The following is a 45,754-nucleotide window of genomic DNA, read 5'->3' as shown; positions in this document are numbered from 1 at the left end:
TCGATGGACCCTTCGCACGGGGACCCGTGCCTCCTCACATCTGGTCGAGGAGGCGTTGCTTCTTCGCGGCGAACTCGTCGTCGGTCAGCACGCCCTGTTCGTGCAGGCGAGCGAGGGCCTCGAGCTGGGCGACCGGGTCACGGGGTCCGCCGGAACTGTTCCCGAGCCCGATGGTGCGTTCCTCGCGGGCGGTGTAGAGCTGGGACTGGAACGACTCGGGTTGGGGGATGTCGTGCATCACGCTCTGTCCGAGTTCTCCCGCTGACTCGATCACCACGTCGCCGTACCGGAGCGCCCGCTCGAACATCGACTGACTGAAGCGGACGTCGTTGATGTTCTCCAGCGGGATCTCCATCCCGCTCCGTGAGATGACGCCGCGGCGGACGATGAGCCGCTCGTTGGTGAGCACGTACTGGGTGAAGCGCCAGTCGATCACCGGGCCTCCCGTCAGCACCACGATCCCGACGATCAGCAGACCGGTGATGATCCAGTCGACCGTGCGGTCCTCTGGCGCGACCTGCCACGTCACGACGATGCCGGCGATGCCGAGCACGAGCCACAGACCGGCTGGGATGAGCACCCTCCAGTGCGGGTGGAACTCCCGGATGACCGACTCGTCCTCGGTGAGCAGACGACGGGGGTAGCCCATGGGACGCTCCTGGCGGGGACGTCGCGTTCGAGGACGCGCACCCTACGCTCCGCAAGTGTCCCCGGACGACCGTTCCCCCACCCTCCGCTACGACAGTCCTCGAGGTAGGGGGACGGTCGCAGCCGTCGTCCTCGGTTCGGGGATGGCGTTCCTCGATTCCACCGTCGTCAACGTCGCGCTGCCCGTGCTCGGCGAGGACCTCGACGTCGGCTTCTCCGCGCTGCAGTGGGTGCTCAACGGGTACCTGCTGACCCTCGGATCGCTGTTGCTGCTCGGGGGTGTGCTCGGCGACCGCTACGGCCGTCGGTTGCTGTACCTACTGGGGTTGCTGCTGTTCACGATCGCGTCGGTCGCCGCCGGCCTCGCCCCGAACGGCCCCGCGCTCATCGGGGCGCGGATCGTGCAGGGCGTCGGGGCGGCGATGCTCGTGCCCGGCTCCCTCGCCATCATCGGCGGACTGTTCCCGCGAGGCGACCGCGAGAAGGCGATCGGCGTCTGGGCCGCGATGTCGGGGCTGACGACCGCCATCGGCCCGTTCGTCGGCGGCTGGCTGGTGGACGCCGTGTCGTGGCGACTCGTGTTCTTCATCAACGTGCCGATGGCGTTGGCGACGTTGTGGTTGACCCTCCGCTACATCCCCGAGAACCGCGATGCGACGCAGACCGGCAGCCCCGACGTGCTGGGAGCTGCCACCGCGACCGCGGGGATCGGGGCGCTCGTGGTGGGGTTCATCGAGAGCCCGGCCCGCGGGTGGAGCAGCCCCTTCATCGTGGCAGCCCTGAGCGTCGGTTCGCTGCTACTAGCCGCGTTCCCGATCATCGAGCGTCGCATCCGCCACCCGATGCTGCCGCTCGAGCTGTTCCGGATCCCCCGCTTCAGCGGCGCCAACGCCGCGACGTTCGTGGTGTACGGCGCTCTGAACGTGTCGCTGTTCCTCATCGTCCTGCAACTGCAACGGACCCTGGGCTACTCGGCCCTCGATGCGGGTCTGGCGCTCATGCCGATCAACCTGTTGCTGCTGGCGGGCTCGCCTCTGGCGGGCCGCATCGCCGCACGCTGCGGACACCGGCTCCCGCTCGTCGTCGGCCCGACGATCGCCGCCGTGGGGATGGCGCTGGCGGTCCGCATCGTCGGCGGAACGAGCTACGTCGCCGGTCCCTTCCCGTCGTTGCTCGTGTTCGCGATCGGCCTGACCCTGACGGTCGCTCCGATCACCGCGGCCGCGCTCGATGCCGTCGACGAGCGCAGATCCGGCGTGGCCTCGGGCGTGAACAACGCCGTGGCTCGGCTCGGTGGTCTCTTCGCGGTCGCCATCGTCCCCCTCGCGGCCGGCATCGCCGGTGCCTCGCAGCTCGGACCCGACGAGCTGACCCGGGGGTTCCAGCGGTCGATGTGGATCGGTGCGGCCCTGCTGGTCAGCGGAGCCGTCATCTCGGCCCTGACCATCGGCCCGAGGGGGGCGTCGACGTCGGAGTAGCGTCTCGACCGGTACGCACGCGGACCCAGGAGGATCGGTGCTCGGACATCTCGCTGATTTGACCGCACTCGTCACCGGCCGGGGCGTGCACCTGGGCGCGTTGGCAGCCGTCCTCGCCGAGCGCTACGGCGACCGGCGGGCGCTCGAGGACCCGTCGCCGACCCCCGGACTGCACCCGGGCGGCGCTCGCACCTTCGCCGAGGTCGAGGCGCACGTCGCACGTCTCGCGTCCGCCCACCGGGAGCTCGGGCGCCGCTCCGGTGAGCACGTGCTGCTGCTGATCGGCAACCGCATCGACATCATCCTGCACAGCTTCGCCCTGGCGCGGGTCGGAGCGGTGCCGGTGCCCGTCAACGCACGGCTCAAGCCACACGAGGTCGCCGCCGTCGTGATGGCTGCCGGGGCGTCGGTGGCCGTCACCGACGCGGACGTGATGGGTCGCCTCCGTGAGGTGGACGAGTTGTCCGACCTGACGTGGGTGGCCACGGGGGATGACGGATCCGACGACTCGCTGGCAGGCTGGCTGCACCACCACCCGGACGCGTCGCTGTCACCACCCGACGATGCCGATCCAGGCGCCACCGCACTCTTGCTCGCGACGTCGGGTACGACCGGGCAGCCCAAGGCTGCCGCGCTCACCAGCCGTGGCCTGCTCACCGCCCTCGGGCGGCTCGCCGCAGCTCCCGTGGGCTGGCGGATCGGCCCCCGGAGCGGTCGTGACCTCATGCTCGCGGCGCTGCCGCTGACGCACATCATGGGCATCGGCACGACCCTCGGGGCGCTGTGTGCCGGGATCCCGATGCTCCACCGGCCGCGGTTCGACGCTGAGGAGGTCCTCACCCTGATCGAGGATCGCGACCCCAACGTCTTCACCGGGGTCCCGACGATGTACGCGGATCTGGAGGCGGCTGGTGCCGCCGACCGCGAGCTGGGGGCCATCCAGCTCTGGGTCAGCGCGGCGGACGTCATGCCGCCCGACCGTGCGCGTCGGTTCCAGAGCTACGGGGCGGCGGGGATGGTGCGCGGGAAGCCACGCGGGACGGCGGCCTTCGCGGACATCTACGGGATGGTGGAACTCTCCGGAGGAGGAGCGGTCCGCCTCTACCCCCCGTCACCGCTGCGCCGGGTCCAGGTACCCGCGGTGGCCATCACGCTGCCGGGCATGGAGGTCCGGGCCGTGGACGAGGACGGCGAGCCGGTCGGCTACGGCAAGGTGGGCGAGCTCGAGTTCCGCGGCTCGGGCGTGCTGCAGCGGTACGAGGGACGCGACGATGCCGGTCCGCGCCCCGACGGGTGGTTCCCCTCGGGTGACTACGGTCGCGTCTGGCCCAGTGGGTTCTTCGCCTTCTCGGGTCGTCGCCACGACCGCCTCAAGGTGGGTGGGTTCTCGGTGTTCCCGGCCGAGGTCGAGGAGGCGCTGCGTTCACATCCCGCGATCCGTGACGTCGCGGTCGTCGGCGTTCCCGACGAGCGCCTCGGGGACCGCCCCGTCGCGCTGGTCGTGCCCGCCACCGACGACGCCGATCCCGACGCCATCCTCGCCTGGGCCCGCCGCGAGGTAGCGGGCTACCGCCGCCCCACCGAGGTCCTGCTCGTCGAGGATCTGCCGCGCGGCAACCACGGCAAGCTCGACCGCCGGACGGCGACGCAGCGGGCGACCGATCTGACCGGCGCGCGGACCGAGGTCGAGGCGTGATGGTCGAGCGGCTTCGCCTCGCGGTCGAGGATGCACCGGTCGCCGACGTCACCGCTGTGATCCACCGCCCTGGCCGGGCACGGGGCGTGGCCGTGCTGCTCGCACCCGGAGCCGGTGGCGACCTCGACGGCGACGGTCTCGTGGCGCTGGCCAACGTGATCGCTGACGGCGGCCACCTGACGGTCCGGATCAACCTCCCCTACCGCGAGAGCGGGAAGGGAGGGCCGCCGAAGGCGGAACGCAGCGCCCCGCACCTCGCCGCGATCCTCGCCGCTGCCCGTGGACGCGTCGCGCCACGGCGCGGCTGGGTCGTGGGCGGCAAGAGCTACGGCGGCCGGGTCGCGTCACTCGCCGTCGCGGACGGACTCGACGCAGACGGTCTGCTGTTCTACGGCTACCCCCTCCACCCTCCTGGCAAGCCGGAGCGGCTGCGCGTCGAGCATTGGCCTCGTATCGGTGTCCCGGCGCTGTTCCTGCAAGGCACCAACGACCCCTTCTGCGACCTCACGCTCCTCGAGGAGCATCGCCCCGAACTCGGCGGGCCCAGCACGTTGTTGACCATCGACGGCGGTGACCACTCGCTGCAGATCGCGGGGACGCGCGCCCCCGACGGGGTCCGGCGCTCCGCCAGCGAGGTGTTCCGCCAGCGTTCGGACGAGATCACGCGCTGGCTCTCTAGGCTCTGACCGGCCGCCATCGCGACGGTCCATCGAGCAGGGGGTAGGCCGTGATGCAGGAGTTCAAGGACTTCGTCAACAAGGGCAACTTCGTCGACATCGCGGTGGCGTTCGTGGTCGGTGTCGCCTTCGCCACCGTGGTCGCAGCGTTCACCGAGCGGATCGTGAGCCCGCTCATCGCGTTGGTCGGGGACGTCGAGGATCTCTCCGGGTTCGGAACCTTCGGCAAGGAGGACGCGGGATCGGTCGGGGCGTTCGTCGAGGCCTTCATCAACTTCCTCATCGTCGCGTTCGTGATGTTCCTCGTGGTGAAGGCCTACAACGCCTTCAAGGAACGCACGACCGATCCGGCTGTGCCGGAGGAGGCGGCGGACCCCGAGGACCTCGTGCTGCTGCGTGAGATCCGCGACGCGCTCACCGCGGGATCAGCCGCGACGAAGACGACGAGGAAGAAAGCCACGAAGAAGGGCTAACCCACCGGAGCGTCCGGGGACGACTCCTTCGCCGCCCAGCCGTAGACGCCCTTGGCCATCGTCGACGTGGCCTCGTCGCGGCGGCGGGCGTACACGTCGGCTCTGGTGGCTCGCACGAGATGATCGTGGGGTGCGGCCTGCACCGCCCACTCGACGAGGTGGCACGCGAGCCGCAGGTCACCATTGTCCGCGATCTCGGTCGCACGTTCGGCGAGCGTCCGCGCCCCGCCCGACAGACGCGCGACCTCCTCCGCGACCTGCGCGTCCGGAGCCGGCTTGAGATGCGCCGGGTTGCCGTCGTACCAGCCGCCGTAGAGGCGCCAGATGTTGCGGACGATGAACTCGGGCTCGTCGTAGACCGGTCGCAGGTAGGGGCGCTCGACCAGCGCAGGTGGCGCCGTCACGGTGTGGATCACCTCGTCGAGGGTCGCGCCCTCATTCATCAACGCCACGGTCTGGTCGTGCAGCGACTCGAGCAGGGTGGCGGTGTCGTGCAGCGCCTGCCTCACCCGGTCGGCACCGACGACGGGGAACCCGTGACCGGGCAGCAGCACCTCGGCGTCGAGCGTCGCCATCGTCCGCAGCGCCTCGGCCCACTCCCACGCGTAGCGCTGCACCTTCTGGGGGTTGCCGGCGTTGGGGGTGGCCCAGATGAACAGATCGCCGGTACAGAGCACGCGACGTGACGGGATCCACGTCCAGGTGTGGTCGTCGGTCTCGCCCCGTGCATGGTGCAGCTCGAAGATCTCGCCCCCGAGATCCACCTCGATCCGCTCACGGTAGGTGACGTCCGGGTGGCGGTACTCGGTTGGCCACACGAGGCCCTCGATCTGGAACTGGCGCGCGTTGATCGCGGCGTTCCAGCCCGCCGTCATCACGTAGCGGTCGAAGCGAGCCACCATGGCCTCGTGCCCGTACACCGTCGGGGGTCGCCGCCCCTCGGAGGTCGCTTCCTCATCGAAGGGCGCGACGCCGAAGACGTGGTCGATGTGGCCGTGACTGAACACGGCCGTGTGCAGCGGGGCGTCGGTCCACCGGCGCAGCGAGGCGTGGACGTGCTCCGCGGTGTACGGCGTTCCGGTGTCCACCAGCGCCAGTCCCGCGTCGGTCCGGAACGCGCACACGTTGGACATCACCTGCATGAAACCGACGCCTTCGAGCACGTCGGTGACGCCGGTGAACTGCGTGAGGGGATGGTGGTCCTCAACGCGGCTCTCGCCGCGCCACAGCCGATCCGCGACCTCGAGGACATCGGTCACCGCTGCTCCATCCGCTGCTGCACCCAACGTAGGCCCTCCCCTCGATGCTGGTACATCGCACCCTCCGAGGGTGCGATGTGCCAGCGCGGAGGGGGGCGGTCACGTCGGGGCTAGCTGTGGCATGCTCCCGGCCTGACGTGCACGTCATCCACCGTTGGGAGCCGGCTGTGCGCGGATCGCCGCTCAAGCTCTACGGACCGCTGCTCGCGTTCGTCCTCGTGCAGGCGATGTTCGTCGCCTTCGCACCGTCCCGACCACCGCAGCAGGTCGAGATCGGCACGGCTCCGACCCTGGACGAGGAGCAGCCGTCGCTGCCAACGGCGACGGCCGCCCCGACTCCCGCTTCGAGTCCGTTCGTCACGGCGCCCGGCGAGGCCGTCACGCCTCCTGGCGGGGGCACGACCGGCACGGGGACCAGCGGGACGACCGGTGGCACAGGCGGGACGACGGGTGACGCCACCACCGGTGGGACGACGGGAGGAACCAGTGGCGGCGCGACCGGCGGCGCGACCACCGGGGCGACCACCGGCGAGCCGACCCAACCCGCGGGGGACACCAGCCACTGCTCGGCCGAAGGTCGGCAGACCGAGCTGCTGTACTACGCGCCGCCGTGCGTTCCGAAGTGGGAGGGCGACAACGGCGGCAGCACGTACCAGGGTGTGGCGGCTGACACCGTCAAGGTCGTGGTGTTCCAGGAGCAGCGCAACGAGGCCGTGAGTCGGATCCTGTCCGCCGAGGGACTCCGCGAGACCCGTGAGAACGAGAACGTCTTCACCCAGGTGGCCGAGGACTTCCTCAACGAGCACTACGAGTTCTACGGGCGCAAGCTCGACCTGATCCCCCATCCCGCGCCGAACTGTCCCGAGACACCGCCCAACGTGGACGGCTGCCTCAACGAGATGCGCACGATGCTCGACACGGTGCGGCCCTTCGCCGTCATCTGGCAGGTGCCGACCTACGGCGAGGTCTTCGACTTCCTGGCGTCGGAGGGAGTCATCTCGCTCGGCGGCTGGCACCACGACGACTCGTTCTTCAGCGGTCGCCGGCCGTTCCGCTACGACGTGTTCATGGACGGCACCCGGACCGCCGAGTTCATCGGCGAGTACTACTGCAAGAAGATGGCCAACCAGAACGCCACCCACACCGGCGCGATCATCCACCGCACCATCGGGGCGCGCGGGCAGGTGCCCAGGAGGCTCGGGATCCTGACGCCCGACACCGAGGCGACGATGCGGTCGGCGCAGCGGCTGGTCGACATCGTCTCCGACTGCGACGCGCAGGAGCCGGTGCTGGTCGGCTACGACCAGGACATCAGCCGCAGCACGCAACAGGCGTCGGCGAACACCCAGTCCTTCATCGCCGAGAAGGTGACCACGGTCGTCTGCATGTGCGACCCGATCACGCCCGTGTTCCGCACGAACAACCAGACCCGCAACGAGTACTTCCCCGAGAACCTGCTCGCCGGCTCGGGCCTGATCGACTTCGACAAGCTCGGGCGGCTGTACGACAAGTCGCAGTGGCAGCACGCCTTCGGCCCGAGCCACCTGCAGATCCAGCCGCCGCACAGCGAGTCGGATGCCACGATCGTGTGGCAGGACCAGGGCAGGTCGGGCAACGCGTGCGTGTCGTGCAACCTGCCGTGGTCGTACTACCAGCTGATGGGCGCGATGCTCCAGGTCGCGGGCCCTGACCTCAACCCCCTGTCGGTCGAACGTGGGATGCTCAACCTCCCGGACCGGGGTGGCTGGGCGGAGTCCGGTGGCGACCCGACCAAGGTGCTCAACCGGATGGGGACCGGTGACTACACGGTCCTGTCGGACGTCAAGATCGTCTACTGGGACGAGCAGGCGTCGAGCACGGTCGATGGTCGTCCCGGTGCGTACGTCGCGCTCGATGGCGGCCGCCGCTACACGCACGGCGAGCTCGACACCGAGCTGCGCGTCCCCGTCGGCACGACGTGAACCCTCCGGCCACGCTGCCCAGAGGCGGAGCGCGTGGGATCGCCCGCTCGCTCTGGCGCGGCAGGGTCACGGGCTTGGTGCTGCGCGGTCTCATCGCCTACGTCCTTGGCATCGAGATCGCGGCCCAGGTCGCGTTCGGGACGATCGACGTGCCGTTCGTCGATGTCGCGGCCCTCGAGAAGGGCTTGGGTCCCCGGCCCATCCCACGCGGCATCATCCTTGAAGGTGCGGTCGTCGGGTCGCTCTACGCCTTCGTCGCCATCGGTCTGATCCTCGTCTACCGCGCCAACCGTGTCATCAACTTCGCCCAGGCGCAGCTCGGCGCCGTGCCCGCGGTGATCGCGCTGCTGCTGATCGCCCGCCAGGGCGTGTCCTACCTCTGGGTGGTCCCGATCGTCGTCGTCGGCGGTGCTCTGCTCGGTGCCGGCACGGAGGTCGTGCTCGTCCGTCGCTTCCGGGACGCGTCGCGGCTCGTCCTCACGGTCGCGACCATCGGCATCGGGTTCCTGTTGCTGGTGCTCGAGTTCTACGTGAAGGTGTGGCTGCCGGGGCAGCTCCAGGTCCTCACCCCCGACGAGTTCCCCACTCCGTTCCGGGACCTGACCTTCAACGTGGGGCTGACACGCTTCTTCGGTGACCACGTCGCCGCCATCGTCATCGCGATCATCACCGTGGTCGGCCTCGGCGTGTTCTTTCGTCGCAGCGACATCGGCATCGCGGTCCGCGCCTCGGCCGAGAACCGGGATCGTGCGGGACTCCTCGGCATCCCTGTGGCGCGTGTCACGACGATCGTCTGGGCGCTAGCCGGCTTCGTCTCTGCCCTCGCGGTGTTCCTCCGCGCCCCCCTCGTCGGCCTGAGCCTCGAAGGGTTCGTCGGCCCGATCTTCCTGCTGTTCGGTCTCGCCGCTGCGGTCATCGCGCGGATGGAGCACCTGCCGACCGCGCTGATCGCCGGCATCCTGATCGGGATGGTCGACAACACCGTCATCTTCGCCACCCGACGCAACTCGCTGGCCCTCGCGACCATGCTGCTGGTGATCCTCGGGGCGCTCCTGCTGCAACGACGCCGGGGCGAGCGTGCCCGCGACGTCGCGGCGTCGACCTGGGAGGCGGTCCGCTCGCTGCGCCCCGTGCCCCCAGAGCTGCGTTCCCTACGAGAGGTCCGGTGGTCGCGCACGGCGCTCGTCGGTCTGGCGGTCGCCTTCGCGCTCGCGATCCCATGGCTCATCGGTACCGCGCGGACCGGCTTCGCGATCACCGCCGTCGTGTACGCCATGGTGGGAGTGTCGCTCGTGATCCTCACCGGCTGGGCTGGACAGATCAGCCTCGGACAGTACGCGGTCAGCGGCATCGGGGCCGCCGTCGCCGGCGGGCTCGCGGCCAACCACGGGGTCGACTTCTTCGTCACGTTGGTGGTCGCGGGCCTCGCCGGTGCAGCCGTCGCCATCGTGATCGGCCTGCCGGCGCTCCGCATCCAGGGGTTGTTCCTCGCCGTGACGACGCTCGCGTTCGCGTTCGCCGTCGAGCACTTCGTGCTGCGACGGGAGTACTTCGCCTGGCTGCTGCCCGGGGACTTCTCGTTCGTGCGCCCACCGGTGTTGTGGGGACGCATCGACCTGGGCGCGGAGTCGGAGGTGGCCGGCGTCACCGTGCCCGGGCAGGTGAAGTACTACTGGGTCTGTCTGGTCTTCCTGCTGCTCGCGCTCATGGTGGCGCGGTCGCTGCGGCGGTACCGGTCGGGGCGGGTCCTGATCGGGCTCCGTGACAACGAGCCGACCCTCCAGGCCTACGGCGTCAGCCCCGCGGTCACCCGCCTCACCGCGTTCGCGATCTCCGGGTTCATCGCCGCCGTAGCCGGGGCCCTCATCGTCTACCAGCTCGGCACCGTGGCAGCGGGGGCGTTCCCTCCCGAGCAGTCGATCCAGCTCTTCGTCATGACCGTGATCGGCGGCATCGGCTCCCTGCTCGGACCGATCTTCGGGGCGCTCTTCCTCGAGGGGCTGCCGCAGATCCCCGGCTTGCGCGACGTCGACCTCATCCGGGTGCTCACGACGGGTATCGGCGTCCTGCTGGTGCTCATGCTCCTCCCGGGCGGTTTCGCCGAGGCGGCGTTGCGGCTCCGCGACCGGTTCCTGCGCTGGGTCGCGCGACGTCGCGGGCTCGTCGTGCCCAGCCTCGTCGCGGATGTGCGCGCCGTCGACCAGGACGAGACCCACGAGCTCCTGGTGGCAGCCGGGCGCGGAGAGGATGACGCGTGAGCGCGCGTAACCGACTCCAGCGACTGACCGGTGGTGCCGCCGCTGGCCCGCTCCTCGTGCTGTTCGGGCTCAACCTCGTCGACGAGTTCGACCGCTTCGCCTTCGCCGCGCTGTCGCCCGAGATCCGTGATGCGTTCGACCTCACCGATACCGGGATCGGGGCGATCTCGGTCGTGGCCGGGGCGTTCATCCTGGTCGCCGCGCTGCCCATCGGGGTCGTCGCGGATCGCGCCAACCGCGTCCGCATCGCGACCGGAGCCGCGATCCTGTGGGGCTCGATGTCGGTCCTCACGGGTCTGGTCCCCACCGTCGCGCTGCTGTTCCTCGTCCGGCTGCTCGGTGGTATCGGTCGCATCGTCAACGAGGTCGTGCACCCCAGCCTGCTCAACGATTACTACGACCAGCGCGTGCTGCCGCGGGTCTTCTTCCTTCACCGCCTCGCCAACCCGCTCAGCGGACTCGCCGGTGTCGTGGCCGGGGTCATCGCCGCCTCGCTCGGCTGGGAGTGGGCGTTCTTCCTGCTCGCCATCCCGACCTTCGTCCTCATCGGTGCCGTCGTCCGGCTACGGGAGCCCGCGCGGGGAGAGACGATCGATCCGGCGCTGGCGGAGGAGGCAGCGGCCGAGGGCGCCATCGCGTTCGGCGAGGCGCGCCGCCAGCTCTGGGGCGTGCCGACCCTGAGGCGGCTCTGGACGGCGTCGCTGCTGCTCGGCTTGGCCATCATCTCCATCCCGCCGCTGCTCGCGCTCTTCTACGAGCAGGAGTACGGCTACGCCTCGGTCGGTCGCGGTGCGGTCGTGTTCCTGTGGTCCACGGGGGTCGTCGTCGGACTGATCCTCGGGCTCCGGTACGCCGATCGCGCTGAGGCAGAGGGACACACGTCTGCTCTGGCCACGATCACCGGGTTGTCGGGGGTGTGGTTGGCGGCCGGCCTGGTCGTCATGGCGGTCGCCCCGTGGTCGGCGGTCTCGCTGCTCGCCATGGCGATCGGGGCGTTCGGGGCGGGCTCGTTCCAGCCGGCCTACTTCCCCCTCGTCGGTCGCGTCGCCCCCCCACGCGTCCGCTCCCAGGCCTACGCGTGGGCCATCCTGTTCCTCGCCGCCGGGGCGCTCGCGTCCGTGGCTCTGTTCGCCATCGGCGACGCACAGGGGTACCGCACCGCCTTCACCGTGCTCGCCGTCGACGTCGCTCTCGCGGGGCTGATCGCCCGGTCCGCCCGGTCGCTCGTCGCGGCGGACGTGGGCCAGGCCGAGGGGGCTCTCGTGGTCGCGGCGGAGCTGCGCCGGACGCTCGAGGCGACGGGTACGCCGGCACTGCTCAGCTGCCGCAACGTGGGCGTGGCGTACGACCAGATCCAGGTCCTGTTCGGAGTCGACCTCGAGGTCCAGCATGGCGAGATCGTCGCCTTGCTGGGGACCAACGGGGCGGGCAAGTCGACGCTGCTCCGCGCGATCAGCGGCCTGACCGATCCCAACCACGGGGCGATCTTCTTCGACGGTCGCGACGTCACGCACGCCGACGCCAACCGCACCACCGAGCTCGGGATCGTGCAGGTGCCGGGTGGGCGTGCCGTGTTCCCGACGCTCACGGTGGCCGAGCACCTCCGTCTCGCCGCGTGGCAACACCGAGACGAACCGGCGTACGTGGAGGACGCCACCGCCGAGGTCCTCGAGCTGTTCCCCATCCTCCGCGAGCGCAGCGGCCAGATCGCCGGGAACCTCAGCGGCGGCGAGCAGCAGATGCTCGGACTGGCGATGGCGTTCATCCAGCGCCCGAAGCTGCTGCTCATCGACGAGCTGTCGCTCGGACTCGCACCCGCCATCGTCGAGGAGCTCCTCGGTGTCGTGCGGCGCATCCGGGACGAGGGGACCGCCATCGTGATCGTCGAGCAGTCGGTGAACGTGGCGCTGACGATCTCGGACCGCGCCTACTTCATGGAGAAGGGCGAGATCCGGTTCGAGGGCCCGGCGGCGGAGCTGATCGAACGCGACGACATCGTCCGCTCGGTCTTCCTGGCCGGGGCGCGGGTCACGACCGCGGGCAACGGCGACGGCGACCAGGCCAGGGTCCGCCTCGATCCCGACGCGACCACGGAGATCGTCGGCACCAGCGACGGGGCGGCGCTCGGCGTGTTCGACCTGACCCGAACCTTCGGCGGGATCCGCGCGGTCGACGGCGCCACCCTGACGGTGGGGCGCGGCGAGATCCTGGGCATCATCGGCCCGAACGGTGCGGGGAAGACGACGCTGTTCGACGTGATCAGCGGCTTCCTCCGACCCGATGAGGGTCGCGTCGTGTTCGGTGAGCGCGACATCACCGACCTGTCCCCCCACAAGCGGGCACGGCTCGGGTTGGGCCGATCGTTCCAGGATGCGCGCCTCGCGCCGTCGCTCACGGTCGCCGAGAACCTCGCGCTCGGACTCGAGCGCCACCTCGTGCACCGCGACCACGTCGCTGCTGCGTTCGGCCTCCCCGGAGCGGCCGACCAGGAGATCGACGTGGCCTGGTCGGTGCACGACCTGGTCGAGCTGCTCGGTCTCGGGGCGTACCGCAACAAGTTCGTCCGCGAGCTGTCGACCGGGACGCGACGCATCGTGGACCTCGGCATGGTGATGGCCCACGACCCCGAGGTGCTCCTGCTAGACGAGCCCTCGTCCGGCATCGCGCAGCGGGAGGCGGAGGCGCTCGTGCCCCTGCTGAAGCGTCTACGCGACGAGGTGGGATGCGCCCTCCTCGTCATCGAGCACGACATGTCGCTGATCACGTCCCTCAGCGACCGCATGATCGCCATGGAGCTCGGAAGGCTCATCGCGGAGGGATCGCCGGCTGAGGTCACGACCGACGAACGGGTCGTCGCGTCCTACCTCGGTGGGAACCTCGCCGCCATCCGGCGCTCCGGGAAGGAGGCGTGATGGCTCGTCGACTCGTCCCGCCGCTACTCGCCGCCGCGCTCGTCCTGCTCCCCGGCGCCGCGACCGCTGCAGCCGCGGTCGATGCCGTTGGCTGGTGGTGGCGAGCCCAGACCGGCATCGTCGGGCTGCCCCCACCCCCGAACGTCCCCGAGGGTGGACTCGCCGTCGGCACCGCGCCGGACGGCGCTACCGCGATCGGTGGTGTCCGTTTCGTCCTCACCGACGAGACGCCGCTCACGCTGACCCTGACGGTCGCCGACCAGCAGGGCATCGCGTCGCTGGTGGCGTGCCCGTCGAGTGTGCGGTGGTCGTCGGCCCACGCCGGCGCGTGGCCTTCGCGCCCTGCTCCCGCGTGCGACCTCGGCGAGGCGCCCGGCGAGCTGAGCGAGGATGGTGCCACCTGGATGTTCGACGTCTCGGGCTTCCCGGCGGAGGGTGTGCTCGACGCGATCATCGTGCCGGCCGGGGACCCCGGGGCGTTCCAGGTGTCGTTCGAGCCGCCCGATGCGAGCGCACTCGCGACCCGGTCGACCGCGCCGCCTCCGCCCCCTCCTCCGGCAGCGCGGGGAGAGCCGGAACCGCAGCCCCAACCCCAGCGTCAGCCGACGCAGGCGCCCGCCCCGCCGCCTCCGCCTGCGCCCGCGCCCCGCGGCGGAACGGCGGTGCCACCTCCGGCGGTCCCGGCGGAGCCTCAACCCCAACCTCAGCCGCAGGCGCCCGTGGTAGCGGATCCTGACCAGCCCATCGCTCCGGCCGCCCCGCCGGGTGACGCTCGACCCGTGGCGGTGTCGCAGGAGGAGCTGGACGAGCGCGACCGTCGGGGCGCGCTGACCGCGGCGGCAGCGCTGCTGGTGATGACCGCGATGGTGCTGTGGTCGAGCCGCCGGATGGGCGAGCCGGAGGTGGCGCGCGAGGCCGGCCTGGGCCGCTTCACCGCGCCCCGCACTGGCTCCCCACCCCCCCTGATCTAGATCGAGCGTGTGCATCGGGACCCGCTAGGCGGGTCCATCTGCACCCGCTGCGGAGTGCGCGCCTCGAGCGTGTGCATCGGGACCCGCCAGGCGGGTCCATCTGCACCCGCTCGTCAGGTGGCGGCCTCGACGGCGCGGCGGGCGGCCTCGTGGGCGTGGATCTTGGCCTCCTCCTCGAGCGAGCCCTGCGAGCCGGGGCGGACGTGGCCCTGGGCGCGGGCGGTCTCGGCGACGGCGAGCGCGACCGCCTCGGCTACGGAGCGATCGAACGGTGAGGGGATGATGTAGTCCTCGGTCGCCTCCTCACCCACGATCTCGGCGATAGCCCGCGCGGCGGCGAGCTTCATCTCGTCGGTGATCTTGGTCGCCGCCGCGTCGAGCAATCCCCGGAACAGGCCCGGGAAGCACAGCACGTTGTTGATCTGGTTGGGGTAGTCCGACCGCCCTGTGGCCACCACCCGTGCGTGCGGACGGGCTTCCTCGGGCATGATCTCGGGGACCGGGTTCGCGAGCGCGAAGACGATCGCAGCGTCAGCCATCGTCGGCAGCAGCTCCGCGGGCAGTGAGCGCGGGCCCGAGACACCGATGAACACGTCCGCTCCCGCGAGCGCCTCCGCCAGCCCCCCCGTGAGCTCGCGGGGGTTGGTCTGCTTCGCCAGCCGGAACCGGATCGGGTCGTTGCCCTTGCGCTTGGGCTCGACGATGCCGTCTCGGTCGACGGGGACGATGTCGGTCACGCCAGCGGCGAGCAGCAGGTTCGTGACCGCGACACCAGCCGCCCCGACCCCCTGTACGACGACCCTGAGCTGGGCCAGTTCCTTGCCGACGAGATGGACGGCGTTGAGGAGGGCCGCCAGCACGACGACCGCGGTTCCGTGCTGGTCGTCGTGGAACACCGGGATGTCGAGACGCTGCCGGAGCTTGCCCTCGATCTCGAAGCAACGGGGCGCGGCGATGTCCTCGAGGTTGATGCCGCCGAACCCCTGCGCGATGCGGGCCACGGTGTCGACGAACACGTCGGGATCGCGCTCGTCCACGAGGATGGGGTAGGCGTCGACGTCGGCGAAACTCTTGAAGAGCATCGCCTTGCCCTCCATGACCGGGAGGGCTGCGAGCGGGCCGATGTCGCCCAGCCCCAGCACCGCCGACCCGTCGGTGACGACGGCAACCGCGTTCGACTTGATGGTCAGCCGGTACGCCTCGACCGGGTTCTGGGCGATGATGTTGCAGATCTTGGCCACCCCCGGCGTGTACACGAGCGCGAGGTCCTCGCGATCACGGATCTGGCGCCGGTTCTCGATCGCGATCTTCCCGCCGAGGTGGGCCTCGATGACGTCATCGGTCATCGCCAGGAGCGTGCACCCCTCGACCGCATCGAGAGCGGCGGCCACACGGGCGATGTCGTCCTCGTCCTCGCCCTCCACCGTGATGTCGCGGATCATCACGTGGCGCTGGGCGTTGACGAGATCGACCGAACGAACGACGCCGCCGACCGCGTCGATCGACTCGGTGACGCGCGACAGCATCCCCGGCGCGTTCTCGAGCGCCACGCGGAACGTCACCGCGTTCGCGTTCGGCATCGGGGCGATCTCCGGTCCTGGCTCGGACGCCGAGCATAGGCCTCGCCCCACGTGGGGACGGGTGCGCGGTCGTTGCCGTCCGCGCGGCCGCGTGCGGGTGTGGACCTACCGCATCGCGTCCTCGAGGGACCCCGTGACGGGTCCGGCCGGGTCGTAGACGGCACAGACGACCTCGCGGTCACCCGTTCCCCAGGTGTCGGCGCTCGGGTACACGACCGATATGTCGAGCACGGACTCTTCGTAGGCCAGCCCGACGAAATCCTCGAACGTCTCGAGGCACAGCAGCCCCGAGGACTCGAAGGCGGCGTCGTCCCCGGGGAAGGGAGCGTCCGCCCCGTCCGGCAGCTCCCTGATCGCGTACACCTGGTTGCGGTGCGGCTCTCCGCACGGGATGGCATCCACGCCCTGGACCTCGACGGTCTCGCCCACGGTCTCGTCGATGGTGCTGTCGAAGCAGTCTCCCACCTGCAGATCCGTGACCTGCAAGGTCCCGGAGCTGACGAGCTCGCCCTCGTCGTCACGCTCCGCCCCGCCGGCGAAGAACACCGTAACCACGACGCCGAGGATGGCGATGGCCGCGACGACCAGGAACAACCGGGTGCGCGTCGAGGTCGTCGAGTCGCCGGCCTCGGGCTGCCAGGCCACCGGATCGTCGCCTGCACCCGTGCCGCCACCCGCGCCGAACGTCGTCGAGACGTCGTACGAGGTGCGCGCCGACGGGTCCGACAGCACGCGCCACGCCTCCTCGACGCGATCGAGCTCGATCTCGGTGGCGGTCAGCCGGGCCGGATCGTTCTCCGCTAGCTGGCGAGCACGGAGCTCGGCGACTCGACGGCCGTACGCCTCCGACACCTCGTCGGCGCTCGCGCGACGGTCCACCCCAAGAGCGGCGTAGTGATCCACCCCAGCTGATGCTCCTCGGTCATCGCCGTCCGACAGGCCGTCTCCGAACTCGTCCACCGTGCTCCCCTTCGATCCCGTCGGACCGGTGGGTTGGGACCGGCCTGACCGCTCGTCTGCCCAGCTTGCCAGCTGGCTCAGAGGTTGTCGTCGGCGCGGCTACGGTCGGCTTGAGGACACCCGACCCGGAGCCGAGCGTGTCGCAGGCCGATACCACCCAGCTCGCCATCAACACCATCCGGACGCTCGCCATGGACGCCGTCCAGGCCGCCGACTCGGGGCACCCCGGCATGCCGATGGGCACCGCCCCGCTGGCCTACGTGCTGTTCCACGAGGCCATGCGCTTCGATCCGGCCGAGCCGGGCTGGCCCGGGCGCGACCGGTTCGTCCTGTCGGCTGGCCACGGCTCGATGCTGCTGTACTCGATGCTCCACCTCACCGGGTACGAGCGGCCAACGCTCGACGACATCCGCAACTTCCGTCAGTGGGACGCGCCCACGGCGGGCCACCCCGAGAACTTCCTCCTGCCGGGCGTCGAGACCACCACGGGTCCGCTGGGTCAGGGCTTCGCCAACGGTGTGGGCATGGCGCTCGCCGCGCGCCGCCTGGCGGCGGAGTTCGACCGGGGCGATCACCACCTGTTCGATCACCGCATCTACGCCATCGTCTCGGACGGCGACCTCATGGAGGGGGTCGCGTCGGAAGCGGCATCGCTCGCCGGCCACCTGCGCCTGGGCAACCTCGTCTACCTCTACGACGACAACCACATCACCATCGACGGCGCCACCGACCTCGCGTTCAGCGAGGACGTCCTCGCGCGCTTCGACGCTTACGGCTGGCACACCGACCGGGTCGAGGACGGCAACGACCTCGACGCGATCCGCGCCGCGGTCAAGCGGGCCGAGAACGACGATCGTCCGAGCCTGGTCGCTGTGCGCACCGTCATCGGCTTCGGCTCACCGAACAAGGCCGGCACCGCGGCGACGCACGGCGCCCCGCTGGGCGCCGACGAGGTCGCGGTCACCAAGGCCAACCTCGGCTGGGAGTACGACGAGCCGTTCACCGTCCCCGACGAGGTGCGCGAGCACCTCGACGCGCGGACGCGCGGCGGCGAGGCCAGGCGTGTGTGGGAGCAGCGGCTCGCGGCGTACCGCGACGAGCACGCGCAGCTCGCGGACGAGCTCGAGCGGAGACTGAGCGGACGGCTGCGCGAAGGCTGGCGTGACGCGCTGCCGACGATCGAGGGTGCGGCCGCGACCCGCAAGCATTCGGGCAAGGTCATCAACGCCATCGCCGACGCCGTCCCGGAGCTGTTCGGCGGCAGCGCCGACCTCGCCGGTTCGAACAACACCGACGTCGAGGGTGCCGGCGACTTCAGCGCGGGCGACCCGTCGGGGCGCAACCTGCGCTTCGGCGTCCGCGAGCACGCGATGGCTGCGATCAGCAACGGCATGGCCCTGCACGGCGGGATCATCCCGTACGCCGCCACCTTCCTGATCTTCACCGACTACGCCCGGCCCGCTATCCGCCTCTCGGCTCTGAGTCGGCTGCGGGTGGTGTGGGTGATGACCCACGACTCGGTCTTCCTCGGCGAGGACGGCCCGACCCACCAACCCGTCGAGCACCTCGCCGCCCTGCGCGCCATCCCCAACCTGCAGGTGTTCCGCCCCGCCGACGGCCATGAGGTCGTCGGGGCGTGGGCAGCCGCACTCGAGTCGGGCAGCAGCCCGTCGGTCATCGCCCTGACGCGCCAGGGGGTCCCTGACCTCGGTCCGATCGACCCCGAAGCGGTGTCCCGCGGCGGGTACGTCCGCCGGGACTGCGACGGCACGCCCGACATCATCCTGATCGGCACCGGCTCCGAGCTGCAGCTCTGCATCGGTGCCGCCGAGCGCCTGGAGGCGGACGGTGTCGGGGCGCGGGTCGTGTCGCTGCCGTGCTGGGAGCGCTTCGCGGCCCAGCCGGTCGCGTACCGCGAGGAGGTGCTGCCTCCACAGGTCACCAAGCGAGTCGCGGTCGAGGCGGCCTCCCCCTTCGGGTGGGAGCGATGGGTCGGTGACCACGGGGCGATCGTGGGACTGGACCGCTTCGGGGCGTCTGCGCCGTGGGAGCGGATCGCCGAGGAGCTGGGCTTCACCGTCGACCACGTCACCGAGGTCGCGCGACGACTGGTGTAGTACCGGCGAACACCCGGCCGCGCCCTCGCTCCGGCCGTACCGAAGTTCACTGGCGCTTGCGTCGGCGCTTGACCTTCTTGCGGCTCGTGTTGGGATCGGGACGGAACTCGTCGTGCTTCTCGATCGGAGGCGGGCGTCCTCCTCCGGGGAGGTGATCACCGGTGGCCACCGGGCGTCCGGGGGACTCCTTGGTGCCCCCCTTCGCCTTCCCCCTCGTCCCCTGCAACAGCTCGAGGTTCACCGCCTCGGCGCGCTTGGCCCGCGTGTAGAACCACCACGACATGCCGCCGAGGACGAGCGTCGCCACGAGCAGGTTCGTGACGAACACCGCGACGCCCCGCCCGACCTGGGCCAGCGCGACGCCGGGACCGATCAGCCAGATCCAGCGCCAGAACTTCTGCTGCGTCCGCGCCGCCCCGATCGCGAACCGTGCGTCCCGTCGATCGTGGACGGCCCTGCCGCGGTTGACCGCCTTGAGGATCTGCCGACGCTCCCTGAACGACAGCGCCGCCCACGCGGTGCGGTACGTCTCACGATCGAAGGGTTCGTCGGTTCTGGCCACCCGTCGAGGCTACTAGCCTGGCCAGCCCCGACCGGAGCCCACCGTGTGAGCGTCGTCCGTATCAACGTGCTCGAGGTCCCCGACGAGATGACGTCGATGCTCGAGGAGCGCTTCCGCAACCGTGCCGGCGAGATCGAGAAGGTCGACGGGTTCGAGGGCTTCGAGCTGCTCCGCCCGACTGACGACTCCAACCGGTGGTTCGTCTACACGCGCTGGGCGTCCGAGGACGCGTTCCAGGCCTGGGTCGCGTCGGATGCGTTCACCAAGGGCCACGCACAGTCGGCCCAGCACGGCCCGGCCGCATCCGGCTCGGAGCTGCTCGCGTTCGATGTCGTCATCACCGCCGGCTGACCTCACGTCAGTCGGGTGGCGCACTCGCGACCGCGTTTGCGCTCCCACGCGTCGATCTGCGCGAAGAGCGTCGACCGCAGCTCGTCCTCGCAGAAAGCCCCGCGCGCGGCGCGGCGCTGGAGCTCGGCGAGGTCGGCGTCGTCGAGAGCCGCGAGCCTGGCGGCGTGGGCCAGCTCATCCGTCAGGGTGGTCGCGAAGAAGGGGGGATCGTCGCTGTTGATGGTGACGTTCGCCCCGCGTCTCCACAGCTGTGGGAACGGGTGATCGTCGAGGTCGGGGACCACCTGCAGGACGACGTTGGACGACGGACAGACCTCGAGCACGACCTGCTCGGCCACCAAGCGATGGAGCAGTTGGGGGTCGTTCACGGCGGCGACACCGTGGCCGATGCGGTCGGCGCCGATGTCGTCGAGTGCCTCGCGGATGTTGGAGGCCGGACCGGTCTCGCCCGCGTGCACCGTGAGGCCGAGTCCGAGCCGGTCGGCCGCCTCCCGCAGCATCGTGAAGTCCCTGACCGGCGCGGAGTTCTCGTCCCCAGCTAGCCCGAGACCGACGATCGGGGCGCCGATCTCGAGCCCCTCCTCGACGAGGGCGACCGTGCGGTGTCCCGACCGCGGTCCCACGTTGCGCACGGCGTCGACGATGAGGCGCACGTCGGTCTCCTGCCCCGCGAGCCCGTCGCGCAGTGCCTCCCACATCGCGGCGGTGTCCAGACCGAAGTCGTCGAGGGTCGCAGCGGTGAACGTCGCCTCGGTGTAACGCACGTTCTGCGCCGCCTGCTGCCGCGCGAACTCCGCCGCGACGGTCGCGAGGTCGTCAGGCGTACGGACCTGACGGGTCACCGCGAGGTACAGCTCGACGAACTCCTGGAAGGTCGTGAACCGCTCGGGGTAGCGGCCCTCCACCAACGGGAGGACCGAGTCTGGGTCCTCGCCGTGGCGCCGGGACAGCTCGGTGGCCGTGGCTGCCGAGATCGAACCCTCGAGGTGGACGTGGAGCTCGACCTTGGGCAGCGATGACAGCTGCTCGGTCACGTGCCGATCGCCGCTCGCAGCGTCTCGGCCGGCTCGGATGAGCCTTCCGCTCGGAACGGTCCGACCGCTGGCAGGGTCGCGCCCGCTGCGCGGTACTCCTCGACCTTGCCGCGGACCACGTCCACGGTGCCGATGCCAGCGAGGTTGTCCAGCATCGCCGTCGTCATCGCCGCCTTGGCCCCGTCGACATCGCCCGCTCCGAAGCGCTCGTCGAACGCGGCGAGCTCCTCCGTGTACCCGGACGCCTCGAGCATCGCGCGGTAGAACGGCAGGTTGAGGTAGGGCAGCAACGCCTGCCGTTGGGCGTCGTAGGCGGCCTGGGGCTCGTCGGTCAGGCACGATGCCACCGCGGGGATGATCTCGATGTCGCCAGGGTCCCGCCCCGCTCGCTCCGCGCCCTGGCGCACGTTGGGGACGACCACCTCCCGCACGTAGCGCGGGTCGCACAGCCACAGGATCACGCCGTCCGCGAGCTCACCGGCGAGCTGCAGCATCTTCGGACCCAGCGCAGCGAGGTGGATCGGCAGGTCCGCACGCGGTTCGAAGCCCATGAACCCGAAGCCGCCGATGTCGACGTACTCCCCTTCGTAGCTCAGCGATCCGGTCGTGAAGAGCTGGCGCAGGGCCTCGATGATCTCGCGCATGGCGGTCAGGGGGCTGGACGGGAACTCGAGCCCGTGGACCCCTTCGATGATGGGGCGGTGACTGGTTCCAAGACCCAGCACGAGGCGACTGTCGAGGAGCTCGTCGATGGACGCAGCGAGCTGACCGAGAGCGACCGGTGTGGTGATGAACGCGGGGTAGACCCCTGTCCCCAGTCGAACGGTCGAGGTCGTGCGCCCGTAGTGGGCCAGGATCGCGAACGCATCACGGCTGAGCACGTGGTTGTCGAACACGGTGTCGTAGCCGAGTTGCTCCGCCGTGGCGGCGATCGCTGCCGCCCGCTCGATGCTGCGGCCAGGCTGGACGAACGCGGCGGTGCGGGTCACGACGGCTCCGGGGGTCGATGCTCTCGGGAGCCTACTGACGCTGCGCACCGGCCCGGGCGTGACCCGGGGCGCCCGCTGCCCGCGACTACCGTGCATGGCATGACCGGATCGTTCGCCCGCAGCTACCACGACGCCACGAAGCAGACGTGGCGCAGCGTGCGCGAGACCAGTCGCGAACTCGACTGGGCGAACCAGCCCTTCCCCTACAAGCTCTACCCGTCGCTGCGTGCGGTGCCGCTTCCACTGGGTGTGCGCGAGACCGATTGGCCAGCGCTCGATGCGCTGTCGGGGGTCGCGCCGCCCAACCGGGCTCGGCTCGACCTCGCGTGGTTGGCGGGCGTGCTCTTCTACAGCGCGGGGGTCACCCGTCGGTGGGTGCGCGGCAGCCAGCCGCTGCACTTCCGCGCCGCTCCCTCGGCAGGTGCTCTGTACCCGATCGAGCTGTACGTGGTCTGCGGCGAGCTCGACGGTGATCCGCCGCTGCCAGCGGGTGTGTACCACTTCGAGCCGTACGAGTTCGCCCTGCACCCGTTGCGGCTCGGCGACCACCGCCAGGACCTCGCCCGGGCCGCGGTCGACGAGGAGGTGGGCTCCGCTCCGGTGTCGCTGGTCGTCACGGGTATCCCGTGGCGTACGACGTGGAAGTACGGGGCGCGCGGCTACCGGCATCTGTTCTGGGACGCTGGCACGATCCTGGCGCACGTGCTGAGTCTCGCCACGGCGGCCGCGGTCGAGGCGCGGGTCCGCGCAGGCTTCGTCGATCGGCACGTCGGCGATCTGGTCGACATCGACGGTGCGGAGGAGGTGGCCCTGGCGGTCGTCCCGCTCGGTCGGTCCGCGCGCAGCTCACGGGTGCGCCCCGACGAGGTCGAACCGCTGGACGTCCAGACCGTGCCGCTGTCGGACGAGGTCGGCGAGTTCGCGGGGGTTGGTCGGGAGCACCATGTCGGCGAGCTCGACAACGCGACCGCGGTGACGGCGTGGCGACAGAGCCTCCGCCACCTGCGGTCCACGCTGACCACCGTCATCGACGCGCCGCCCGTCCTCCCGACCTTCGACCTGCTCGAGGACGTGATCCTGCGACGCGGTTCCACGCGCCGGTTCCGCTACGACAAGGTCCCCCCCCACGCGCTCACGTGGCCGCTCGCGGTGGCGTCCCAGCCGGTGCCGGGGGACTGGTCCGACGGCGACCACCTGCTCGCCGACCACCACCTCGTGGTCCACAGCGTTGAGGGGTTCCCCTCGGGTGCGTACCGATGGACGCCCGACGGTCCCGAGCTGCTGCGCCCCGGGGCCTTCCGCGGCGAGACGACGACGCTGTGCTTGGAGCAGGAGCTCGGCGGCGACAGTGCCTACACCGTCTTCCACCTCGCCGACCTCGAGGCCGCGCTCGACGCGGGAGGGGCGAGGGCCTACCGCGTCGCTCAGCTCGAGGGCGGGATCGCCGCGGGGCGGCTCCAGCTGGCCGCCTTCACGCTCGGCCTGGGTGGTACGGGGCTCACGTTCTACGACGACGACATCAGCCGGTTCTTCCAGACCAGCGCGGAGCCGATGACGGTGACCGCCGTCGGCACACCCGCCTACGAGGCGCGCTCCGGCCGCAGACCGTCAGAGGCCCCACCCGCCCGGTTGTCGGACGGATGGGGCCGGTGACGTTCGGTCGGCCGCGGCTGGTCGCGGGGCCCGGATCGACGGCGTGGATGCGCCGTGTCGCGCGGTTCGGGTCCCCCCTCAAGCACAGCGGCCGAGACCGCGCTCTCGGCCGCGGGGGGATCGCGGGGGCCGGATCGACGCCGCGGATGCGCCGTGTCGCGCGGTTCGGGTCCCCCCTCAAGCACAGCGGCCGAGACCGCGCTCTCGGCCGCGGGGGGATCGCGGGGGCCGGATCGACGCCGCGGATGCGGCGTCGCCAAGGTAAGGATCAGGCGACGCGCTTGACCTGCTCGACCTCGGAGCGGCTGGTCCACTGCGCGACGAGCTCGCGAGCGACGGGGATGGATCCGACCCCGAACGCCACCACGAGCGATGCGGCGACGGTCCCGACAGCAGCGATGAACAGGATGTTCACGGTGGACTCGGCGAGCTCCACCTGGTTGAGCGCGGCCACGGCGCCGAAGACGGTGATCGCCCAGTAGGCGATGCGGGCCCCGGTGTCGCCGTTGGTCACGTTGGCACGGATCGCGCCCGCCACGGAGCTCGCGAACGCCATCGCCACCAGGATGATGGCCACGGCGACGAGCACGTTCGGCAGGAAGCCGATCAGCGCCGCGAGGAGCTCGGAGAGCTGGTCCGCGCCGAGCGTCTCGGCGGCCAGCTGGAAGGTCACGAACAGCACGATCCAGTACACGATCCCCGTCACGATGCCCTTGGGGTCGTAACCTGTGCGTTCCGTCGCAGCGTGCACACCGGCGCGCTCGACGACCTCGTCGAAGCGCACGAGATCGAGCACGCGGCCCGCGATGGTGCGGATGATCCGGGCTGCCAGCCACCCGGCGAACAGGATGACCACGGCAGCGGCGAGCTTGGGGGTGAAGGCGGCCACGGAGGTCCACGCCTCGGTCAGGCCGTCGCGGATGGCGTCGAGGTTCACGGTCTTGCTCCTCCTTGAGGGGAAGGCGGCCGCGGGGTGGGCTACCGGGGGTCTGACACCGACGTCGACGTCGAGTTGCGCCCGCCAGCCACTCCGTGCGCGGGGCGCACGGAGTGCTTGACTCGCACCGTGTCCGCGCTCGCCGACCTCGATGACGCCGAACTCGTCGTCCGTGCCCGTGACGGCGAGGACGTCGCGGCGTTCGAGGAGCTCGTCCACCGCCACCGCGATCGCGCGTACCGGGTCGCCCTGCGCATCACGCGCCATCCCGGCGATGCTGAGGACGTCGCCCAGGAGGCACTCGTGCGGGCGTGGCGTTCGCTTCCCCGGTTCCGGGGCGATGCACGCTTCAGCACGTGGCTGTACCGGATCGTCACCAACCTCGCCCTCAACCGGGTGGACCGTCGTCGCGGGGTCACTGCCGAGATCCCCGACACGGCGGTGCGGTCGGACGACCCCGCGGTGCGGACCGAGGACGCCGAGCGTCTGTCGGCGGCGCTCGCCGCGCTCGAGCGGCTCTCTGCCGAGCAGCGTGCCTGCTACGTCCTGCGTGAGATGGAGGGCTTGAGCTACGAGGAACTGGCGGAGGTGCTCGACACCTCGGTGGCGGCCGTGAAGAGCCGGCTGTTCCGTGCGCGTCAGGAGTTGACCGCGGCACTGGCTCGCTACGACGCTGTCGGCCAGGAGGAGGCAGCGACGTGAGCGATCAGGAAGCCACCGGGGCGACACCCGTGGTCTGCGCCGCCGGCGTACCTCCAGAGGACGTCGCGGCGTGGGTGCTGGACGGCGAGGAGTCGGACGTCATCGCGCTGGTCCGGCACGTACCCGACTGTGCCGCGTGTCGGGCGGTCGTGGCCGAGTCGTCGGCGTCGCGGGGTGTGGCGGAGACCCTGAGGTCCGCGCCCTCACCGACCGCTCCCGCGCGGGTGGCCCAGCGCGCGGTCGGTCGCATCCGCACGGAAGCCACCCTCCTGACGATCGTCCGGGCGCTCGGTGGTGGCTGGCTCCGCGTCGTCCAGGCGTTCACCGACTACGCCACACCTGCGGACCGACCGCACCCCGGCCCCAACGACGGGTTGCCCGACACGGGCGAGCTTCCCCAGCTGGACGGTGCCGGCGAGCTGCCGCCCTCCTAGTGTTCTGAGTCGCGGTCGGTCGGATCGTCACCGATGCGCGCCGCACCAGCCGCGGGGGCCACACGTCCCCGGGCAGCGTCCGACCGGAGCGTCACTCCGCCGGGGTCTTGGGGCCAGGTAGCCAGGACACGAGCGCACCGCCCGCGATGGCGGTGATCATCACCACGAGGATCGTCTCCACCGTCATCCCTTCCTTCCGGACTCCACGAGGTCACCGAACCACCGTCGTCGAGGGGACGGCAGTCCGTTCCCGGGCCCCTCGGACACTGCCGCGTCACCGGTTGGGACGCGCGGACAGGGCAGGTGGTTGCACGGGCGCGGACACGCGCGAGCTCGTGCGGTCCCCGCACGCTCATCGCGATCAGCAGGAGAGGGACGTGCGCCTGGCGAACCTCGTAGATGCGACCGGACGCGAACTCACCGCAGAGGTCGTCACAGGAGGCGGGTGCTTCCGGAGGGGAGAGCACCCGCTTCCTCTCGTTCCCGGACGTGGTGGGTAGCATCGTCGGTCGACCCTCTCATCGTCCCCCAGGAGTTCCCTCCGATGGCCACCAGCCACGCCGATCGGCTCGCCGAACAGCGGCGCCGCGTGGAGCACGTCCGGAGCTACCTTTGACGTCGACGGCAAACGCGCCCGCCTCGAGCAGCTGAGGCAGCAGGCCACCGAACCGTCCCTCTGGGACGATCCCGACAACGCTCGGCACGTCACCACGCAGCTGTCGCGCGTTGAGGCCTCGCTCCAGCGCTACGACGATCTCGTCGCCCAGCTCGACGACCTCGACGTCCTGGATCAACTCGCGCAGGAGGAGGACGACCCTGCCTCCGCGGCCGAGGTCGCACGCGGCCTCGACGCCATCGCGGGACGCATCGATGCGTTGGAGGTCGCCACGCTCCTCTCGGGCGAGTACGACGACTCCGACGCGATCGTCTCGGTCCACGCCGGTGAGGGCGGCGTCGACGCGATGGACTGGGCACAGATGCTGCAGCGGATGTACGCCAGGTGGGCCGAGCAGCGCGGCTACAAGGTGGAGGTCTACGACGAGCAGTTCGGCGAGGAGGCTGGGCTGAAGTCGACCACCTTCGAGGTGAACGGGGAGGACGCCTACGGCATGCTGAAGGCCGAGCACGGCGTGCACCGACTCGTGCGCATCTCACCCTTCGACGCCAACGCCCGGCGCCAGACCAGTTTCGCTCTCGTCGACGTCGTGCCCCTGCTGCCTGAGGTCGATGCCGAGATCCAGGTCCCGGACGATGACATCCGCGTGGACGTCTACCGCTCCTCGGGTCCGGGGGGTCAGAGCGTCAACACGACCGACTCGGCGGTGCGCCTGACCCACCTGCCCACCGGGATCGTCGTCAGCTGTCAGAACGAGAAGAGCCAGCACCAGAACAAGGCGGTCGCGCTGCGCATCCTCAAGGCGCGCCTGGCGGACCTCGAGCGTCAGAAGCGACGGGACGAGCTCGAGGAGTTGCGCGGAGGGCGTCAGAACGTCGGTTTCGGCAGCCAGATCCGCAGCTACGTCCTGCACCCGTACCAGATGGTCAAGGACCTGCGCACCGACCTCGAGATCGGCAACGTCCAGGCCGTCCTCGACGGTGACCTTGACCCGCTCATAGAGGCCGAGCTCCGTCGCCGCGCGACCGAGACCGCTGGAGAGGACACGTGACCCTCGCTGCTACGCTCCGCGACTCGCGGAGCCAGCACCGACCGGACGCGGGGGTCACCGGTCGAGCCAGCGCTCCCCGTACCCTCCCGTGACCATCACCCCGCCCGTCCATCCGTCGAGAGTTGCGCCGTGATCACGCTCAAGGGCGTCACCAAGATCTACAAGAAGGGCGAGAAGGGCGAGGTCATCGCCCTGCAGGACGTGACCGTGGAGGTCGGCAAGGGCGAGTTCGTCTTCATCGTCGGACCGTCGGGTTCGGGGAAGTCGACCCTCATGAAGCTCCTGACGCGCGAGGAGCACCAGGACCAGGGCGAGATCTACGTCGCCGGCAAGAACCTCGCGACCCTCAAGCCCTGGAAGGTGCCGATGCTACGGCGCCAGATCGGGTACGTGTTCCAGGACTTCAAGCTGCTGTCTTCCAAGACGGTGTACGAGAACGTGGCGTTCGCGCTCGAGGTGATCGGCAAGCCGCGACACCTGATCAACAAGCGGGTCCCTGAGGTCCTCGACCTGGTCGGTCTCGACGACAAGGCCGAGGCGCTCCCGCACGAACTCTCGGGTGGCCAGCAGCAGCGGGTCTCGATCGCGCGGGCCTTCGTCAACGCTCCCCGCATCATGCTCTGTGACGAGCCCACCGGCAACCTCGATCCCTCGACGTCCGTCGGGATCATGAAGCTGCTCGACCGGATCAACCGCACCGGCACCACCGTCGTCATGGCGACCCACGACCAGCACATCGTCGACTCGATGCGTCGCCGCGTCGTCGAGCTCGAGAACGGCGTCGTCGTGCGCGACCAGTCCCGAGGGGTCTACGGCTATGCCGGCTAGGTGGCGGTACCTCCTGGGCGAGGCCGTCATCGGTCTCCGCCGCAACCTCCTCATGACCATCGCGGTGATCCTCAGCGTCGCGGTCTCGCTCACGTTGCTCGGGGCCGCGCTGCTCCTCAGCAGCCAGGTCGACCTCGCGGCCGGCTTCTGGACCGGCAAGATCGAGGTCTCGATCTTCCTCTGCGACGGCCGGCAGTGTCCCGAGATCACCCCGGAGCAGCGTGACTCGCTCGAGGCGGCGCTGCGGCAGGAGCCGGTCGTCGAGGAGGTGTTCTACGAGTCGAAGGCCGACGCGTACGAGCGCTTCAAGGAGCAGTTCAAGAACCAACCCGACCTCGTCGAGACCGTCACCCCCGACGCGCTTCCGGCCTCGTTCCGGGTCAAGCTCGCCGATCCCGAGAACGACTTCCAGGTGATCAAGGATCGGTTCGAGGCCGTGCCCGGGGTCGAGGACATCATCGATCAGCGTGACGTGCTGAAGGAGTTCTTCACGATCACCGACGTGTTCCAGGCAGGGGCGCTCGCGGTGGCAGCCATCCAGCTCGTGGCGGCGATGGTGTTGATCGCCAACACGATCAGAGTCGCGGCCTACGCGCGTCGCGAGCAGACCTCCATCATGAAGCTCGTCGGGGCGTCGAACTGGTACATCCGCCTGCCGTTCGTGCTGGAAGGCGTCATCGCGGGACTCGTCGGTGCCGCGGTCTCGTGGCTGCTGCTCATCGTCGCGGTCCCGCGCCTGACCGACTGGCTCCGAGGGCGCATCTCGCTCACGCCGTTCATCGGCACCGAGGAGGTGCTGCTGCTCGCCCCGTGGCTGTTCGGCGTCGGAGTCTTCATCGCCGCGGTCAGCTCGGTCGTGTCGCTCCGCCGCTTCCTCGACGTGTAGGTCGTCGTCGAGGCGGCTGCGCCGTGTCGCTCCGCCGCTTCCTCGACGTGTAGGTCGTCGTCGAGGCGGCTGCGCCGTGTCGCTCCGCCGCTTCCTCGACGTCTGAGCTTGCTGTTGCCTGGTATCGCGTCTGTGGCGACACGAGGCTCATGTGGCTGCGGAGTGTTACGCTGATGTAACTCAAGCCGCCGCGACGTCCGGCCGACCAGGACCAGGGTGCGTCGCGACGGCGCCCGAGCGTCCGACACACAGCGCAGCACGCGGAGTGGACATGCCCGGCCGACCGGTGACCGCCCGGGTCCTCGTGGCCCTGATCGTGCTCGCGTCGCTGCCGGTCGCGGCCGGGGCGCAGGAGGAGCTGCAGGAGCGCTTCAGCCACACCCAGCAGGAACTCCGTGACGCGCGGGCGCAGCTCGACAGCATCCACGTCCGGTCCGAGGCCGCCCAGCAACAACTCCAGGTCGTCGACGCCCAGCTCGTGGACCTGACCGGGCGGCTCCGCACGCTCGAGAGCGACCTCGCCACCAAGCAACAGACCTACAGCGAGGCGCGCGAACGCACGGCCGAGGCCACGGTCCGGCTGGTGGAGGTGAGCGAGGAGCTCGAGCGCATCCGGCTCGCGCTCGAAACCCGCGAGCGCAACTTCGAGGACCGCGTCGCAGCGACCTACAAGTACGGCACGGTCTCGTTCGTCGAGGCCATGCTCGGGACCGAATCGGTCACCGACTTCGTGAACACCGGCTACTACGTACGGTCGGTGCTGCGCTACGACACCGAGGTGATCGTCGACATCGAGCGGCTCAACGGCGAGCTGATCGACCGCCGGGCCGAGGTCGACGCGCTCCGTGAGCGACTGCAGCGCGACGAACAGGCCGCCAAGCGGGTCCGCGACGAGGTCGAGCAGCTCACGCAGACGCAGCGGCGGCTGACCGACCAGGTCGCCGACGAGCGGTCCCGTCACGCCGCGCTCATCCAGCAGCTCGAGGCGGACGAGGCCTCCTACAGCCAGCTCGTGGCCGAGCTGGAAGCCACGTCCCGGTCGCTCGCGGACGAGCTACGCAACTCCGTGTGGCGTGCGGGTGCCCCGGGTAGCGGCGAGCTGGTGTGGCCCACGGATGGGCGCAAGACCTCCGACTTCGGCTGGCGTACCCACCCCATCTTCGGTAGCCGACGCATGCACGCCGGCATCGACATCAGTGGTTCGACCGGCCAGGCCGTCGTCAGCGCTGCTGAGGGGCTGGTCGTCCACGCCGACTGGCGCGGCGGCTACGGCCTCGCGGTCGTCATCGATCACGGTGGTGGCGTGGCCACGCTGTACGGCCACCTGTCGTCGATCAGCGTCGCTGCAGGCGAGGTCGTGGGTCAGTCGCAGACGGTTGGGGCGGTCGGATCGACGGGGTGGTCGACCGGTCCGCACCTGCACTTCGAGGTGCGCGTGAACGGCGAGCCGCGCGACCCCATGGCGTGGTACTCGTGACCCGCTGACCCCTGGTGCTGTCTCACGCGCACTACCCTGCGCACCCGCTCACCGGGAGGTCCCGCGGTTGGGGCGCACGCTCCAGGTCCTCGTAGCTGACGACGATCCCAGTGTCCTGCTGCTGCTCCGAGCGTTGGAGGAACTCGAGGACGTGGCGGTCACGACCGCCGACGACGGCCTCGACGCGCTCCGGAAGGCGCGTGCGGGCCACTTCGACGTGTTCGTGTTCGACATCATGATGCCCGGCATGGACGGCGTCGAGCTCGCCCGGGAGGTCCGTGCCGACGCGGCGTTGAAGCCGGTCCCGATCATCTTCGTGACGGCGCGTTCGGACGACGAGACCAAGGCCGCGGCGAGGTCTGCCGGGGCGGATGTCTTCCTCACGAAGCCCGTCTCGATGAACGAGCTGAGCCGGGCCATCATGGACCTGGCCGCGGGGAAGAAGAAGCGCCGTCGACGGCGCAGCTGAACTCGGTCGTTACGCTGCTCGTATGTCCAACGAGCCCCGCGAGGGCGTGAAGGTGATCGCTCAGAACCGGCGCGCTCGCTACGACTTCAACCTCGGCGACACGTACGAGGCTGGGCTCGTGCTGCGTGGGACGGAGGTCAAGTCCCTACGGGACGGCAAGGCGTCGCTCGCCGAGGCCTACGTCGGGATGGATAACAACGGTGAAGCCTGGCTGATCGGGGCTCACATCCCCGAGTACAGCCACGGCAACATCGCCAACCACGACCCCAAACGCGATCGCAAGCTGCTGCTGCACGCCTACCAGCTCGAGCGCCTCGCTCACGAGACGGCCGCGAAGGGCGTCACGCTCGTACCGCTGCGCCTGTACTTCCGCGCCGGCCGCGCCAAGCTCGAGTTCGCCGTGGGAAGCGGCAAGGCCACCCACGACAAGCGGCGGGACATCGCCAAGCGCGATGCGGAGCGCGAGATCGACCGCGCGCTGCGGCAGCGGCGCTGATGTAGTCGACGGCGCCCCGCTGTCCTCAGGCTGACCGTCTCAGCCGACGAAGATCGGCGTCCCCACGATGAACTCGTTGTTGAAGGTGATGTGCGCGGGGACCTCGGTCGTGTCCCAGACCCACGCCGCCTGGGCGTCGTTGTACGACTTCACCTGGACCGTGACCGTGTGCTCGGTGTCGTCGGTATCCGGGTCGAGCAGGTCGACGCCGAGCACGGTGAACCGCATGGCCTCGCTGAGCCCGGTGTCGCTGGGTTCGGGGAAGAGCGTGACGAAGTTCTCGGTCTCGTTCTCGAAGATGACGACCCCGTCGACCACGATCCGCAGACCCACCCAGTACGCACCCAGAGCCCGGAACGAGCTGACGTGGATGTTGTGGAGCTCGACCGAGAAGCTGTCGATCAGCCCCGTGTACGTGCCCTTGTGGATCACGTCGTAGGGGTTCTCACCATCTGCGCTGAACAGGTTCTCGTAGTAGCCGCAGCCTTCGCCGTCGGTGACGGATCCGGCCGGCTCGGTCGTGTCCCAGCTCGCGTACTGGCCGGCGGTCAGCGCGTAGTAGTTCTGCACCTTGACGTCATCGATGCAGTGGAACCAGTTCGTCTCGGTGCAGATGACGATCGGCTCTTCGGGATCGTCGCTGATGTCCCGGCAGTTGGGGTCGTCATCATGGGATGCGGCGACCGTGACGAGTGCGAGCGGCAGGATCGCCAGTACCAGGATCCAGCGCTTGGTGTCCACGGGATGCCTCCGTCTGGTTGGGGGTGGAGGGGCACCAGACCCCCGCCGTCAGCGGGAGACTTCGACAGGCGGGCGCGGGATCCCTGCCCGAAGATGGGCCGGCGCCGGTCGTGCCGGCGTGCCGCCGTTGTCGAAGGTCCGACAGTCCTCCTTCGGCACCCCCGGGGGTCGTCGCGAGCAGTGTCAGCGTGAGTGCGGCGACGTCGGGCGGTACGAGACGGCGCATGGGGCTGCCCTCCCTGGCGTGGTGAGGACTTCCGCGGACGGGGCTCGCAACCTGCCTCGTCCATGCCGTGTGGTGCGCTCAGCGCACGATGGCGCCAGGTTGGCGGTGGACGGAAGTGGGGACACGGGAACGAACGATCCCACGCGCGCGTTACCCTTTATCCAGGACGACAACTGCAGAGCGAGAAGGACGGGCAACACCTCTCACGGGGCTGACAGGTCTCGACCGTGGTCATCGCCGGTGTGAGGGGAGCGTGCCGAGGAGCCCAGCGGACCTCGTACAAAACCGATGGGAACCAACAACTGCCACCGACAGACTGGCAATGGCGGCCTAACAACCGTCACGATCCGCCTCTGACGCCTCCTACGAGGGTCGGATCGTCATCAGGAGGCTCAACCGCGTGAACCCCACCGTCGGTGATCGCGGGAAACCTCAAGACGGGTAGGCGCGCGGAAGCTGTCTGGCTCCGGAGCACCGCCGCCGAAACCATCCGGAACCTACGCACGTAGAGCCCCAACATCGGGACCGCGGGACCCGGGTTCGATTCCCGGCAGCTCCACGATCCACCGAACCGCCCGGCTAGCGCCGGGACCCGTCCGACGGAACGCCTCCGCGACCGACCGCCAAGGGTCGGCGCGGGGAGGTCCGCACCGACAGCCTCGACGACAAGCGTTGAGGCCGGGGTGCCGACCGCGCAGCCCGTCCCCTCCGCAGCAGGAGCCCGCGACCTCGTCGCGGGCTTCTTCACGCTCCGCCTAGTGTCGTGAGTGTGAGCGACCTCCGACACCACCCCGACGGCACGGTCACGTGGCGCAACTGGGCAGGAGACCAGGCCTGCGTGCCGGCGTCGGTCCACCGGCCTCGGTCGGTCGACGAGGTCGCGACGGTGATCGCCGAGGTCGCTGAACGGGGCGGGCGCGCGAAGGTCGTCGGGTCGGGCCACTCGTTCACCTCGGCGTCGATGACCGGCGGGGCGCTCATCGACGTCACCGCGATGAACCGCGTGCTTGACGTCGACGTCGAGACCGGACTCGTCCGCGTCGAGGCGGGGCTCGTGCTGGCGGACCTCAACGAGCAGCTCCACCGCCACGGCCTCGCCCTACCGAACCTCGGTGACATCGATCGACAGACCATCGCGGGAGCGACCCAGACCGGCACCCACGGCACCGGCGTCGCCCACCGCAGCATCTCGCACCAGCTCGAGGCGGTGCAGCTCGTGACGGGCGCCGGCGAGGTGATCGAGATCGACGGGGGTGACGACCTGCTCGCTGCGCGGGTCGGTATCGGGGCTCTCGGGGCGGTGACCGCCGTGACGCTGCGGTGCGTCCCGTCGTTCAAGCTGCACCGGCGCGACGTCCCCGTCCCGCTCGACGACGTCCTCGACGGTCTCGAGAGCCTCGCCGCAGGGCACGATCACTTCGAGTTCTTCGTCTTCCCGCACGGGGACACCGCGCTCATCGTCAGCCGTGACCGCACCGACGCCCCGCTCGCCCCGCGCGGTCGCGTGGAGGAGTACGTCAACGAGGAACTGCTCCAGAACCGGCTCGGTGACCTGCTCCTGAAGCTGACGCGGGCCAAGCCGTCGCTCACGCGCTCGTTCGGCCGCGTCGCGACCCGTCTGCTCTCGGAGGGCGAGTACGTCGACCACAGCCACCGCATCTTCAGCAGCCGTCGCGACGTCCGCTTCACCGAGATGGAGTACGCCATCCCGCGCGAGCATGCCTCGGAGGCACTGCGACGGGTGCTCGACGTCATCGAAGGCGGGGTGATCACCGCGATGCCGATCGAGTGTCGCGTCCTCGCAGGGGATCCCGCGCTGCTGAGCCCCAGCCACGAGCGTGACTCCGCCTACATCGCCGTGCACCAGTACGAGGGCATGGCGTGGGAGCCCTACTTCCGGCAGGTCGAGGCGATCATGGCCGACTACGACGGCCGTCCGCACTGGGGCAAGCGCCACCACCTGGACGTGGCGACCTTACGGGCGCTCTACCCGCGGTTCGATGACTTCCTCGCCGTGCGTGATCGTCTCGACCCCGAGCGGGTCTTCGCCAACGCCTACACGGGCACCGTGCTCGGCGCGTGACGCCCGTCCCGGACCCTCAGTACCGTCGCTCCGGGGTGGAGGCCTGGCCCGCGGCCTGTTCGGCGCGGACCTCGTCGACGAGCCGCTGGTCCTTGTCAGACGCGCGCCGCGAGCCCACGCGCTGCATGTGGGTCGGCGCCCCGCCGTCACCACGGTCCGAGAGGCGCCCGCGCAGGCTCTCGGCGAGGCCCGGGTGCTGCGAGGCCAGGTCGGCCAGGGAGACCTCAGGCCCGATCTGGTCCGGATCGTCCGTGCGGTCGAGGACGTAGCGGACCGCCTCGAGCACCACGTCCTGCAGCGATGCGTCGGCGTCCAGGGCGAGATCGTCCACGAAGCCATCCGGAACGGCGACCTCGATCGTCGTCTCGTTGGTGGTGGCGGGATCCGGGTCGACGATGTCGACGCGGAACAGGGCGTTGCCGGCGGGGGTGACGTCCAACCGTCGTGACACGGGATGCTCCCTCATGCGACTCAACACCCGAGGCTACGTCGGTACCAGCCGCTCGCCTGGCGCGACATCGTCCGGTCGGGCGAGCGGTCTCGGAGGCGCAAGACAGGGCGACCGCGCTACCGTCGAGCTCCCCTGTCCGTCGTCGTCGCCTGCGGTCACAGGAACGTCCGACCCTCGCCCCGGTACGTGGGGACCTCGTCGACGATCGCCCCGCCCTCGATCAGCACGAGCCGTTCGAACCGCTCGCACAGCTCTCCCGCCTTGCTGTGTCGGAGGTACACGCGGTCACCGACGCGGAGCGACCGGGCCGCGTCTCCGGTCAGAGGGGTCTGCACCTCGCCGGCGCCCTCGTTGCGGTCGTACGTCAGACCCTCGGGTAGCCACGGGCGGGGCAGGCGGGCTGCGTCCGGCGGTCCGGAGGCGAGGTAGCCGCCTCCCAGCAGGGTGATGGTGTCGCGAGAGGGCTTGCGCACGACCGGGAGCACGAAACCCGCAGCCGGTGTCAGGGTGAAGTGGCCGTAGCGGTCGAACAGGTGCGGGGCGTAGAAGCCCGACCCGGCCGCCAGCTCGGTCACCGACCCATCCGCCGACGTGACCTCGAGCGACCCGGTCCCGCCCCCGTTGACGAACCGCAGCGTGGCGACCTCCCTGACCGCCGCGACGGCCGCGCCTCGCCGCTTCCGCAGCTCGGCAGCCGACAGCCGCTGTATGCCCTTGATCGCGCCGCCCACGAGCCGGTTCCCGGGTTCGTCACCGACGCCGGCGATCTGCCCCTCGTACGCCATGATGGCGACCGGCTCGATGCCCTCCCGTGCCTGGATCAGTCGAGCGAGCGCGACCGCCTCGGCCACCGTGTGGACGGGCGAGCGCTTGGGTCCCAGCTTCACCCTCCCGCCGAGCAGCCACAGCGAGGCATCCAGATCGAGGCACACGGCTATCGGTGCCTCGCCCTTCCCGGCCGCGGCAGCGATCAGCTCGACGTGTTCGCTGCAGTCGACCATGGGCACGGGCCGGGTCGCGGGGTCCCGGGTCGCCAGCTCCTCGAGTGCCCCTCGATCCACCGTCGGGTAGGCGACGAGGACGTCGTGGTGTCCGTGATGGTGCAGCCACAGCGCCTCGGGGAGCGTGAAGGCCAGGATCCCGCGGAAGCGCGGGTGCAGGTCGAGCACGCGTCCGAGCATGGCGCGGCAGCGGACCGACTTCGAGGCCACGCGGATGGGTTTGCCCAACGCCGTGCGTCCGAGCATGTCGGCGGCGTTGGCCCGCACGGCGTCGAGGTCGATGAACGCGAACGGCGCGGTGACGTCGGCGAGGATGGCCTCGTACCGTTCGTGGAGCGCTGGGGGAGCGGTGGTAGCCATCGGGGCGCGACCCTACAGAAGGTCGCGCCCCGGTTCGTCGTCAGCCGCGGGCGCCGAGCGGCTCGTACTGTCCTGGGCCGGTCCAGCGGAAGACGCGGATGCCCTGGTCGGTGCGGATGTAGGAGATCCACCCGTCCGAAGTGGCGTGTGAACTGATTACCTCGTGCACGGCGCTCCTCCTTCGTGAGGGTGTAAGATGTGAAGCGCAGGATGGAGCTTACGGGGCCGGAGGTAAGGTGTCAATGGACTACGGTGCTTACACGGCACGCACCGTCGCGGAGGCGGTCGACCTGGCCAACCTCTTCCATCGCGATGCCAGCGTGACCCAGGAGGAGCTGCGTTCGATCCTGCACCGCTTCAGCCTCCCCCGGGCTGTCCTCGACGTGGCGGCCTACGGTGTCCTGGCGCGGCGGCTGCGCGAGGTGTTCCTCGCCGAGGCCGAGCCCGACCGCATCGCGGCGCTCAACGAACTCATCGCTGAGTACCAGCCCGAACCGCGCATCGTCGACCACGACGGGCAGGGGTTCCACTTCCACTTCGTGCCCGAGTGCGACGAGGACGTCCGCTGCGTCGGCGCCTCGATGACGATGGCGCTCGCCCACGTCGCGGTCGATTTCGGAGCGAGGCGGTTCGGGGCGTGCGCGGCACCCGACTGCGGGAACGTGTTCGTGGACGGCACCCGCAACCGTCGTCAGCGGTTCTGCTCCAAGACCTGCGCGACGCGCGTGCACGTGGCTGAGCACCGCGCCCGCGTCTGACGACAGGGCCCATGGGGCGGCTACGTGGGGTGTCCCAGCGGGGCGAGGTCGAGTCCGGCGATCCCCAGCTGTTCCGCCAGCACCACCGTGAGGTCCTCTATGGACTCGAGTTCCCTCTCCGTGCGGCCCTGTTCGGACGTGTCGATGAGCCGCCAGGGGGTGACCGTGATCCGTCCCTGCTGCGTGGCTCGCGATGCGACCCAGGCCCGCGTGAAGCCGCTGTCCGGCGACGTCTGGTGGTAGGTGCACATCGCGTGGAACTCGTGCGGGGCGCGGGGCGTGGGGTCCACGCGGTAGCTGATCGCCGTCTCGCCGTCCGCCCGGCGGTGCTCGAGGAGGATCCAGTCACCCTCCCGGCGTGCGCGATGCGGCAGCGAGGGCGTCTGCTCGTGCCAGGCCCCGTCGATCGGGAGCGGCGACCGGAACCCCTCACCGAAGCCGACATCGAGCAGCAGGGGCGGGTCGAAGGCGTCGGTACGTAGCACGAGGTGATCGAAGGGGGGGCCGAACGTGTGGTCGGGGCGAGCCACCTCGGCTGACAGTCGCACCACGTCCAAGCCCAGCGAGGCGAGTGCCGCGGCGAGCAGGATGTTGTTCTCGTAGCAGAACCCACCCCGTCGGTGGTGTACGAGCTTGTCGACGACGGCGTCGGTGTCCATCTCGATGGGAACGCCGAGGTGGATGTCGAGGCTCTCGAACGGCACCGCGAGGAGGTGTGCGACGTGGAGCTGCGCGAGGCCAGCGCGAGATGAGATGTCCGCGGTGGGCAGTCCCACGCGGTCCAGGTACGCCTCGAGATCGTCGCTCCGGAGCACATCGTGGACCGTAACGCGACCCACCGAACGATGGGGTCGGACCGGTGGTGGTTGGTGCTGCTGGATTACCCTCCGGCCAGGCCGACACGGAGGAGCCCGGATCGCCCGCCAGCCACGCCTGACCGCCAAGCTGCAGGGCTTCGGGACGACCATCTTCGCCGAGATGAGCGCTCTGGCGGCGACCCACGGAGCCGTGAACCTCGGTCAGGGGTTCCCGGACTTCGACGGCCCGGCTGAGGTGCTCGCGGCGGCGAAGGACGCGATCGACGGGGGCCACAACCAGTACGCGCCGGGGCGGGGCGTGCCGGTCCTGCGCGAGGCCGTGGCCACGCACCAGCAGCGCTTCTGGGACCTGACTTACGATCCCGAGACCGAGATCGTCGCCACGGCCGGCGCGACCGAGGCGGTCTTCGCGTCGTTGCAGGCGTTGCTCGACACGGGCGACGAGGTCGTGCTGTTCGAGCCCTACTACGACAGCTACCTGGCGTCGATCTCGATGGCGGGTGCGGTGGCCAGACCTGTGACGCTGCGGCCGCCCGACTACCGCTTCGACCACGACGAGCTGCGGGCGGCCATCACGCCCCGCACCCGTGTGCTCCTGCTCAACTCCCCGCAAAACCCGACCGGGGCGGTCTTCCCACGTGCGGACCTCGAACTGCTCGCCGAGCTCGCCAGCGAGCACGATCTGCTCGTGGTGGCCGACGAGGTCTACGAGCACCTCGTGTTCGACGACGAGCACGTCCCCTTCGCGACCCTGTCCGGGATGCGTGAGCGAACGGTGGTGATCTCGTCAGCTGCCAAGACGTTCAGCGTCACGGGATGGAAGATCGGGTGGCTGTGCGCTCCGCCGGATCTCGCGACCGCCGTCCTCACCGCCAAGCAGTTCGTGACGTTCGTGAACGGCACCCCGTTCCAGCACGCGGTCGCGACCGGCCTGGGCCTGCCCGATGACTACTTCACCGGTTTCGTCGAGACGTACCGCGGGAAACGTGACCGGCTCTGCGCCGGCCTCACCGACCTCGGGCTCGAGGTGTTCGTGCCGGCTGGGACCTACTTCGTGACCGCGGACATCCGGCCGTTCGGCTACGAGGACGGCCTCGAGTTCTGCCGCATGCTGCCCAAGGAGGCGGGCGTCGCCGCCGTCCCGACGCAGGTGTTCTACGTGGACCCGCGCCGCGGCCGCCACCTCGTCCGGTTCGCCTTCTGCAAGACCGACGAGGCCCTCGACGAGGCCATTGAGCGGCTGCGGAGGTTCCGACCGTGAGGATCGCCGCCATCCAGCACGACATCGTGTGGGAGGACCCCGACGCCAACTTCGAGCGCCTGGCGCCGATGATCGCCGTCGCGGCGGAGGGCGGGGCGCGTCTCGTTCTCCTGACCGAGATGTACTCCACCGGCTTCTCGATGGACACGCAGACGACCGCCGAGCCGGTCGACGGACCCAGCGCGCGGTTCCTCGTGGATGCCGCCACCGAGCATGGCATCTGGCTCGGTGGATCGCTCCCCGAACGCCCCGAGGGGATGCAGCGGCCGTACAACCAGTTCGTCCTCGCGGCTCCTGATGGCAACCTGAACCGGTACGCCAAGATCCACCCGTTCACGTACTCGGGCGAGCACGAACACTTCGCCGCCGGCAGCGAGTTCGTCACCGTGCAGGTGGATGACGTCCGAACCACGCTGTTCGTGTGTTACGACCTGCGCTTCGCGGACGAGTTCTGGGCGACCGCGGCGACCACCGACCTGTACCTGGTGCCGGCCAACTGGCCCGACACGCGTCGTCACCACTGGACCGCGCTGCTCCGCGCTCGCGCCATCGAGAACCAGGCGTACGTGGTGGGCTGCAACCGGGTCGGATCGGGCGGCAAGCTCGAGTACGTCGGGGACAGCCAGGTCGTCGATCCGATGGGTGAGGTCCGCGCGAGCGCCGCCCGTGACGAAGCGATCGTGTTCGCGGAGATCGATCCGGAGTTCGTCCGAGCGACGCGTGAGCGGTTCCCGTTCCAACGCGACCGCCGCTAGTCGGGGTCACGCGGGCGCGGCGACCCTGACGGTCTCACGGAAGGTGTTCCACGGACCCCGTAGGAGGTCGACGATGGAGCTGTCGTCGCCCAGCGCGTCGGCCAGCGCGTGCAGGTACACCGCCATCGCCGCGTCCTCCTGGTCACACGGCGAGACCAGGTCGGCGTCGCGGATCAGAGCGCGGTGGATCGACGGGGCGAGGGGGCCGATGGCCAGCATCGTGGCGGGCGGCACGGACCCCAGCGATCCGGCCAGGACGTCGGCCCAGCGCCGGTACGCGAGAGCGAGTTCGCGGACCTCCTGGACCGTGAGTTGCGCCGCTTCGTTGAGGATCATGTGCGCTTCCACGGTCAGGCCTCCGGACTCCCAACTGGTCCTGGCAGCGACAACCGTAGGGCCGCGCTCGGCGGGCTGTCGTGTCCGGTCGGACGTGGCCGGCGGGGCAGCTCGCGCTCGCACTGGGGCTCGGTGTTTGCGGCGGTCGTGCCGGTCCGGTTCGCTTGCCGGCCGGATCGCACTGCCCGGTTCGCTCGCGAGCGGTGCAGGGCGCGTCGCCGAGACGGAGTACCAGTGCTTCCACGGACGCTCATCCTGGTGCTGGCGGCTGTCAGCACCGGCCTGCTCGCCACGCCGGTCGCAGCCCAGGGCTCTGGGGGCGCCTTCGCGCCTGGGAGCTACCAGCTCCGGTTGCCTGGGGCGGGGTCGGTAGTCGCCGAGGTCGCTGATGGCGGCGAGCTCGCGACCCTGGTCATCCCGGCCGCGGTGGAGATCACGTTGACCGCTGGCGGCGAGCTCGTGATCGACGATCTGCTGACCCCCGTCCCCCCGGATCCTCCGGTCGACGTGGCTACCGCCCCCGCTGCGACCGCGACCGATGACGAGGTCGCGCCCGCCGAGACCGAACTCGACGACCCGGCGGGTGACCGCCGCGGACGCGGCTCCGGCCAGGGCGAAGACGACGACGAAGAAGACGACGACGGCGAGGGTCGAGGGAACGGAGCCCGCGGGTGAGGGGTCGGGTACGCCTCGGGCTGTTGCTCGCTGGGCTCGCGATCGCGGGGCTCGCCACCGCCGCGGTATTCACGGTGGGTGGGGCCGAGGACGAGCAGCCACCGCTCGCAGCCTTCGAGCGCGCGGTCCAGCGCACTTCCGGTGCCAGCTACACGTACGTCGGTGATGTCCGGGTGACCACAGCGGCGGGTCCCACCACACTCCGGATCGATGGTCGGGTCGGGAGGGACCTGCGAGAGGTGCGCGTGCGCACCTCCGACGGTGCCACCACGACGTTCCGGCTCCAGGACGGTGTCGCCACGATCGATCGGGGTGACGGGCCCGAGCCCGCCCCGGCGGGAAGTTCACTCGACGAGACCTCGCTGGAGCTGTTGCGTTCGGTGGACCGGCTCGTGCAGGTCAACGAGACGCGCTACGAGGGGACACTGCGGGGTGATCTGCTGCTGCAGCCGCTGAGTTCTAGCGCGGTCATCGAGCGCGACAGCGAGGCCTTCGTGACCATCGATCTCGACCCGGTGGCCGGGGTCCTCCGCGGGTACACCGTCACGGAACTCTCAGGGACCTGGAGGATCGACATCCGCTTCGCCGACGTCAGACCGGCCGCGGTGTGACGCCACGAGTCGCCCTCGCCACGAGTGCTGAGCTCCCCGACCTGGACACGGACGACCGTCTCGTGCTGCCGGCGCTCGCCGCCCGCGGGATCGACGCACGCTCCGTCATCTGGAGCGACCCATCGGCGAGGTGGTCGCACTTCGACGTCGTCGTCGTGCGTTCGACGTGGGACTACTCGCGCGGCCGACGTGACGAGTTCCTCCGGTGGGCCGAGCACGTCGGATCGGTGACGAGGCTGCGCAACTCCGCGGAGGTGCTCCGCTGGAACACGCACAAGGGCTACCTGCTGCAGCTCGAGGAGCGCGGCGTCCCCACGGTCCCGACCGCCTTCCTCGCGCAAGGCGATCGCGCGGACCTCGCGGCGCTGGTCGCCGATCGGCGCTGGGGCGATGTGGTCGTCAAACCGTGTGTCGCGGGCGGGGCGCGGGGGGCGATCCGTGTGCCTTCTGCGGCGGCATCGAGCTACCAAGCGGAGTTCGAGGCACTGCTAGCTCACGGAGACACCATGGTGCAGCCGTTCCTCGGGGCGGTCGCGACCCGCGGGGAGGTGTCGCTCGTCTTCGTGGGCGGGGCGTTCTCGCACGCCGTCCGCAAGGTCCCGGCGAGCGGGGACTGGCGCGTGCAGGAGTCCTTCGGCGGTCGGACGCAGGCGTGGGATCCACCGCCAGACGTCAGCGCGCTCGCCGCGTGGGTCCTCGCGACCACCGGCCACGACTACCTCTACGCCCGTGTCGATCTGCTGCCCGACGACGACGGGACGTGGCAGGTGACCGAGATCGAGGTCACCGAGCCGAGCCTGTACCTCGGGTCCGGCGACGGCGCCGCGGACCGCTTCGCGGCAGCCATCGCCGAAGCTCTACCGGTGGCAGCGGACGCACACCACACCTGAACGCCGACTAGGGAGGTCCAAGATGCACGTCGCGATCACGGGTTCCTCGGGGCTGATCGGGTCGCACCTCACACGGGACCTCGCAGCGGATGGGCACACCGTCCACCGCGTCGTGCGTGACCGCGCCGAGGTGACCGAGGGCGACATCTACTGGAGCCCGTCCGCCCGGGAGGTTGATGTGGCCGGGTTCGAGGGGATCGACGCGGTCGTGAACCTCGCGGGGGCCCCCATCGGCAAGCGCTGGACCGACGAGCAGAAGCGCCGCATCCGCGACAGCCGCGTCACCGGTACCGCCATGCTCGCCGAAGCGCTCGCGAGCCTGGCGGACAAGCCCAAGGTGCTCGTCTCGGCGTCGGCGATCGGCTTCTACGGTGACCGCGACGACGAGATCTTGACCGAGGAGTCGTCACCCGGTGGTGACTTCCTCGCTCAGGTGTGTCAGGACTGGGAGACCGCGGCGGAGCCCGCTGAGCGAGCCGGCATCCGCGTGGTCCACCCTCGGACGGGGATCGTCGTGGCGGAGGAGGGGCCGGCGATGGAGAAGATGCTCCCGCCGTTCAAGCTCGGCATCGGCGGCCCGGTCGGGTCCGGCAAGCAGTGGGTGTCGTGGATCGCGCTCGAGGATCACATCCGCGCGCTGCGGCACCTGCTCGACACCGACCTGCGGGGTCCGGTCAACCTCGTCGGGCCCGAGCCCGTCCTGAACGAGACCTTCGCGCGCGCACTCGGGAAGGTCATCAGTCGGCCGACCTTCATGCGGGTGCCACGCCTGGCCCTGCGTGCGCTCTACGGCGAGATGGGCGAGACGCTCGCGCTGTCGAGCCAGCGCGTGCTGCCCGAGCGGCTCCTCGAGTCGGGCTTCGAGTTCCGTCACACGAGCGTCGAGGGCGCCCTGCGATCCGCCCTCACCTAGCGCCGACCTCCCCACTTCATCCCCCGATCCGGCCTGATATCCGATCGGAACGGGTGACGAAGTCCAGCAGGACGCGCGACTCGTGAGCCCTAGCGCCCCGAATTTTCCGGATCCGGCCCCGCGCGTCCCGCCGTTGGGTACCGTCCGTCCGCCGGCGTTCGGCTCTTCCGTCCACTGGCAGAGATGGCGGTTCGCCGCCCCGACCACGGAGAACATGAGATGAGGAACCCGATGAGGATCGTGGCAGTCGGCGCCACCGTGGCGGCGCTGCTGCTGCCGGGCGCTGCGGCCCTCGCCCACCCGCACACCGCGGGCCCCACGGATCAGGTGATCGCGAACGGCCAACTGCACCCGGCGTTCGTCGACGGGGAGTCGTGCGAGTCGTTCGGCCTGCCCGGCGGAGGTGACTTCGACGGCACTCAGAACGCCGCCTGGTACGGCCTCGAGACCGCTCACCACGGTCCGGACCGAGGCGATCCGGGCGCCCACGACGGCTGCTACCAGCTCGACGAAGGCGTCACCGTTCCCGGTGATGACGACGAGAACCCCGCCATCGACTGACGCCCGACAGACCCCACCGACGCCCCGGCGCGCCTCCTGGCCGGGGCGTCGTCGGTGGACGCCAGAGCGCTCCGGAACCCCGGGACCGGAGGTGCCGATATCGAGGCGCTACACCCCGCTACCACCCAGGATCTGCTTCGCGCGGGCTAGCACCTGGTCGAACATCTCGGGCGTGAGACGCCCCGTGAAGGTGTTCTGCTGGCTGACGTGGTAGCTGGCGAGCAGCGTCGTGCCGTCGCCGAGGACGTGTTCGGCTCCGTGTCCGAACCGCGGCTTGGGCGACTGGTAACCGAAGTGGCGCAGGACCGCATCCCAGCCGATCCCGCCGAGGGCGAGGACCACTCGCGGCGCGAGGAGTCCGAGTTCCGCTACCAGGTAGGGGCGGCAGTTGGCACGCTCCTCGGCCGTCGGCTTGTTGGCGGGCGGGGCGCACTTGACCGGGGCGGTGATGTAGCAGTCGGTCAGCTCCAATCCATCGCCCCGGTGGGTCGATGTCGGCTGGTTGGCGAACCCCGCTCGGTACAGCCCCGCGTAGAGGAAGTCGCCGGAGCGGTCGCCGGTGAACATCCGCCCCGTCCGGTTCGCCCCGTGCGCCGCCGGGGCGAGTCCGACCACGACCAGGCGTGCCGACGGGTCGCCGAACCCGGGCACGGGCCGACCCCAGTAGTCCTCGTCGGCGAAGGCGGCGCGCTTCTCGCGCGCGACCTTCTCCCGCCACGCCACGAGGCGCGGGCAGCGCCGGCACGCGACGACATCCGTGTGCACCTCGTTCAGCTCCGCGTACGCCACGCCACCTCACGAACTCGAATACCCGGCTGCACTCAGATGTCCCCGGGTATTCAAGTTCATCGGGCGACTACTCTCCAGACCGCGCACCGTTCCGAGGAGTCCCCCATGGGCGAGAAGCCGACCGCCGTCGATGCGTCGACCCTCAACTACCGGATCCCGCCGACGTTCGAGTCCGTTGAGGACGAACGCCGACACCGCAAGGAACGGCTGGCGGCCACGTTCCGGCTGTTCGCGAAGATGGGTTTCGACGAGGGCGTCGCCGGACACGTCACGGCCCGCGATCCCGAGTTCCCGGACCTGTTCTGGGTCAACCCCTTCGGGGTCTACTTCGGTCAGGTCAAGGTGAGCGACCTGATCCTCGTCAACGGGCAGGGTGAGGTTGTCGACGGCAAGTACCCCGTGAACGCGGCGGCGTTCGCGATCCACAGCCAGGTGCACGAGCAGCGCCCCGACGTCGTCGCGGCCGCCCACACCCACTCGACCTACGGCCGGTCCTGGTCGACGCTGGGTCGCAAGCTCGACCCCCTCACGCAGGACGCGTGCGCGTTCTACGAGGACCACGGCCTGTTCGACGACTACACCGGCGTCGTGCTCGAGCTCGACGAGGCCAAGCGCATCGCGCAGTCGCTGGGCGACAGCAAGGCCGCGATCCTGCGCAACCACGGCCTGCTGACCGTCGGGACGACGGTGGACGCGGCGGCGTGGTGGTTCATCAGCATGGAGCGGTCGTGCCACGTCCAGCTCCTCGCCGAAGCGGCCGGGACGGTCGTGTCCATCGACCCGGATCAGGCAGCCAGGACCCACGAGCAGGTCGGCTCCGAGTTCGTCGGCTGGCTCAGCTTCCAACCGCTGTACGACATGATCGTCGCCGAGGACCCGGACCTGGTGGACTGAGCGCCGTCTCGGGGATCACTCCCGACGCGAGCCTGCGCGTCCTGTCGCAACATCGAGCGCACGGCCGGTTCCGTTCCGTGGTTCGCCGGATCCGGAACCGGTCGACGCGAAGCAGGAACTCGGGCACCGGGCATCGAACCTGCCCCTGAGAGCTCT

The 45,754-nt window shown here is 70.2% G+C and carries 43 protein-coding genes and 1 other RNA gene; 30 read left to right on the top strand and 14 right to left on the bottom strand.

Annotated features, from left to right (window positions below; genetic code table 11):
- Positions 1–34 precede the first annotated feature (34 nt).
- Positions 35–649: a PH domain-containing protein gene (locus tag KY469_18455; GenBank protein MBW3665081.1), complete on the bottom strand. Its 615-nt coding sequence runs from the start codon at positions 647–649 to the stop codon at positions 35–37.
- On the opposite strand from KY469_18455, the gene KY469_18450 reads away from it, so the two are divergent.
- From KY469_18450 to mscL, 4 genes are read left to right on the top strand one after another with little or no spacing between them, the layout of a single operon-like run.
- Entirely contained in the window at positions 648–2,126 is a 1,479-nt protein-coding gene (locus KY469_18450; protein MBW3665080.1) for a DHA2 family efflux MFS transporter permease subunit, read from the top strand. The two genes, KY469_18455 and KY469_18450, sit on opposite strands and share 2 nt — an antisense overlap.
- A 37-nt stretch (positions 2,127–2,163) precedes the next feature.
- Complete coding sequence (locus KY469_18445) at positions 2,164–3,822, top strand: acyl--CoA ligase (GenBank protein ID MBW3665079.1); 1,659 nt, start codon at positions 2,164–2,166, stop codon at positions 3,820–3,822.
- Complete coding sequence (locus tag KY469_18440; GenBank protein MBW3665078.1) at positions 3,819–4,508, top strand: hypothetical protein; 690 nt, start codon at positions 3,819–3,821, stop codon at positions 4,506–4,508. Before KY469_18445 ends, KY469_18440 begins: the two co-directional genes overlap by 4 nt.
- Before the next feature lie 41 nt (positions 4,509–4,549).
- A complete protein-coding gene (gene mscL / locus KY469_18435; GenBank protein ID MBW3665077.1) occupies positions 4,550–4,972 on the top strand; it encodes a large conductance mechanosensitive channel protein MscL in 423 nt (140 codons plus the stop codon).
- Here mscL and KY469_18430 read toward each other — a convergent pair.
- A complete protein-coding gene (locus KY469_18430) occupies positions 4,969–6,114 on the bottom strand; it encodes an MBL fold metallo-hydrolase (protein ID MBW3665076.1) in 1,146 nt (381 codons plus the stop codon). The genes mscL and KY469_18430 overlap by 4 nt on opposite strands.
- A gap of 284 nt (positions 6,115–6,398) precedes the next feature.
- On the opposite strand from KY469_18430, the gene KY469_18425 reads away from it, so the two are divergent.
- From KY469_18425 to KY469_18410, 4 genes are all read left to right on the top strand, one after another.
- Entirely contained in the window at positions 6,399–8,192 is a 1,794-nt protein-coding gene (locus KY469_18425) for a hypothetical protein (GenBank protein MBW3665075.1), read from the top strand.
- A 74-nt stretch (positions 8,193–8,266) separates the two neighbouring features.
- Positions 8,267–10,450 (top strand): ABC transporter permease, encoded by a 2,184-nt coding sequence (locus tag KY469_18420; protein ID MBW3665074.1) that lies wholly within the window; start codon positions 8,267–8,269, stop codon positions 10,448–10,450.
- Entirely contained in the window at positions 10,447–13,362 is a 2,916-nt protein-coding gene (locus KY469_18415; protein ID MBW3665073.1) for an MFS transporter, read from the top strand. Before KY469_18420 ends, KY469_18415 begins: the two co-directional genes overlap by 4 nt.
- Positions 13,362–14,333, top strand: coding sequence for a hypothetical protein (locus KY469_18410; protein MBW3665072.1), 972 nt, complete (start codon positions 13,362–13,364; stop codon positions 14,331–14,333). The genes KY469_18415 and KY469_18410 overlap by 1 nt, the downstream gene beginning before the upstream one ends.
- Before the next feature lie 113 nt (positions 14,334–14,446).
- Here KY469_18410 and KY469_18405 read toward each other — a convergent pair whose 3' ends face one another.
- The gene (locus KY469_18405; protein MBW3665071.1) at positions 14,447–15,913 is read right to left on the bottom strand and encodes an NAD-dependent malic enzyme; all 1,467 of its coding nucleotides are present in this window, start codon (positions 15,911–15,913) and stop codon (positions 14,447–14,449) included.
- Between the two features lie 105 nt (positions 15,914–16,018).
- Positions 16,019–16,816, bottom strand: a complete 798-nt coding sequence (locus KY469_18400) for a septum formation family protein (protein MBW3665070.1) — start codon at positions 16,814–16,816, stop codon at positions 16,019–16,021.
- 8 nt (positions 16,817–16,824) lie between these two features.
- On the opposite strand from KY469_18400, the gene tkt reads away from it, so the two are divergent.
- A complete protein-coding gene (tkt, locus tag KY469_18395; protein MBW3665069.1) occupies positions 16,825–18,990 on the top strand; it encodes a transketolase in 2,166 nt (721 codons plus the stop codon).
- A gap of 46 nt (positions 18,991–19,036) precedes the next feature.
- Here the strand turns inward: tkt and KY469_18390 are convergent, their stop codons facing one another.
- Complete coding sequence (locus KY469_18390; GenBank protein MBW3665068.1) at positions 19,037–19,552, bottom strand: hypothetical protein; 516 nt, start codon at positions 19,550–19,552, stop codon at positions 19,037–19,039.
- 45 nt (positions 19,553–19,597) lie between these two features.
- Here KY469_18390 and KY469_18385 point away from each other — a divergent pair, with 45 nt between their 5' ends.
- Positions 19,598–19,903 (top strand): antibiotic biosynthesis monooxygenase, encoded by a 306-nt coding sequence (locus KY469_18385; GenBank protein ID MBW3665067.1) that lies wholly within the window; start codon positions 19,598–19,600, stop codon positions 19,901–19,903.
- 2 nt (positions 19,904–19,905) lie between these two features.
- Here KY469_18385 and add read toward each other — a convergent pair whose 3' ends face one another.
- Both add and KY469_18375 read right to left on the bottom strand, forming a co-directional pair.
- Positions 19,906–20,937, bottom strand: coding sequence for an adenosine deaminase (add, locus tag KY469_18380; protein MBW3665066.1), 1,032 nt, complete (start codon positions 20,935–20,937; stop codon positions 19,906–19,908).
- A complete protein-coding gene (locus tag KY469_18375; protein MBW3665065.1) occupies positions 20,934–21,926 on the bottom strand; it encodes an LLM class flavin-dependent oxidoreductase in 993 nt (330 codons plus the stop codon). Before KY469_18375 ends, add begins: the two co-directional genes overlap by 4 nt.
- A 99-nt stretch (positions 21,927–22,025) precedes the next feature.
- Between KY469_18375 and KY469_18370 the strand changes: the two genes are divergently transcribed.
- Entirely contained in the window at positions 22,026–23,579 is a 1,554-nt protein-coding gene (locus KY469_18370; GenBank protein MBW3665064.1) for a SagB family peptide dehydrogenase, read from the top strand.
- A 268-nt stretch (positions 23,580–23,847) separates the two neighbouring features.
- On the opposite strand, the gene KY469_18365 is transcribed toward KY469_18370, so the two are convergent.
- On the bottom strand, positions 23,848–24,516 hold the full coding sequence (locus KY469_18365) for a hypothetical protein (protein MBW3665063.1): 669 nt from the start codon (positions 24,514–24,516) through the stop codon (positions 23,848–23,850).
- A gap of 129 nt (positions 24,517–24,645) precedes the next feature.
- Between KY469_18365 and KY469_18360 the strand changes: the two genes are divergently transcribed.
- The 8 genes from KY469_18360 (at position 24,646) to smpB (ending at position 31,475) form a co-directional block, all read left to right on the top strand.
- Entirely contained in the window at positions 24,646–25,218 is a 573-nt protein-coding gene (locus KY469_18360; protein ID MBW3665062.1) for a sigma-70 family RNA polymerase sigma factor, read from the top strand.
- Positions 25,215–25,652 carry a hypothetical protein gene (locus tag KY469_18355; protein MBW3665061.1) on the top strand — a complete coding sequence of 146 codons (438 nt, stop codon included), beginning with the start codon at positions 25,215–25,217 and terminating at the stop codon, positions 25,650–25,652. Before KY469_18360 ends, KY469_18355 begins: the two co-directional genes overlap by 4 nt.
- Before the next feature lie 544 nt (positions 25,653–26,196).
- A protein-coding gene (gene prfB, locus KY469_18350; protein ID MBW3665060.1) for a peptide chain release factor 2 occupies positions 26,197–27,319 on the top strand; the annotation gives its coding sequence in 2 pieces (ribosomal slippage) (positions 26,197–26,265 and positions 26,267–27,319; 1,122 coding nt in all).
- Positions 27,320–27,448: 129 nt separating this feature from the next.
- A complete protein-coding gene (gene ftsE, locus KY469_18345; GenBank protein ID MBW3665059.1) occupies positions 27,449–28,147 on the top strand; it encodes a cell division ATP-binding protein FtsE in 699 nt (232 codons plus the stop codon).
- Positions 28,137–29,033: a permease-like cell division protein FtsX gene (gene ftsX / locus KY469_18340; GenBank protein ID MBW3665058.1), complete on the top strand. Its 897-nt coding sequence runs from the start codon at positions 28,137–28,139 to the stop codon at positions 29,031–29,033. Before ftsE ends, ftsX begins: the two co-directional genes overlap by 11 nt.
- Positions 29,034–29,304: 271 nt before the next feature.
- Complete coding sequence (locus KY469_18335; protein MBW3665057.1) at positions 29,305–30,510, top strand: peptidoglycan DD-metalloendopeptidase family protein; 1,206 nt, start codon at positions 29,305–29,307, stop codon at positions 30,508–30,510.
- Between the two features lie 67 nt (positions 30,511–30,577).
- Positions 30,578–30,979, top strand: coding sequence for a response regulator (locus tag KY469_18330; protein ID MBW3665056.1), 402 nt, complete (start codon positions 30,578–30,580; stop codon positions 30,977–30,979).
- 22 nt (positions 30,980–31,001) lie between these two features.
- Positions 31,002–31,475 (top strand): SsrA-binding protein SmpB, encoded by a 474-nt coding sequence (gene smpB / locus KY469_18325; protein MBW3665055.1) that lies wholly within the window; start codon positions 31,002–31,004, stop codon positions 31,473–31,475.
- 39 nt (positions 31,476–31,514) lie between these two features.
- Here the strand turns inward: smpB and KY469_18320 are convergent, their stop codons facing one another.
- Complete coding sequence (locus tag KY469_18320; GenBank protein MBW3665054.1) at positions 31,515–32,216, bottom strand: hypothetical protein; 702 nt, start codon at positions 32,214–32,216, stop codon at positions 31,515–31,517.
- A 433-nt stretch (positions 32,217–32,649) separates the two neighbouring features.
- Between KY469_18320 and ssrA the strand changes: the two genes are divergently transcribed.
- Positions 32,650–33,004, top strand: a transfer-messenger RNA (tmRNA) gene (gene ssrA / locus KY469_18315).
- Between the two features lie 207 nt (positions 33,005–33,211).
- Entirely contained in the window at positions 33,212–34,525 is a 1,314-nt protein-coding gene (locus KY469_18310; protein MBW3665053.1) for an FAD-binding protein, read from the top strand.
- Positions 34,526–34,541: 16 nt separating this feature from the next.
- On the opposite strand, the gene KY469_18305 is transcribed toward KY469_18310, so the two are convergent.
- Positions 34,542–34,976: a hypothetical protein gene (locus KY469_18305; protein ID MBW3665052.1), complete on the bottom strand. Its 435-nt coding sequence runs from the start codon at positions 34,974–34,976 to the stop codon at positions 34,542–34,544.
- A gap of 155 nt (positions 34,977–35,131) precedes the next feature.
- The gene (locus KY469_18300) at positions 35,132–36,337 is read right to left on the bottom strand and encodes an amino acid deaminase/aldolase (GenBank protein MBW3665051.1); all 1,206 of its coding nucleotides are present in this window, start codon (positions 36,335–36,337) and stop codon (positions 35,132–35,134) included.
- A 242-nt stretch (positions 36,338–36,579) separates the two neighbouring features.
- On the opposite strand from KY469_18300, the gene KY469_18295 reads away from it, so the two are divergent.
- Positions 36,580–37,095: a CGNR zinc finger domain-containing protein gene (locus tag KY469_18295; GenBank protein ID MBW3665050.1), complete on the top strand. Its 516-nt coding sequence runs from the start codon at positions 36,580–36,582 to the stop codon at positions 37,093–37,095.
- A 20-nt stretch (positions 37,096–37,115) separates the two neighbouring features.
- Here the strand turns inward: KY469_18295 and KY469_18290 are convergent, their stop codons facing one another.
- Positions 37,116–37,871, bottom strand: a complete 756-nt coding sequence (locus KY469_18290; GenBank protein MBW3665049.1) for an arylamine N-acetyltransferase — start codon at positions 37,869–37,871, stop codon at positions 37,116–37,118.
- Here KY469_18290 and KY469_18285 point away from each other — a divergent pair.
- Positions 37,849–39,174 carry a pyridoxal phosphate-dependent aminotransferase gene (locus tag KY469_18285; protein ID MBW3665048.1) on the top strand — a complete coding sequence of 442 codons (1,326 nt, stop codon included), beginning with the start codon at positions 37,849–37,851 and terminating at the stop codon, positions 39,172–39,174. The genes KY469_18290 and KY469_18285 overlap by 23 nt on opposite strands.
- Entirely contained in the window at positions 39,171–39,929 is a 759-nt protein-coding gene (locus tag KY469_18280; GenBank protein ID MBW3665047.1) for a carbon-nitrogen family hydrolase, read from the top strand. Before KY469_18285 ends, KY469_18280 begins: the two co-directional genes overlap by 4 nt.
- A 6-nt stretch (positions 39,930–39,935) precedes the next feature.
- Here KY469_18280 and KY469_18275 read toward each other — a convergent pair whose 3' ends face one another.
- The gene (locus KY469_18275) at positions 39,936–40,277 is read right to left on the bottom strand and encodes a hypothetical protein (protein MBW3665046.1); all 342 of its coding nucleotides are present in this window, start codon (positions 40,275–40,277) and stop codon (positions 39,936–39,938) included.
- 222 nt (positions 40,278–40,499) lie between these two features.
- Here KY469_18275 and KY469_18270 point away from each other — a divergent pair, with 222 nt between their 5' ends.
- From KY469_18270 to KY469_18250, 5 genes are all read left to right on the top strand, one after another.
- Positions 40,500–40,940 (top strand): hypothetical protein, encoded by a 441-nt coding sequence (locus tag KY469_18270; protein ID MBW3665045.1) that lies wholly within the window; start codon positions 40,500–40,502, stop codon positions 40,938–40,940.
- Positions 40,937–41,551, top strand: coding sequence for a hypothetical protein (locus KY469_18265; protein ID MBW3665044.1), 615 nt, complete (start codon positions 40,937–40,939; stop codon positions 41,549–41,551). Before KY469_18270 ends, KY469_18265 begins: the two co-directional genes overlap by 4 nt.
- Entirely contained in the window at positions 41,548–42,441 is an 894-nt protein-coding gene (locus KY469_18260) for a hypothetical protein (GenBank protein ID MBW3665043.1), read from the top strand. The genes KY469_18265 and KY469_18260 overlap by 4 nt, the downstream gene beginning before the upstream one ends.
- Before the next feature lie 22 nt (positions 42,442–42,463).
- Positions 42,464–43,354: a TIGR01777 family oxidoreductase gene (locus tag KY469_18255; GenBank protein MBW3665042.1), complete on the top strand. Its 891-nt coding sequence runs from the start codon at positions 42,464–42,466 to the stop codon at positions 43,352–43,354.
- A 231-nt stretch (positions 43,355–43,585) separates the two neighbouring features.
- The gene (locus KY469_18250) at positions 43,586–43,915 is read left to right on the top strand and encodes a hypothetical protein (protein ID MBW3665041.1); all 330 of its coding nucleotides are present in this window, start codon (positions 43,586–43,588) and stop codon (positions 43,913–43,915) included.
- 108 nt (positions 43,916–44,023) lie between these two features.
- Here the strand turns inward: KY469_18250 and KY469_18245 are convergent, their stop codons facing one another.
- Entirely contained in the window at positions 44,024–44,689 is a 666-nt protein-coding gene (locus tag KY469_18245) for a uracil-DNA glycosylase (protein MBW3665040.1), read from the bottom strand.
- 51 nt (positions 44,690–44,740) lie between these two features.
- Between KY469_18245 and KY469_18240 the strand changes: the two genes are divergently transcribed.
- Positions 44,741–45,598, top strand: a complete 858-nt coding sequence (locus tag KY469_18240) for a class II aldolase/adducin family protein (GenBank protein ID MBW3665039.1) — start codon at positions 44,741–44,743, stop codon at positions 45,596–45,598.
- The last annotated feature ends 156 nt before the right edge of the window (positions 45,599–45,754 follow it).

The organism is Actinomycetota bacterium (genome assembly GCA_019347575.1).
In the GTDB taxonomy this organism is placed as follows: domain Bacteria; phylum Actinomycetota; class Nitriliruptoria; order Nitriliruptorales; family Nitriliruptoraceae; genus JAHWKY01.
Note: the sequence above shows the minus strand (reverse complement) of the source record. Positions and strands in the feature narration are given on the sequence as shown.

What these genes read in the sequence shown, in the direction of transcription:
- KY469_18450 (MBW3665080.1), top strand. Translation starts at nt 648, where the DNA reads ATGGGACGCTCCTGGCGGGGACGTCGCGTTCGAGGACGCGCACCCTAC.
- KY469_18455 (MBW3665081.1), bottom strand. Translation starts at nt 649, where the DNA reads ATGGGCTACCCCCGTCGTCTGCTCACCGAGGACGAGTCGGTCATCCGG.
- KY469_18430 (MBW3665076.1), bottom strand. Translation starts at nt 6,114, where the DNA reads ATGCAGGTGATGTCCAACGTGTGCGCGTTCCGGACCGACGCGGGACTG.
- KY469_18410 (MBW3665072.1), top strand. Translation starts at nt 13,362, where the DNA reads ATGGCTCGTCGACTCGTCCCGCCGCTACTCGCCGCCGCGCTCGTCCTG.
- KY469_18405 (MBW3665071.1), bottom strand. Translation starts at nt 15,913, where the DNA reads ATGCCGAACGCGAACGCGGTGACGTTCCGCGTGGCGCTCGAGAACGCG.
- tkt (MBW3665069.1), top strand. Translation starts at nt 16,825, where the DNA reads ATGCTCCTCGGTCATCGCCGTCCGACAGGCCGTCTCCGAACTCGTCCA.
- KY469_18370 (MBW3665064.1), top strand. Translation starts at nt 22,026, where the DNA reads ATGACCGGATCGTTCGCCCGCAGCTACCACGACGCCACGAAGCAGACG.
- ftsX (MBW3665058.1), top strand. Translation starts at nt 28,137, where the DNA reads ATGCCGGCTAGGTGGCGGTACCTCCTGGGCGAGGCCGTCATCGGTCTC.
- KY469_18335 (MBW3665057.1), top strand. Translation starts at nt 29,305, where the DNA reads ATGCCCGGCCGACCGGTGACCGCCCGGGTCCTCGTGGCCCTGATCGTG.
- smpB (MBW3665055.1), top strand. Translation starts at nt 31,002, where the DNA reads ATGTCCAACGAGCCCCGCGAGGGCGTGAAGGTGATCGCTCAGAACCGG.
- KY469_18300 (MBW3665051.1), bottom strand. Translation starts at nt 36,337, where the DNA reads ATGGCTACCACCGCTCCCCCAGCGCTCCACGAACGGTACGAGGCCATC.
- KY469_18295 (MBW3665050.1), top strand. Translation starts at nt 36,580, where the DNA reads ATGGACTACGGTGCTTACACGGCACGCACCGTCGCGGAGGCGGTCGAC.
- KY469_18285 (MBW3665048.1), top strand. Translation starts at nt 37,849, where the DNA reads ATGTCCGCGGTGGGCAGTCCCACGCGGTCCAGGTACGCCTCGAGATCG.
- KY469_18255 (MBW3665042.1), top strand. Translation starts at nt 42,464, where the DNA reads ATGCACGTCGCGATCACGGGTTCCTCGGGGCTGATCGGGTCGCACCTC.
- KY469_18250 (MBW3665041.1), top strand. Translation starts at nt 43,586, where the DNA reads ATGAGGATCGTGGCAGTCGGCGCCACCGTGGCGGCGCTGCTGCTGCCG.
- KY469_18240 (MBW3665039.1), top strand. Translation starts at nt 44,741, where the DNA reads ATGTCCCCGGGTATTCAAGTTCATCGGGCGACTACTCTCCAGACCGCG.